The sequence below is a fragment of the Thiothrix sp. UBA5583 genome (assembly GCA_002425225.1).
Lineage (GTDB): Bacteria > Pseudomonadota > Gammaproteobacteria > Thiotrichales > Thiotrichaceae > Thiothrix > Thiothrix moscowensis.
In genome coordinates, this window is record DILV01000026.1 from 180695 (window position 1) to 238365 (window position 57671).

46 protein-coding genes and 3 pseudogenes (1 of these 49 cut by a window edge) are annotated in these 57671 nt (G+C 54.4%); 16 read left to right on the forward strand and 33 right to left on the reverse strand.

From position 1 onward, the window contains the following. Nucleotides 1–15: 15 nt before the first annotated feature. The 5 genes and pseudogenes from B2U47_RS09585 to B2U47_RS09600 form a co-directional block, all read right to left on the reverse strand. A complete protein-coding gene (locus B2U47_RS09585; RefSeq protein ID WP_296679805.1) occupies nt 16–390 on the reverse strand; it encodes a 6-pyruvoyl trahydropterin synthase family protein in 375 nt (124 codons plus the stop codon). Nucleotides 391–399: 9 nt separating this feature from the next. Next, nucleotides 400–744, reverse strand: a pseudogene (locus B2U47_RS09590) (6-pyruvoyl trahydropterin synthase family protein); the annotation flags it as partial. A 90-nt stretch (nt 745–834) separates the two neighbouring features. Next, nucleotides 835–1101, reverse strand: a pseudogene (locus B2U47_RS17245) (6-carboxytetrahydropterin synthase); the annotation flags it as partial. Then, nucleotides 1098–1814: a 7-cyano-7-deazaguanine synthase QueC gene (queC, locus tag B2U47_RS09595; RefSeq protein ID WP_296679425.1), complete on the reverse strand. Its 717-nt coding sequence runs from the start codon at nt 1812–1814 to the stop codon at nt 1098–1100. The pseudogene B2U47_RS17245 and the gene queC, both read right to left, overlap by 4 nt. After that, nucleotides 1814–2311 (reverse strand): hypothetical protein, encoded by a 498-nt coding sequence (locus B2U47_RS09600; RefSeq protein ID WP_296679803.1) that lies wholly within the window; start codon nt 2309–2311, stop codon nt 1814–1816. The genes queC and B2U47_RS09600 overlap by 1 nt, the downstream gene beginning before the upstream one ends. Nucleotides 2312–2415: 104 nt before the next feature. Here B2U47_RS09600 and B2U47_RS09605 point away from each other — a divergent pair, with 104 nt between their 5' ends. Both B2U47_RS09605 and murU read left to right on the forward strand, forming a co-directional pair. Next, entirely contained in the window at nt 2416–3423 is a 1008-nt protein-coding gene (locus B2U47_RS09605; RefSeq protein WP_296679423.1) for an aminoglycoside phosphotransferase family protein, read from the forward strand. Further along, nucleotides 3420–4145 (forward strand): N-acetylmuramate alpha-1-phosphate uridylyltransferase MurU, encoded by a 726-nt coding sequence (gene murU / locus B2U47_RS09610; RefSeq protein WP_296679421.1) that lies wholly within the window; start codon nt 3420–3422, stop codon nt 4143–4145. Before B2U47_RS09605 ends, murU begins: the two co-directional genes overlap by 4 nt. On the opposite strand, the gene folE2 is transcribed toward murU, so the two are convergent. The 4 genes from folE2 to B2U47_RS09630 form a co-directional block, all read right to left on the reverse strand. Next, a complete protein-coding gene (gene folE2 / locus B2U47_RS09615; RefSeq protein WP_296679419.1) occupies nt 4087–5070 on the reverse strand; it encodes a GTP cyclohydrolase FolE2 in 984 nt (327 codons plus the stop codon). The two genes, murU and folE2, sit on opposite strands and share 59 nt — an antisense overlap. A gap of 116 nt (nt 5071–5186) precedes the next feature. Next, nucleotides 5187–5675, reverse strand: a complete 489-nt coding sequence (gene mreD / locus B2U47_RS09620) for a rod shape-determining protein MreD (protein WP_296679417.1) — start codon at nt 5673–5675, stop codon at nt 5187–5189. Beyond that, entirely contained in the window at nt 5675–6634 is a 960-nt protein-coding gene (gene mreC, locus B2U47_RS09625; protein WP_296679415.1) for a rod shape-determining protein MreC, read from the reverse strand. Before mreC ends, mreD begins: the two co-directional genes overlap by 1 nt. 87 nt (nt 6635–6721) lie before the next feature. Then, nucleotides 6722–7768: a rod shape-determining protein gene (locus B2U47_RS09630; protein WP_296679413.1), complete on the reverse strand. Its 1047-nt coding sequence runs from the start codon at nt 7766–7768 to the stop codon at nt 6722–6724. A gap of 250 nt (nt 7769–8018) precedes the next feature. Here B2U47_RS09630 and hslO point away from each other — a divergent pair, with 250 nt between their 5' ends. The 3 genes from hslO to B2U47_RS09645 are packed head-to-tail and all read left to right on the forward strand — an operon-like array spanning nt 8019 to nt 10279. Beyond that, nucleotides 8019–8882, forward strand: coding sequence for an Hsp33 family molecular chaperone HslO (gene hslO / locus B2U47_RS09635; protein ID WP_296679412.1), 864 nt, complete (start codon nt 8019–8021; stop codon nt 8880–8882). 33 nt (nt 8883–8915) lie between these two features. After that, entirely contained in the window at nt 8916–9500 is a 585-nt protein-coding gene (locus B2U47_RS09640; protein ID WP_296679409.1) for an NAD(P)H-dependent oxidoreductase, read from the forward strand. Further along, entirely contained in the window at nt 9494–10279 is a 786-nt protein-coding gene (locus B2U47_RS09645) for an alpha/beta fold hydrolase (protein WP_296679407.1), read from the forward strand. Before B2U47_RS09640 ends, B2U47_RS09645 begins: the two co-directional genes overlap by 7 nt. Here the strand turns inward: B2U47_RS09645 and B2U47_RS09650 are convergent. The 7 genes from B2U47_RS09650 to B2U47_RS09680 all read right to left on the reverse strand — a co-directional run bounded on the left by B2U47_RS09650 (nt 10258) and on the right by B2U47_RS09680 (nt 20153). Continuing rightward, nucleotides 10258–11199, reverse strand: coding sequence for a hypothetical protein (locus B2U47_RS09650; protein WP_296679405.1), 942 nt, complete (start codon nt 11197–11199; stop codon nt 10258–10260). The genes B2U47_RS09645 and B2U47_RS09650 overlap by 22 nt on opposite strands. Before the next feature lie 167 nt (nt 11200–11366). Continuing rightward, nucleotides 11367–12308, reverse strand: a complete 942-nt coding sequence (locus B2U47_RS09655) for a hypothetical protein (protein ID WP_296679402.1) — start codon at nt 12306–12308, stop codon at nt 11367–11369. Between the two features lie 172 nt (nt 12309–12480). Then, a complete protein-coding gene (locus B2U47_RS09660; protein WP_296679399.1) occupies nt 12481–13293 on the reverse strand; it encodes a BPSS1780 family membrane protein in 813 nt (270 codons plus the stop codon). Nucleotides 13294–13302: 9 nt separating this feature from the next. Next, on the reverse strand, nt 13303–13590 hold the full coding sequence (gene gatC / locus B2U47_RS09665) for an Asp-tRNA(Asn)/Glu-tRNA(Gln) amidotransferase subunit GatC (protein ID WP_296679397.1): 288 nt from the start codon (nt 13588–13590) through the stop codon (nt 13303–13305). 3 nt (nt 13591–13593) lie between these two features. Further along, entirely contained in the window at nt 13594–15024 is a 1431-nt protein-coding gene (gatB, locus tag B2U47_RS09670) for an Asp-tRNA(Asn)/Glu-tRNA(Gln) amidotransferase subunit GatB (RefSeq protein ID WP_296679395.1), read from the reverse strand. 13 nt (nt 15025–15037) lie between these two features. Continuing rightward, entirely contained in the window at nt 15038–16516 is a 1479-nt protein-coding gene (gene gatA / locus B2U47_RS09675) for an Asp-tRNA(Asn)/Glu-tRNA(Gln) amidotransferase subunit GatA (RefSeq protein ID WP_296679393.1), read from the reverse strand. A 118-nt stretch (nt 16517–16634) separates the two neighbouring features. Then, nucleotides 16635–20153: a DUF11 domain-containing protein gene (locus B2U47_RS09680; RefSeq protein ID WP_296679392.1), complete on the reverse strand. Its 3519-nt coding sequence runs from the start codon at nt 20151–20153 to the stop codon at nt 16635–16637. Between the two features lie 212 nt (nt 20154–20365). Here B2U47_RS09680 and B2U47_RS09685 point away from each other — a divergent pair, with 212 nt between their 5' ends. From B2U47_RS09685 to B2U47_RS09695, 3 genes are all read left to right on the forward strand, one after another. Next, nucleotides 20366–21607 (forward strand): MltA domain-containing protein, encoded by a 1242-nt coding sequence (locus B2U47_RS09685; protein ID WP_296679390.1) that lies wholly within the window; start codon nt 20366–20368, stop codon nt 21605–21607. A gap of 99 nt (nt 21608–21706) precedes the next feature. Next, nucleotides 21707–22813 (forward strand): MltA domain-containing protein, encoded by a 1107-nt coding sequence (locus tag B2U47_RS09690; RefSeq protein WP_296679388.1) that lies wholly within the window; start codon nt 21707–21709, stop codon nt 22811–22813. 90 nt (nt 22814–22903) lie between these two features. Next, entirely contained in the window at nt 22904–24163 is a 1260-nt protein-coding gene (locus tag B2U47_RS09695) for a hypothetical protein (protein ID WP_296679386.1), read from the forward strand. 38 nt (nt 24164–24201) lie between these two features. Here the strand turns inward: B2U47_RS09695 and B2U47_RS09700 are convergent, their stop codons facing one another. Further along, nucleotides 24202–24546, reverse strand: a complete 345-nt coding sequence (locus B2U47_RS09700; RefSeq protein ID WP_296679384.1) for a hypothetical protein — start codon at nt 24544–24546, stop codon at nt 24202–24204. Nucleotides 24547–24625: 79 nt separating this feature from the next. Continuing rightward, complete coding sequence (locus tag B2U47_RS09705; RefSeq protein ID WP_296679382.1) at nt 24626–25744, reverse strand: PQQ-dependent sugar dehydrogenase; 1119 nt, start codon at nt 25742–25744, stop codon at nt 24626–24628. 118 nt (nt 25745–25862) lie between these two features. Here B2U47_RS09705 and yciA point away from each other — a divergent pair, with 118 nt between their 5' ends. Further along, nucleotides 25863–26327 (forward strand): acyl-CoA thioester hydrolase YciA, encoded by a 465-nt coding sequence (yciA, locus tag B2U47_RS09710; RefSeq protein ID WP_296679380.1) that lies wholly within the window; start codon nt 25863–25865, stop codon nt 26325–26327. 3 nt (nt 26328–26330) lie between these two features. On the opposite strand, the gene B2U47_RS09715 is transcribed toward yciA, so the two are convergent. Further along, the gene (locus B2U47_RS09715) at nt 26331–27068 is read right to left on the reverse strand and encodes a M48 family metallopeptidase (RefSeq protein ID WP_296679378.1); all 738 of its coding nucleotides are present in this window, start codon (nt 27066–27068) and stop codon (nt 26331–26333) included. A gap of 61 nt (nt 27069–27129) precedes the next feature. Here B2U47_RS09715 and argS point away from each other — a divergent pair, with 61 nt between their 5' ends. Beyond that, nucleotides 27130–28854, forward strand: a complete 1725-nt coding sequence (gene argS / locus B2U47_RS09720; protein ID WP_296679376.1) for an arginine--tRNA ligase — start codon at nt 27130–27132, stop codon at nt 28852–28854. 5 nt (nt 28855–28859) lie between these two features. Here argS and B2U47_RS09725 read toward each other — a convergent pair whose 3' ends face one another. From B2U47_RS09725 to B2U47_RS09735, 3 genes are all read right to left on the reverse strand, one after another. Next, the gene (locus B2U47_RS09725; RefSeq protein WP_296679374.1) at nt 28860–29141 is read right to left on the reverse strand and encodes a BrnA antitoxin family protein; all 282 of its coding nucleotides are present in this window, start codon (nt 29139–29141) and stop codon (nt 28860–28862) included. Next, on the reverse strand, nt 29128–29397 hold the full coding sequence (locus B2U47_RS09730; RefSeq protein WP_296679371.1) for a BrnT family toxin: 270 nt from the start codon (nt 29395–29397) through the stop codon (nt 29128–29130). Before B2U47_RS09730 ends, B2U47_RS09725 begins: the two co-directional genes overlap by 14 nt. A 90-nt stretch (nt 29398–29487) precedes the next feature. Continuing rightward, a complete protein-coding gene (locus B2U47_RS09735; RefSeq protein WP_296679801.1) occupies nt 29488–30666 on the reverse strand; it encodes a PilT/PilU family type 4a pilus ATPase in 1179 nt (392 codons plus the stop codon). Between the two features lie 102 nt (nt 30667–30768). Here B2U47_RS09735 and B2U47_RS09740 point away from each other — a divergent pair, with 102 nt between their 5' ends. After that, entirely contained in the window at nt 30769–31614 is an 846-nt protein-coding gene (locus B2U47_RS09740; RefSeq protein WP_296679369.1) for an XAC2610-related protein, read from the forward strand. 8 nt (nt 31615–31622) lie between these two features. Next, nucleotides 31623–32312, forward strand: coding sequence for a pseudouridine synthase (locus tag B2U47_RS09745; RefSeq protein WP_296679366.1), 690 nt, complete (start codon nt 31623–31625; stop codon nt 32310–32312). On the opposite strand, the pseudogene ilvA reads toward B2U47_RS09745, so the two are convergent. Continuing rightward, nucleotides 32309–33829: pseudogene (gene ilvA / locus B2U47_RS09750) on the reverse strand (threonine ammonia-lyase, biosynthetic); the annotation flags it as partial. The gene B2U47_RS09745 and the pseudogene ilvA overlap by 4 nt on opposite strands. A gap of 87 nt (nt 33830–33916) precedes the next feature. On the opposite strand from ilvA, the gene rpiA reads away from it, so the two are divergent. Beyond that, nucleotides 33917–34576 carry a ribose-5-phosphate isomerase RpiA gene (gene rpiA / locus B2U47_RS09755; protein WP_296679362.1) on the forward strand — a complete coding sequence of 220 codons (660 nt, stop codon included), beginning with the start codon at nt 33917–33919 and terminating at the stop codon, nt 34574–34576. Here rpiA and B2U47_RS09760 read toward each other — a convergent pair. The 4 genes from B2U47_RS09760 to B2U47_RS09775 all read right to left on the reverse strand — a co-directional run bounded on the left by B2U47_RS09760 (nt 34532) and on the right by B2U47_RS09775 (nt 39528). Further along, nucleotides 34532–36682, reverse strand: a complete 2151-nt coding sequence (locus B2U47_RS09760) for a reprolysin-like metallopeptidase (protein ID WP_296679360.1) — start codon at nt 36680–36682, stop codon at nt 34532–34534. The genes rpiA and B2U47_RS09760 overlap by 45 nt on opposite strands. 92 nt (nt 36683–36774) lie before the next feature. Further along, complete coding sequence (locus B2U47_RS09765) at nt 36775–37203, reverse strand: hypothetical protein (RefSeq protein WP_296679358.1); 429 nt, start codon at nt 37201–37203, stop codon at nt 36775–36777. After that, a complete protein-coding gene (locus B2U47_RS09770) occupies nt 37200–38936 on the reverse strand; it encodes a reprolysin-like metallopeptidase (RefSeq protein ID WP_296679356.1) in 1737 nt (578 codons plus the stop codon). The genes B2U47_RS09765 and B2U47_RS09770 overlap by 4 nt, the downstream gene beginning before the upstream one ends. Before the next feature lie 67 nt (nt 38937–39003). Next, on the reverse strand, nt 39004–39528 hold the full coding sequence (locus tag B2U47_RS09775) for a Smr/MutS family protein (protein ID WP_296679354.1): 525 nt from the start codon (nt 39526–39528) through the stop codon (nt 39004–39006). Here B2U47_RS09775 and surE point away from each other — a divergent pair. The 3 genes from surE (at nt 39527) to B2U47_RS09790 (ending at nt 41793) form a co-directional block, all read left to right on the forward strand. Then, complete coding sequence (surE, locus tag B2U47_RS09780) at nt 39527–40282, forward strand: 5'/3'-nucleotidase SurE (protein WP_296679349.1); 756 nt, start codon at nt 39527–39529, stop codon at nt 40280–40282. The two genes, B2U47_RS09775 and surE, sit on opposite strands and share 2 nt — an antisense overlap. Then, complete coding sequence (locus B2U47_RS09785) at nt 40279–40953, forward strand: protein-L-isoaspartate(D-aspartate) O-methyltransferase (RefSeq protein ID WP_296679799.1); 675 nt, start codon at nt 40279–40281, stop codon at nt 40951–40953. The genes surE and B2U47_RS09785 overlap by 4 nt, the downstream gene beginning before the upstream one ends. Nucleotides 40954–41076: 123 nt before the next feature. Further along, nucleotides 41077–41793, forward strand: coding sequence for a LysM peptidoglycan-binding domain-containing protein (locus tag B2U47_RS09790; protein WP_296679347.1), 717 nt, complete (start codon nt 41077–41079; stop codon nt 41791–41793). A gap of 63 nt (nt 41794–41856) precedes the next feature. On the opposite strand, the gene B2U47_RS09795 is transcribed toward B2U47_RS09790, so the two are convergent. From B2U47_RS09795 to B2U47_RS09820, 6 genes are all read right to left on the reverse strand, one after another. Continuing rightward, on the reverse strand, nt 41857–42387 hold the full coding sequence (locus B2U47_RS09795; protein ID WP_296679345.1) for a TlpA family protein disulfide reductase: 531 nt from the start codon (nt 42385–42387) through the stop codon (nt 41857–41859). A 331-nt stretch (nt 42388–42718) separates the two neighbouring features. Then, nucleotides 42719–44947 (reverse strand): IPTL-CTERM sorting domain-containing protein, encoded by a 2229-nt coding sequence (locus B2U47_RS09800; RefSeq protein WP_296679343.1) that lies wholly within the window; start codon nt 44945–44947, stop codon nt 42719–42721. A gap of 91 nt (nt 44948–45038) precedes the next feature. After that, entirely contained in the window at nt 45039–48908 is a 3870-nt protein-coding gene (locus B2U47_RS09805; protein ID WP_296679340.1) for a hypothetical protein, read from the reverse strand. Between the two features lie 81 nt (nt 48909–48989). Beyond that, nucleotides 48990–49571, reverse strand: a complete 582-nt coding sequence (locus B2U47_RS09810) for a cadherin (protein ID WP_296679336.1) — start codon at nt 49569–49571, stop codon at nt 48990–48992. Nucleotides 49572–49698: 127 nt separating this feature from the next. Next, nucleotides 49699–54504 carry a cadherin repeat domain-containing protein gene (locus B2U47_RS09815; protein WP_296679332.1) on the reverse strand — a complete coding sequence of 1602 codons (4806 nt, stop codon included), beginning with the start codon at nt 54502–54504 and terminating at the stop codon, nt 49699–49701. Nucleotides 54505–54873: 369 nt separating this feature from the next. Beyond that, nucleotides 54874–57671, reverse strand: partial view of a cadherin domain-containing protein gene (locus B2U47_RS09820; RefSeq protein ID WP_296679328.1) — the end only. Its footprint extends 3145 nt past the window's final position; only the last 2798 of its 5943 coding nucleotides appear in the window; its start codon lies beyond the right edge, outside the window; it ends in the stop codon at nt 54874–54876.

Here is a 57671-nt window from a genome sequence, read left to right on the forward strand (position 1 = left end):
GGGGTTCTTCAACATTCACACCGGCAACCCCGGTTCATGTTCCCCCCACGACAACACCACGCCGCAACCCGGTGTTGCGTACAGGTCGATGCGGTCAAGCTGTGGCAAACCGGGTGCGGCCTGGGCGCGAATCCAGCGGGCAAGGCTGGCAGGATCAGGTTCTGCCAGCCCTGGCAGGTCGTTGAGGCAATGGTGGTCAAGCTGTTTGTAAATCGGGGTGAAAGTCTCTTTCACATCGCCATAATCCACCGTCCAGCCCATCAGCGTATCCAGTGGCGCGGTCAGGTGCAGGCGCAGCAGGTAACTGTGCCCGTGCAGGCGGCGCACGCTGTCAGCAGGAGCGGCACTTTCCAGCCGTAGCGCACTTTCAAAACGCTGGTCTTTCCAGATGCGGTAATGTTGCCCGTCGTAATGGCAACCGGCAGTGACGGTTTCGTACACGCTCACCCATGACAAGGCGTCGAGTTCAGGCTTGAGTCGATCCCACAGCCACGCAGCCAGCATTTCGCTGGTGGGGTTTTCCAGACCGGGAATGTCATTCAGGCAGTGGTGGTGTAATTGTGCGTGCAAGGGTTGCCACACTGCTTCCAGCCGGTCGAAATCCACCCCCATGTCCTGCGCTTGCAGGTTCTGGTTGGCGTGCAGGATCACCTCGAAACCATGCCCATGCATCCGCCCGCACTGATGCCCGGCGTGAACATTGGGCAAACGGTGGGCAGCCTCGAAGCGGAAACGCCGCCAGATGTGGGCATTGTCCGCCAGATCGAGATCAGCGCCCTGATGCAGGGTGCTTTGCACACCCACCGATGCCACCCCCGGCAAGGCAAGGCGGGCGCGTACCCAGCGGGCAAGGTTTTCATCGGTGGGGATGGGAAGGAACTGGTTGAGGTCGTTGTAATCAAGGGGCGCAACGCAGTCCACCAGTTGCTGTTGCAGGCTGGCTACCGACGCAGCGTCTTGCATCCGCACTTTGGCAAGGAAACTGTGCCCATGCAGGCGGCGGGCGCGGTGGCCTTGCGGTAATGGGGAACCTTGCCCATTTTCCACTCGGCAGGCAGCTTCAAACGGGGCGGCGGCGACGTAAAACAGGGTTTCGTTCATGCTGGCATCCCGAATCTGGTCAGTAGCGGGTCAACCGTGCCAGCTTCCAAAAAACCTTTCGCCCGCAACAGGCAGGAGTCACATTGTCCACAAGGTTTGCCGTGTTCGTCCGGGTCATAGCAACTGCTGGTGAGGCTGTAATCCACCCCCAGTTCCAGCCCCTTGCGGATAATATCGGCCTTGCTCATTTGGATCAGCGGGGCGTGGATGTGCAGTTTGTGGCCTTCCACTCCGGCTTTGGTGGCAAGGTTAGCCATGTTTTCAAAGGCAGTAATGAATTCAGGGCGGCAGTCGGGGTAGCCGGAGTAGTCCAGCGCATTCACACCGAGGAAGATGTGTTGCGCCTCCAACACCTCCGCCCAACCGAGTGCGAAGGAGAGGAAAATGGTGTTGCGGGCAGGTACATACGTTACCGGGATGCTGGTTTCCATCGCGGCAGTATCACGGCCTTTGGGCACGTCGATGTCAGCGGTGAGGGCAGAGCCGCCAAACGCCCGCAGGTTGATGTCGGCAATGACGTGTTGTTTCACCTGCATGGCCTGTGCAATCCGTTGGGCTGATGCCAGTTCCACGCTATGACGTTGCCCGTAGCGGAACGACAGCGCATAGGCTGCAAAGCCTCGCTGTTGGGCAAGGGCAAGGACGGTGGTGGAATCCAGCCCGCCACTGAGCAGGACAACGGCTTTGGGGGGCAATGATGGGCTTGCGGGCATCAGTGTTTCTCGTCAATAGACAGGGATGCCAGTTTATCACGCCCGCTGCGGGGTTCGGCATGGGCTTCGAGGAATTTGCCGGGTGTATCACCAAACATGCGTGCCAGTACAGCGCGGGTGGTGGCTGCGACCGACTCGCGGCTGAGGCTGCGCGGCGCAAACAGCACGTTTTGCACAAACTCGCGGTTGATGAATAGCAGATCATCGCTACTTGGTGCATACGCACTGTTGCAGGAAATGCGGGCAATACGCCCCAGATTGATGCCGCGCCCATCATCCAGCACCAGCAGGTGCGGGCAAAGCTGGCGGTAGGGGTCAGGTTCCGGGAAATCCACCACTGCCAGCAGGCGCAGCGGGGCATGGGGAAAGTGTACGCCCGCGTTGATGTCGGTCGAGTTGATTTCCACAATATACAGGGGTTGCCCCAACATCGTGCGCAGTTTTTCTACCTGCCGGTAATAATCGTGGTCAGGCCACAGGTGTTCCGTCTGTTCCATACGCAAGATGATAGTTTATCGTTCAATTGCCAGTAAGCTAGCCGTGCTAGGATTAAGTTTTCCATCTAAGGTACGCGACACGCATGTCCGCATTGGATGAGGTTATGACACAGGATGTACGCTTTGAGCAATTAACCCAGTGGGTCAACAGCCTTCCCGGCTGGGAACATGCCCTGCTGGAACCGGCATCGGCTGATGCCAGTTTTCGCCGCTATTTTCGTGCACGCGGCACGGAAGGCACGGCAATCTGCATGGATGCCCCGCCTGACAAGGAAGACATCCGCCCCTTCGTTGATATTACCCGACGCTTGGCTGAAACCGGCGTGCATGTGCCGCAACTGCTGGCGCAAAACCTGCTGGATGGTTTTCTGCTGCTGGAAGACTTGGGCAGTACCCCGTTCCTCAACCAGCTAGGCCCTGCCAACGTCAAGGATTTGTATGCGGATGCACTGCACGCCCTATTGCAGTTTCAAACGGCTGATTGCGACCATTTGCCTGCCTACAACGAGCGTACCTTACGCAGCGAAATGGGGCTGATGCCGGAATGGTTCCTCAAGACCCATCTTGGTTTCAGTGATGACGACATTCCGCACGAGCTGATCAGCCACACGTTTGAAAGCCTGATCGAGTCAGCCATCGGGCAGCCGGTGGCATTCGTGCACCGCGATTACCATTCCCGCAACCTGATGATTACCAAGGAAAACAGTCCGGGCATTATCGACTATCAAGATGCGGTCATCGGCCCGGCTACTTACGATCTGGTGTCGTTGCTGCGCGATTGCTACATTGTGTGGCCGCAGTTACAGGTGGAATGGTGGGTCAACTGTTTCCGCAAGGAAGCGATTGCCCAGGGCGTGTTGCCCCCGGTGGATGAGAACACTTACCGGCAGTGGTTTGACCTGATGGGCTTGCAGCGTCATATCAAGGTGCTGGGCATTTTCGCCCGCTTGTATCACCGCGATGGCAAGGCAGGTTATTTACAGGATTTGCCGCTGGTGCTGAGTTATGTGCTGGAAATCGGCTCGCGTTACCCTGAAACCAGCGAGCTGGTGGAATGGATGCGGCGGGCAGGCATCCCCGAGCGTATCGGTACGGTACAAATTCCGGCATGAAGGCCATGATCCTCGCCGCCGGGCACGGAACCCGGATGCGCCCGCTGACTGACCGTACCCCCAAACCCTTGCTGCCAGCCGGTGGCAAGCCCTTGATTGTCTGGCATATCGAAAAGCTCGCCCGTGCCGGTTTTCGCGACATTGTGATCAATCTCGCCTGGCTGGGCTGGCAAATCCCGGCAGCGTTGGGGGATGGCTCGCGCTGGCAAGTGCGTTTGCATTATTCCGATGAACAGGGCGAAGGTGCGCTGGAAACAGCCGGTGGCATTATCAAGGCACTACCGTTGTTAGGTGATGAGCCGTTTCTGGTGGTGAATGGCGATGTCTGGTGCGATTACCCCTGTGAAACCAAAACGCTGGCTGCTGGCGATCTGGCGCATCTGGTACTGGTCAACAACCCGGCTCATCATTTGAAAGGTGATTTCGCTTTGCAGGCTGGGCGCGTTTTTAGTGAAGGGGCGGAACGCTACACATTCAGCGGGATCGGCTATTACCACCCACAACTGTTTGCCGGTCTGACATACGGCAAACGCCCACTGGCTCCCCTGTTGCGGGAAGCCATGCAGCGCGGGCTGGTCAGCGGGGAATGGTTTGGTGGCGACTGGCGCGACATCGGTACGCCAGAGCGGCTGGCAGAGCTGGATCGGGATTTGCAAAATCAGCTCAGGTCGGGTGCACGTATTCACGCGGATCATCCCGATAACCGTCTTCCACCCCTTTGACCACTACAGAAACCGCATCATGCGCGTGCAGGCTCTCCATGTGATTGACCCGTAGCCAGAAATCGCGCACGGAAATGTCATCGTTCAACGCAGTTTTCAGGCGGCGGGCGGCATCTTCACAGAACATCAGGTTGGCAGCATTCAGGCGGGCAAATTCCTGCTCGTCTTCACGTTTGACGGTGGCTTGTACCGGCGTTTGCAATGCGCCTTCCACCCGGTCGATCAGGCTGGTAATAGGCAGGGTGCGTACTTTTTCTGCCAGTTTGACCTTGACCTGAGCAATGCTGCGCTGGCTGTGCGGGGTGGCGCGGATACCGCTGGTGGTTCCCAGCCAGTCATAAACTGCTTGGGCATCAACCGCTGTGACATCCTGCCCAAATGTTTCGCGGAAACCTTCCTGAATCAACTGGCGAGCCAGTGCCGCAGAGCAAGGGCAGGTGGAGGAGTAAGGTACTTCCACGCTCAGTTCTGTTTCGATCTGTCCGTTGCGCAGGGTGGCGGCAATTTTGATTGGGTAGTTTTTCCAACCACTGTTGTCGCTCAGCAGGGAGTTGCGCCGTTCAAAATAATCGAAGCGGCATTCCAGATAGGCGGCATCACTCAGCCCCTGATGGGTATCAACAAACTGGGTAATGGTCGCCCGCAGGACTTCGGGAGTGAGGTCTTGCATTCCCAGCAGGTTATCCATCGCCACGTACAAGCGCGACATGTGGATGCCCTTGCTGTTGGGGTCAACAAGGTTGACATAAGCCTGCACCCGCGCCAGCGTTTGTACCCGGTCGCCATTAGGGCTACGCAGGAAAACCGGCAACTCGATCTGGCTCATTCCCACCCAGTTGAGTGTACCTTTGGGGCCTGCGTGAGGCTGCTTGGCAATATCAGGCATGACCGCACATGGCAGTTCCTGGCAGGCATTGGTAGACATTATCTATAACTCCTCTAGATCAAGGCTGGGTGCATATGTGGGGTCACAGTAGCAAAACTGCAAGGCTTGCGGCAATTTTCCCGCCCTTCAATAACGTTTCTCAGTGAGCTTGGAGGTTATATGGCTTTTCGCTGGACATGAAAATATCCCAACAGGGCGTGATAAAGAGGCCAGACGATAACACTGCTGAGCAGACTGGCCCAATAGAGCAGACCGCCGCTGGCGCTGCTGGTTACACCCTGCACCCACAGGTTGATCAGCATATAAAGTGTTAGTACGGCTCCCAGCAAAGCAGTTTGTTGCAGGAAAGATTCCGGGGTCATGCGCAAGCCCAGCCGTACCGATAAATAGGCGATGAGCACATAACCCAGTGCATGTTGCCCAAGAATAGAGCCAAACAGGGTATCAATGACCAGCCCAACCACGAATGCCATCAGCAAGCTGAGGCGGTCATGGATGACAAGCGCCCAATGTACCAGCGTCAGAGCAATCCATTCCGGTCGCCAGAAAGACAGGGGTTCACCCAGTGGAATGATGGTCAGGATAATGGCAATCAGCAGGGTGACGAATACTGCACCGGGGAAACGGGTTTCTTTGGTTGGCATTAGCGTGCTTCCCCTTCTGCATTGGCTGGTTTTTTCTCAGTTTTTTCTTTGGGTTTTTCCTGTTGAGTGGGGACAGATGCCTTCTCGGCTTTTTCCTTGTCGCCCTTGTCCTGCTTGGCGTTATCTGTTGGGGCAGGTTTTTCTTGCCCGATCTTGACCTCAGGGGCGGGTATCCCGGCTTTGCGCCAGATCAGCAGGACATCACGGGTTGTTTCATAGTTGACCAAGGGTACAGCCTTGACAGTGGCAAATGGTGCGCCTTGCTTGAATTCCACGCCCTGGGCGGGAACCTTGGCAACAGGGAAATTGGGTGGGAACAAGCCACCGATCCCGGAGGAAACGAAAATATCGCCTTCCTTGATGTCGCTATTGCTGGGCAGGTTGCGGATTTCCAGTGGCAAGCCGCGCCCCATGCCGTTTGCCAGTGCGCGTTCGCCCGTGCGCTGGTTGCGTACCGGGATGGTGTGGTTGCGGTCAACCAGTTGCATGACCTTGGAACTGAAAGGCGTCACTTCGATGACCTGACCGTAAATGTTTTCGCCGGACAGGACAACCTGACTTTCTTTTACATTGTCGTGGGAGCCTTTGTTCAGGACAACCAGCCCTCGCACCCGGTCGTTGGAGGTTTCCAGAGTTTCTGCCAGTGTAAACTCATAGGAGTCACGCGGTGCCGAATTCAGCATGGAGCGCAGGTGGGTATTTTCCTGTTGCACCGCTGACAAAACCCGTTGCTGGGCAGAAAGGCCATCAAGTTGTTGCTTGAGAGCCGCATTTTCCATTGCCAGGGTGGCTTGCGAGGCAAAAAAACCAGAAGTGCGCTTGAAGAAACGCTGGGGCGAGTCCACACCGACCAGCAGGGGGTAAGCCAGCATCAGGGCTGCGGTACGCACAGGCCGCACGGCATCAGGGTTGCGGTAATCTACCGCCATCAGGCTCATGGCGCTTAGCACAAGCGCCATAAACCGGAAGGAAAACCCCGGCGTGGAATGGTAGTTAGCGTCGTTGATAACCGCCTCCGCTGGTTTGCCGCAGCTTCGCTGTTGTTGTTAGTCGGTGGCGAGGAAATTGACGCCTTCTTCTTCCATGATCTCCAGAATCTTGCCGCCACCACGGGCAACGCAAGTCAAAGGATCATCCGCAATTACCACCGGGATGCCGGTTTCTTCCATCAGCAAGCGGTCAAGGTCACGCAGCAACGCACCACCACCGGTGAGGACGATACCCCGGTCAGCCACGTCGGCTGCCAGTTCCGGCGGGGTCTGTTCCAGCGCGGTTTTGACAGCACTGACGATGCCGAACAGTGGCTCTTGCAGGGCTTCGAGAATTTCGTTGCTGGTGAGGGTGAAACTGCGTGGCACACCTTCGGAAAGGTTGCGACCCTTGACTTCAATTTCCAGCAGTTCCTTGCCAGGGTAGGCAGAGCCGACTTCGCACTTGATGCGTTCAGCGGTCGCTTCACCGATCAACATGCCGTAATTGCGGCGTACATAGCTGATGATGGCATCATCCAGTCGGTCGCCACCGATACGCACGGAAGCGGAATACACGATACCGCGCAGGGACATGATGGCAACTTCGGAGGTGCCACCACCGATGTCCAGTACCATCGAGCCAATGGCTTCATCGACAGGGATGCCTGCGCCGATGGCGGCTGCCATGGGTTCTTCAATCAGGTATACCTTGCGTGCACCTGCACCGAGGGCGGAGTCCTTGATGGCGCGGCGTTCCACCTGGGTTGCACCGCACGGCACGCAAATCACCACCCGTGGGCTAGGGCGCAGGATACGTCCTGCATCTACCTTGCGGATGAAGTGTTGCAGCATTTTTTCGGTGTAGGTGAAATCGGCAATCACGCCGTCTTTCATCGGGCGGATGGCAGTGATATTTTCAGGGGTGCGTCCCAACATCTTTTTGGCTTCAGTACCGACAGCCTCAATGGATTTGGGGCCACCGGGACCACGATCCTGACGGATGGCGACAACAGAAGGCTCGTCCAGCACGATGCCTTTGCCGCGCATATAAATCAGGGTATTCGCAGTGCCCAGGTCGATGGAAATATCATTGGAGAACAAACCTGAGAGTGCTCTGAACATAATTTAGTAAATCCGGCTAATGCTTAAAAACATGGAATGCACTTGGAACACGTCCTGTGTGGTGATTATTTTTCCCACGTACAGGCTACCCCTTGGCAGCCCCAAAACAATTTGCTAAATGTAGCAATCACGATCCCTTTGGGCAAGCCGACTTGTGTGATAAGTTCACGTTCCTGCTAAACGGGAGACTTTTTAGCAGATTAATCGGCTTTTAGAAAGCAATTATCGCCCATTGGGCTGAATGAGTCATATGTCAGCAGATTTATTAAGACGTTTTATGTTGGAACGCGCCCATGTGCGTGGTGGGTGGTTGCATCTTGATCAGTCCTGGCAGGAAGTGCTGGCACGGGCTGAGTACCCTGCATTTGTCAAAAATGTGCTGGGGGAGGCGTTGACGGCTGCGGTGCTGCTGTCTGCCACCATCAAGCATGAGGGGGCGCTGATCCTGCAAATCCGGGGTAACGGGCCTATTCACCTGCTGGTGGTGCAAGCCACTGCGCAGGGTACGGTGCGGGGGTTGGCACACTGGAACCGGGATGCAACCGATACCAGCCTGCCGGGTTTGTTTGGTGAGGGGCATATTGCGATTACGTTGGAAACCCACCGTAACAACGAGCGCTACCAAAGCCTGATCCCGCTTGAGGGTGAATCCCTGACAGCGGCACTGGAAGCCTACTTCAGCCGCTCGGAACAATTGCCTACCCGCTTGTGGCTGGTGTCGGATGGTACGGCTGCGGCAGGCATTCTGCTACAACGCTTGCCGAGGGAACTGGCGAGTGATGAAGACTGGCAGCGTGCTTCCCTGCTGCTGGATACCCTGACTGCCCCGGAATTGCTGGGGATGAAACCGGAAGACTTGTTGTACCGCCTGTTTCACGAGGAAGAGCCACGCTTGTTTGACCCCAAGCCGATCCGTTTCCATTGTGGTTGCGGGCATGACAAGGTGGAAAACATGCTGCGTTCGCTGGGTCAGACCGATGCGGAAGCCTTGCTGGAAGAGCAGGGAAAAATCGTGATTACTTGCGAATTCTGCAATGCCAGTTATACGCTGGATGCTGTGGATGTAGGGCGGTTGTTCAAACCCGCCATGCCAGCTAGCGATACCCTGCATTGATACCAACCAAATTACTGGAAAAATGGAAACCCCATGCGAGTTCTGATTGTTTACGCCCACCCCAATCCCAACAGTTTCAACCATGCCATGCTGGACTATTGTCGCCAGGGTTTACAGGATGGAGGACATGAAGTGCGGGTCAAGGATCTGTACGCCGAAAACTTTGACCCGGTATTGCGGGCAGAAGACCTCGCGGTGCTGCAAACAGGTACGATTCCGGTCAAGATTGCCCGCGAACAGGAAGATTTGCTGTGGGCCGATGGTCTGGTTTTCATTTACCCGCTATGGTGGTTTGACCGCCCGGCAATCCTGAAAGGCTGGTTTGACCACGTGCTCACCAATGGCACAGCATTCGAGTATTCGCAGGAAGGTGTCAAAGGTTTGCTGCAACACCAGCGGGCGCTGGTGCTGATTACGGCGGGTGGTTCGGAAGACTATTTCCGCAAGACCGATGCGGAACACCTGATTTATCGCCCGGTCACGGATGGCACACTGGCTTTCTGCGGCATCAGCGATGTGCGCCACAGCATTTACTACAACGTGCCAGCGCTTAGCCCGGAAGCCCGTACCGGCATTCTGGAGGAAATTGCCGCGATGGGGCGCAATTTTGCATGTTGAACTACCGCCTGTACGGTGAACTGACCGAAACGCCTCCGCTGGTGGTGCTGCATGGTTTGCTGGGGTCGCTGGAAAACTGGTACACCTTTGCACGCGGGCAGGCTGACAAGCGCTGTGTGCTGGCAATCGACTTGCGCAACCACGGTGCTTCCCCACATTTGCCAGGCATGGCTTACCGCGACATGGCAGCCGATGTGGTGGAAGTGCTGGATGCGCTGGGCATCTACACCTGTGACCTGATGGGGCATTCGATGGGAGGGAAGGTTGCCATGATATTGGCACTGCATTATCCCGCCCTGATCCGCCACCTGCTGGTGGTGGATATTGCCCCGAAAGCGTATCCGCCCCGCCATCAGGCGTTGTTGCAGGCTATGGCAACCATGCCGCTGGCAAACATTAGCAGCCGCAAGCAGGCAGACGAATGGCTGGCTGCCACCGTCAAGCAGCCGTTTGAGCGGGGTTTCCTGTTGAAAAATCTGGGCAGGGCGACGGATGGCACGTTTTTCTGGCAATGCAATCTGGCGGAAATTGCCCGCCATTACCTGAAAATTTCCAGCTTTCCGGCGTTTGACATCGCTACTCATATGCCTGCCCTGTTTATTGATGGGGGGCAGTCGGATTATGTGCAGGATGAGGATATGCCGTTAATCCGTCAGTATTTTCCGCTGGCTGAGCGGGTAACGGTGGAAGCTGCCGGGCATCTGCCGCATGTACAGACGCCCGTAGAGTTTACGGCATTGGTGGAGTCTTTTCTGGATCAGCCCAGCATCCGGCGGTAAGTGTTGACCCGGTTTGACCAGCCCGCCAGCCAGCGTTGTTCGTTTTGTCCGTTAGGGGCGTTCCTGACCCGGCGTTCCAGTACCCGCATGGCAGCACCGGCAAATTCGTGCAGGGCTTCCTGACCGGGACGTGCCGGGCGCATTTCTTCCAGCACCTGCAACAACCCCCAGTTTTGGCCATTGTAGCCGCCGCTGCGGTTCAGACCTTCCCCTTTGAAGTTGGTGTAATCAATCAGGGCATACCAGCCACCGGGGGTATTGGCGACGGCATTCAGGTTGTTGGCAACGTGAGGGCGCAAATGTACTGGAGTGGTTCCGACCAGTTTCGGCATGGCGCGGCGGGTGCGGTCGACAATGAATTGTGCCTGCAACAAGCGTGTCTGGAACAGGAAGTTTTGCAGTTCCTGCACTTGCGGTGTGTGCTTGGCTTGCATCATTTCTGCCTTGTTGCGCCAGGGAGCGCCGCCACCATGTTGCAACCAGCCGGGAACCTGCACGCCACGTGTCTGCATGTAGCTGATCAGTTCCGGGAAGGTACTGCCAAAACGCCCGGTGCGGCCTGCGGGATACCAGGTGAAATGCCCGATGCCCATTGAGGCAAAGTCTTCCCCGTCATTCCAGTGCACCAGATTGCTGGGGTTGCCACCGCCTTCGTTCTTGAAAATCTGTTCACTGATGGTGCGCAATTCTGCCGGAGACAGGTCAGGCATTCCGCTGGCATGACGGACATTCTGCGAGGTATAAGCGCTTTGTCCCGCCGGGTTGGGCATGGCAAATCCGGCAGGAAAGGTCTGTCCTGGGTAGGGGTTGGCTGCTGGGGTAGTATTACTGGCGTGACGGACATTCTGGGAAGCTGGACTACACGCGGATAGACCAAAGCCTGCCAATGCGGCAAGAGCTATTACAGCGCTTGTTTTCATGGATGATCGCCCTCTTGTTTTTATTATTCGCCAACCATGCTTGCTGGCGGTATGAGTTTGTTTTTGCTGTATGAAACTATAAAGAAAATTCGCCCGTCGTATACTGTTACCCGACGAGCGACATGGGAAATCCCGTGTTTGCGAAAAGATTCTGCATGGCTGCTAAATTATACACCAGGGTAACGGTAGGTGTTGATGCGGTTTGACCAACCTGCCAGCCAGCGGGCTTCATTGCGTGCAGGTGGGGAATTGCGTATCCGGCGTTCCAGTACCTGTGTGGCGGCATCAGCAAAGGCGTGCAAGGCTTGTGCGCCCGGCTGGCTGGGCTGCATTTCTTCCAGCACCTGCAACAATCCCCAGTTCTGGCCTTTGTAGCCACCGTAAGGGTTCAAGCCTTCTCCTTTGAAGTTGACGTAATCCACCAGTACATACCAGCCACCTGGCGTGTTGGCGACCGCATTCAGGTTTTGGGCGACCCGTTGGCGGGAATGGGGCAGGGCGGCATTGACCAGTTGGGGCATGGCGCGACGGGCGCGATCCACAATATAGGCGGCCTGTAACATGCGGGTCTGGTAGAGCAGGTTTTGCAGCTCTTGCATTTGTCCGCTCTGTTTGGCATACATCAGTTCTGCCTTGCTATTCCAGGGAGCGCCTTGGTAACGGGCTTGCATGAGCCAGGGTGGAAGTTGCACGCCATTGCTGTGCATGTAGGTTAACAGGTCAGGGAATGTATTGCCGAACCGCGCATGTCTGCCTGCCGGATACCAAGTGAAGTGCCCAACCCCCATCGACGCGAAATCCTCGCCATCGTTCCAGTGCACCAGATTGTAGGGGTTGCCGCCGCTTTCATTGCGGAAAATCTTGTCGGCAATCAAGGTCAACTCGGCTTGTGAAAGCCCCGGCATATTGCCCGCGTCTTTGGGAATGACAAATGTGGTCTTGTTGTTGGTGTTTTGCGGCTTTTTATTATTTTGGGGCTTGGTTTTGCTGACAGAGGATTTGGCGGGGGAATCCTCTTCATCCGGTTTGGTCGTTTGCTGGCTGCAAGCGGACAAACTGACACACACGAAAATACTGAACAACAGTCCCCAAAACTTTTTACGCGCCATACAAGCCCTCTTGCTTCCCGGAAGCCCACAAAATACTCACCACGTGGACGATAGGAATACCGTAGCTTTGCCTAACGTATCCTTAATAAAATAAATACAGATTAAAAAAATTATATGACAAAAAATACCCGCAAAAAGCGGGCATGTTCTGTTTTGAGCGTATCTCTATGAGTTACTGGAGAAAAATCTGTTTATAGGCAACATACATGCTGCTGAACATCCACGGTACAACAATCAGTAGACCGAGCAACAGCGGGATTATGCCAGCAATCAGGATGGCTCCCATGGCAATACTGTAAAGGATCAAGGGCAGGGGATTACGTAGGCAGGCATTAAAACTCAGGGTAATTGCTCTGAAAACCGGCACATCATTCAATGCTACCAGCGGGGTGGCAAACCAGAACAGCAGCAAGACCAGCAGGTACAAAATAACCCCCAAAATCATTTGTTCAGGGGCTACCGCCGTGAAAAAACCTTCGGTAGCGATTGTGCCTGTTTCCAGTGCGTGCAGGTTTAGACCCACCATTGAGGTCAGTATGTATTCGGAAACCTGTGATGCGCCGAAACTCAATGCGCCCAGGCCTGCCAGTGGTGCCAGTTTTTGCCGGAAACCTTCAAACAGGCAGTCCAGTTGCAGGGGTTGCCCGCTGTCTGCGTTCCTGATGCCCAGCAAAATACCGCCACTGATGAAGGTGGAGAGCAGCGTTACCAGCAACAGCAGTATGGGTTGCAGGCTTTGGTCTTGCATACCACCTTGTGCAATCACCATGCTGACCAGCATCTGGATGGCAAATAACGACACGGTTAGTAATACCCATGTGCCCAGATTGTTTTTGACCAGACTCCAGCTTGCTGACAGCCAGTTAATACCCGCATTGGCAGGCAAGGCACGCGGCTGTGGCAGCAAGACCTGCGGCTGACTGACGGAATGGGGAGGGGTTACGTCTGCCTTGGGCGGTTCGTAGGGGTTCTGGTTATCATCCATGTCGGAAACTCATTCAATCACTTTGGGTACAAGGTATAGACCATCTTCCACTTCTGGTGCAACCCGTTGGTATTTGTCACGGTTATTGGTTTCCGTCACCACATCCTCACGCAAGCGCTGGGTCATATCCAGCGGGTGCGCCATCGGTTCTACCCCGCTGGTGTCCACCGCACTCAACTGGTCAACCAGATTGAGGATGTTGGAAAGGTTGCGTACATACCCTTCCAGTTGCTCTTCCGGCACTGCCAGACGAGCCAGATGGGCGACTTTTTTCACTTGTTCGGCAGAAATGGACATGGTTCAGCCCTCCAGCTTTTTCTTCAGGATGTCGTTCAGGGTGGCAGGGTTGGCCTTGCCTTTGGAAGCTTTCATCGCCTGCCCAACGAAGAAGCCGAACAGCTTGTCCTTGCCGCTACGGTATTCAGCCACCTGACCGGGATTGTTGGCAATGATTGCATCAATTACCGCCTCAATCGCGCCAGTATCAGTGATCTGCTTCAAGCCTTGCTTGTCGATCACTTCATCCGCAGAACCTTCACCCGCCCACATCGCCGCAAACACATCGCGGGCAATCTTGTTGGAGACGGTGTTGTCCTGAATACGCTTGAGCAAGGCTACCAGTGCGTCACTGCTGACCGGGGAGGCGGTAATCTCCATGTCATTGTCCGCCAGCGTTTTGCTGACTTCACCGATCACCCAGTTGGCGGCGAGTTTGGCATCACCGCAACCTTGCGCCACTGCCTCGAAATATTCCGATACTTCCCGCCCTTGCGTCAGCAAACCGGCGTCATAAGCACTGAGTTTATACTCACCCATGAACCGCTGTTTCTTCGCATCCGGCAGTTCCGGCAGGGTGGCGCGTACTGCGTCGATGTCGGCAGGCGTAATCGCTACGGGCAGCAAATCCGGGTCAGGGAAATAGCGGTAATCGTTGGCATCTTCCTTGCCACGCATGGAACGGGTTTCGTCACGGTCAGGGTCATACAGGCGGGTTTCCTGCACCACCTTGCCGCCGGATTCGATCAGGTCGATCTGGCGTTCGACTTCATGGTTGATGGCGCGTTCGATGAACTTGAACGAGTTCAGGTTCTTGATTTCCGCGCGGGTGCCGAATGGCTGACCGGGGCGACGTACCGACACGTTGGCATCACAGCGGAACGAACCTTCCTGCATATTGCCGTCACACACGCCGAGGTAGCGCACCAGTGCGTGCAGTTTTTTCATGTAGGCGACAGCTTCCTTGGCGGAACGCATGTCGGGTTCGGAAACGATTTCCAGCAGCGGTGTGCCTGCACGGTTGAGGTCGATGCCGGTCTTGCCGTGGAAATCTTCGTGCAGCGATTTGCCTGCATCCTCTTCCAGATGCGCACGGGTAATGCCGATGCGCTTGGTTGAGCCGTCTTCCAGCTCGATGTCCATTTGACCGTTGGCGACGACCGGCAGCTCGTACTGGCTGATCTGGTAGCCTTTCGGCAGGTCAGGGTAGAAGTAGTTTTTACGGGCGAACACCGATTTCGGCGCAATCTCGGCATCAATCGCCAAACCCAGACGGATCGCCATTTCCACCGCTTTCTTGTTCAGTACCGGCAAGACACCGGGCATCCCCAGATCCACCAGATTGGCTTGTGTGTTCGGCTCCGCGCCGTAGGCAATCGACGAGCCGGAAAAAATTTTTGAATTGGTGGAAAGCTGGGCGTGAATTTCCAGACCAATGACGGTTTCCCATTCCATTATGCTTTCCTCCTTACGCGAATTTGGCTGGCAAACAGGTGTGCCAGTCAGTCCATTGTTGGTACTGATGCGCGATATTCAACATACGCGCTTCCTCGAAATAGTTGCCGACCAACTGGATACCGACCGGCAAGCCATCCGCCGCGAAACCAACCGGGAAGGTCATCCCCGGCAGGCCAGCTAGGCTGACCGGGATGGTATAGAGGTCTTCGAGGTACATGGCAATCGGGTCATCCTTTTTCGCGCCGATGCCGAACGCAGTGGTCGGGCAGGACGGCCCCATGATCACATCCACATCCTTGAAAGCGGTGTCGAAATCCTGCTTGATCAGGCGGCGTACCTGCTGGGCTTTCAGGTAATAGGCGTCGTAATAGCCCGCCGACAGCGCGTAAGTGCCGATCATGATGCGGCGTTTGACTTCTGCGCCGAAACCTTCCCAGCGGCTGCGTTCGTACAAGTCACGCAAGTCTTTGGGGTCGTCACAACGATGACCGAAACGCACCCCGTCGAAGCGTGACAGGTTGGAGGAGCATTCCGCCGGGGCGACCACGTAGTAAACCGGCACTGCCAAGTGGCTGTTGGGCAGGGACACTTCCTTGATGATCGCGCCTTTGGCCTGGAACTGCTGAATGGCGCGGTCAATCACCTCTGCCACCTGCGCATCCAGCCCTTCGGCAAAGAATTGTTTCGGCAAACCAATCCGCAAGCCTTCGATGGAATCGTTCAGGGTGGCAGTGTAGTCCGGCACGGCCAAATCCACGCTGGTGGAATCGCGGCTATCCAGCCCGGCAATCACGTTGAGGGTAATCGCGCAATCTTCTGCAGACGGAGCCATTGGCCCGCACTGGTCAAGACTGGAAGCAAACGCAATCATGCCGTAGCGCGAAATGCGCCCGTAAGTCGGCTTGATGCCGGTGATATTACAGAACGAAGCCGGTTGGCGGATCGAGCCACCGGTATCCGTCCCCAGCGTCATGGGCGCGAGCCGTGCCGCAATGGTTGCTGCACCACCGCCGGAACTGCCGCCCGGCACTTTACTGGTATCCCACGGATTGCAGACATTGCCGAACGCGGAGGTTTCATTGGAAGACCCCATCGCAAACTCATCCATATTGTTCTTGCCTAGCAATACCCCACCTGCGACTTTGAGCTTTTCCGCCACATGCGCGTCGTAAGGCGAAATGAAATTCGACAGCATGTTGGAGGCGCAAGTGGTGCGCACACCTTCCGAGCAGAACAAATCTTTCAGCGCATACGGCACACCTGCCATCGGCCCGCTGAGTTCGCCCTTGCGGATGCGGTTGTCGATTGCCACCGCCTGCGCTTTGGCAGCATCGCGGGTGACGGTGATGTAGGCGTTCAGTTCAGGGTTGAAGCGTTCGATACGGTCAAGATACGCATCGGTCGCTTCCATGACTGAAAAATCGCCCGATTGCACCCCGTCGCGGATGCCCTTGAGCGACAGGGTATGGATGGAATCAGCCTGGGACATGGTTTCTCCGTTATATGCCTCTTTCCCCTCTCCCTTTGAGGGGCAGGGGTGAGGGGTAATCTATGAACGGCTAACTATAGTCAAGCCGTCTGCCAGTGGCAACCAGCGCAATGCAGGATCAGCGCGGAAGTGTTCCGCTGACAATGAAATTGGCATTGCTCAACACGTTGTCCGGGTGTAGCAGGACACTACCAACCAGCAGGTTAATTTCATTGTCGGGGCCGGTGAAAATGACGGAGCCATCCATGTTCAGGTCAGTAGCATAATAACCTGATAAGCGGTAATTGGTATTTACCAGAGTGTTTTCCGGGGCGACCAGCACGGAACCCAGAATGACGCTACTGTCACTGCCAGGGCCACTGAGGATGATCGTATTACTGTTGTTGGTATCACCTGCCCATAACAGCGCGATGCCACTGCTTTCCATTCGGGCTTTGGATCCGCCATAAACCTTGACCCCTGGGTGGGTAAAGTCAAGCAGGATCGACTGGGTGGTCAATCTGCGTGGGGCGGCGGTCATCACGCCAAGGTGATTGCGGTGACGCACAGCAACGTAGTAATCACCATCGCTGGTGTTCAACAGTGTCAGGTTGGGCGAGCCGCTTGCTGCGTCCACAATGTCGCCGTCGCGTTGCAGGATGGCAGCGGTGACTGCCCTGCGGATGGTGGGATCAAGCATGTCGCGTAGTTCAACCAATACCCAGTCAACCGGGGCATCACCGCCCGTGGCTGACATGACCGCTGCCGAGGCGGTTTCTGTCCCCTTGTAATCAAACGGCGAAACTGTACTGGCGGAATTGCCATAGCCGAATGCCGTTTTGAGTTCGCCATACGGTTGCAGGGTTGGCATCAGTTTCTTGCGGTTAAGGTCGTCAGTCATCAGGCCGGTCGCACTGTTATACGCACCATTCAGCAGGGCGCGAACCTGTACAGAAACGATCATGTCTTCCCCTGCATCCAGGTATGAAGGGTAGCCATTGTTGTCGTGGTCAATGGCATCGGCAGGGTTGCCATCGCCATTGGGGTCGGGCTGCTCATCCTTGGTCAATGCACCATCATTGTCGTCATCCTTGTCCAGATAATCGGGTTTGCCGTCACCATCACTGTCACGTGCATCAGGGCTGGGTTTGCCGTCACCGTTACGGTCAGGTGCTTCATACTTTGTCAGGACAGTATCGTTGTCATCATCAGTATCCAGATAGTCAGGAATGCCATCACTATCAGTATCGCGGGCATCCGTATGATTATTATCACCATTTGGGTCAGGTGCTTCGTATTTGGTGAGAATGGTGTCGTTGTCATCATCCGCGTCTAGCGCATCAATGAGGCCATCCTTGTCATGATCCAGTGGTTCGGCTGGATCATCGACTTCGTACAGGTCGCCCAAACCATCACCATCCGTATCAGGGTTGAACGGGTCAGTTCCGATCACCTTTTCCACCGAATCCATCAACCCGTCCTTGTCGTTATCTTCGTCCCGGTCTTGTACGGAAACAATTAGGATGCGGATGGCACAAGCATTCTGTGAATCACAAACCTTGACACCCGTGATGTAGGTGTTGTCCTTGTTGGCATCCTGGGGTTTTTCGTAATCGGGTGGAACTTTGAAGGTCAGCACGCCAGTTACACTGTCAAGGTTAAACCAGTTGTCATCAACCTGCCCGCTAAATGCATATGTTAGGCCGTCACCTTCCGTATCCTGATTGTCGGTGGTTTCAAAATCTTCCACGATCACGGTGTCATTTTCCTGATAGAGCATGGAACTGGGGTTGGTAATAGTTGGTGGCTGGTTGTTGTCTTCCAGATCGCGGATGGTGATCGTCAGGGTTTGGGTATCCGTGCTAGCACCATCGGCGGCAGCAACCACGACTTCGTAGACATTATCCTTGTTGCTGTCTTGGGGGGCTTCAAAGTCAGGTTTGGCAATGAATGCCAGTTTGCCTGTTGCCGCATCAATCTGGAATTTGCCAGCATCTGCACCACCGCTGATGCTGTAGGTGAGCGTGTCGTTGTCAGCATCGGTTGCTGCCACTGTTGTTACATCCCTCAGGTTTTCATCGAGGCTGATACTGGCACTGTCACCGCCGCCGTTGCTGGTAATGGCGGGTGGGTTGTTTTCCTTGATGTCCAGCACTTGGACTGACAGGGTGATTGAGTCGCTCTGACCGCCTGCGGTTGCGGTAACAGTGACCCGATAGATATTGTCCTTGTTGGTATCAAGGGGCGTTTCGTAATCCGGTGCAGCAATGAAAGTCAGTCGCCCGGTGGATGGGTCAATCTGGAATTTTGCGGCGTCTGCCCCACCGGTGATGCTGTACGTAATGCTTTCTCCATCTGGATCAGTTGCGGCGATGGTTGTGACATCAGTCTGCTCTTCATAGACCTTCAGGGAGGTTTCGGTATTGCTGATGTCAGGTGGTGTATTGGTGGTTGTATTCAAAACCAGTATGGCGGTGTCATCTTCATCTGGTTTGGATGTATGGTTGAGCGGGGTGGAATCCGGGTCTTCGTTAAAAGCAAAGCTGATTTCGCCGGTAATTTTGTAGCTGGCATCCGAGCCCACCCGCGCCCGCAGTTTCAGGGTTTTGTTGCCGTTTGCAGGTATCAGACCAGTATTCCACTCATGATTGGCAGGATTGAATGTGCCTGCGGAATCGTCGCTTACCCAGGTCAGCCCCGCAGGCCACTCCAGATTCACCAGCACCAGATCGGTGGCAAGGTTGGTGCTGTTGGTCACGGTGTAAGTTATTTCCACTTCCGTGTTTTGGGCAGGGTTGGGTTTGTTGACTGATGCGGATAATGATAAATCCACCGGTTCGGATTTGGTGCTGGTCAGCCATTTGAACGCCGCCCCCGAGTCATAACCGGGGTCGCCCGCATCAGCCAGTGCCAGTTTGACATGGTATTTTTGCCCAGGAACCAGTTTGTCAACGGATGCCGTCATCGTTTTGGTAAAACCATCAAGCTGGGCAACTGTACTGCCTGCACCATTGCCATTATCAAAGAAATAAGTGGCATTACCCAGGTTGCAGCTTGTGCCATCAGCCGCACTGCCCGGTTTACCAGCATTGATGGTATTTACCGCGATGGCGTCCATAGAGTCGGGGACTCGTGCCGCGTTATAGGTTCCAGTAATACCAGGACCGGAAATGAACAGGCCGAATGCGTCATTGAACTTGCTGCACACGTATTCCGGGTATTCTTCGGAGCCGAATGCGAACACGAAATTGGCACGGTCGCCCTGCGGGACAATATCAAATTCAATGATGGATGGGTCGAAACGCGCCTGGGAACTGATGGCTATCAGATCAGGGTCGGAATGGGTGATACCTGTGGAGTGTGAATAAGCCCCGGTATTGTTGGGTGCTTGCAGACTGCCGACGTTACCCGTGTTGAGGAATACACCTGCCTCAAAACCCAGTGCACTCATCCCGCCGGTAACAATGCCATATTGCCCGCTGGCTCCTCTGCTCACCTGCAAGTTGCTGACTGCCAGGCCGGGGCCATTCAGTACGGCACTCATTTGCGCTGACGTGGCGCTGGCATTGAAGGCCATTGCAGCTTGAGAAGTGGTTGGTAACAGGTTGCCCAGCAGGAAAGCAGATACACCCAGAAAGGAAGAAATTCCCTTTGTCATTGTTTTTTGCATAGCCCTGACATCATTTTTTTATTGTTTTGCCACACGCCCCATCGGGTGACTTGTAACCAGATGTTACTGCATTTGTCGGGTGTGTTCCAGAGCAGAAAGACCGCTTGTCTGATTGTACCGTTCGTGGGTTTTTTGTATTACACCCTGACCGCATAATGTTTGTAAACCCAAACCAATAACAACAACAAGGGTGTCAGAACATGTTGCGACCTTATCTCAAGGGGGCTGCGCTGCTGTGTGCAGTCATGGTTTTCCCGCCAGCACAAGCCAATGCACCCGTATGGGCGGCATGGGGGGCAGTCGTTCCACCACAGCCTTATCAGCAACCTTACCAGCAGGAACGGAGGCAATTTATTCCTGCTAGGTCAGGTAATATTCAGCAAGTTGCTTATGCCGCACCTCGTCAGCAGCGTGGAGCACTGGATTGTGCGTTTGCCTATGTACTGGATTTGCCGGACGATTGTATCAGCCGTAACGAGCATACCCGGCGTGGTTTGCTGACACAGGCGGAATACCTGCGCAAACTGCCCGGAGGGACAAAGTCAGCGCCATTATGGGGCAATGTTTCCAATGCAGCCTTGCTGGAAACCGTGCAGGAATTGTTGCGTTGGCATGACGGCATTTCGCCCGGCAGTTTGCAGGAACGCTTTAGCCTGCGTGAAATGGGGTCTGCCCAGCGTGGCGATCTGGCGCAGTTTACGGGATATTTTACCCCGTTGCTTGAGGTTAAAAGTTATCCTGATAGTGAATTCCGCATCCCGATTTACCGTGAGCCGCCTGGTTCGCTGGCGCGTTTGAGCCATGCCCAGATAGCTCGTAACGCTTTGGGAGGCAAGGGCTTGGAAGTTGCCTGGACAAACGATCCCGTCAACCTGTTTTTTGCGCAGGTGCAAGGTTCCGGGGTTGCCCGTTTCCCGGATGGCAAGGAGTTGTTGCTAGATTATGCCGGTGATAATGGGCAAAAATTCACTAGCATTGCCGATTACATGCGTATGAAGGGGTACAAGCCGCGCAATTTTGGCAATGAGGGTATCCGCGAGTGGTTGCGGCAGCATCCCGGCAAGATAGGGGAGGTTTTAACCTCCAATCCCCGTTATGTGTTTTTCAAGTTGACAGATGATTTACCTACCACAGCGTCGGGAACCCGTGTCATTCCGGGGCATACGGTCGCGGTGGATCACAAGTACATTCCGCTGGGGTCGGTGTTGCTGGCTGAAGTACCGCGCGTTGATAGCTGGGGTAACAAGGTTGGGCACGACTGGCGCTTGCTGTTTGCGCAGGATAAGGGAGCCGACATCAAGGGAGCAGGGCGGCTTGATTTGTATACCGGTTTCGGGCGCAGGGCGGAGGAACTGGCACATGACATCACCGGGTTCAGCAAAACCTGGTTGCTGGTACGCAAACCGGGTTACGGGCGTGGTTCCAGTGTGGCTGGATTGTAGTTTCCGCTGGCAAGTGTCACAGGATTGATGTAATTGGCTAATGCAATGTAAGTGCATTATGCATAAACTTTGCTAATCATGATGGCAAGGTAAGTGGAAATGCGTTTACGAAGGATGGTACGGGGCGGTATGTGCCTGTTGGTTGCCGGGTACATGCTGACGCAACCGGTGAGGGCGGCAACACCACCACTGGCGAGTGGCTGTGACGTGCGGATTCAGGGGGAAAGCCTGTCGCTGGATGAGTCATGCATTCGCCGTACCCCGGCATTACGGCAGGCGTTGGTGGATATGGCAGTTTATCTGCGTACTACTGATGCTTCCCGGCTGGCATCGCCTAGTTATCATGGCCCGCTGGACAAGACCAAAATGATCCGCACTGTTGAGCAATTGATCACTTGGCTGGACAGGCCTGCTGAGTCTGCTTCCCCTATCGGCAAGCAGTTTGATTTTTATGCCTTGGGTGATCCGCAGGAAAAACGCCCGGTACAATACGGTGGCTATTTCACCCCGGTATTGAATGTCAGTAATACCCGTACCGCCGAATACCGTTTCCCGGTGTATGCCAGACCCAAAGGTGATGCGCCGCTACCCTCACGGCGGGACATCATGAGCGGTGCATTGCAGGGCAAGGGGCTGGAAATTGCCTGGGCTGACAATCTGGTGGATTACTATTTCATGCAGGTGCAGGGTTCCGGCCTGATCCGTTACCCTGACGGGCGTACCCAGTTACTGGGGTTCGCAGGCAAGAACAGCCAGCCTTACACCAGTATCGGGCGCTACATGCAGGAAAAAGGCTATCTGCGCACCGATAACCTGTCCAACAATGCCATCCGCCAGTGGCTGCGTCTGAATCCAGACAAGCTGGATGAAGTCATAAATGCCAACCAGTCATTCGTGTTTTTCCGCCCGATCAAGGATGGCTTGCGCAGTGCTTCCAGCTTGCCGGTGGTGGCAGGGCATACTGCGTCGGTGGATACCACCATGATTCCGTTTGGATCTGTCCTGTTGGCTGAACTGCCGATACGTGACAAGGATGGCAAAATCGTGCAACATGAATGGCGTTTGTTGCTGGCAACCGATCGGCGTACCGATGACCGTGGGGCTGTCCGTATCGGGATCTATACGGGCGAAGGTGAAGAAGGTTGGGCACAAGCGCAACGTTTTTATCCTGCCGGGCGTGCATTCCTGTTGCAAAGTGGTTCCTGAACTTTCCGGTTTGCATGGGCACTAATGCCTTGGGGGCTAGACGTTGACTCACATAATAACGATATTGATTCATGAACAGGGGTTTCATTTATGTTGGGGTACATCGACTGGATCATTATCCTGATCGCCTTGATGGCAGCCGTTGGTGCGCTGTTGCTGCTTTATCCGCAAGCTGGAAATCGTGATACACAACACTTGCGTGACCTGCGTTCCCAAGCAGAACGCGATCAGAAACGTATCGCTAATGTGCTGGAAATCACCCAGCATGGTGCGCAAGATGCAGAAGAACTTGTCAAGCAACTCAAGGAACAGGTAGCCGATGTCAGCCGCAACCATCAGGCGGCTCAGGCACGTGCCGAGCAGGTGGAGCGCATGATTGAGCGTGTTGCCACTGCCGAACATGAAATGCGCGATATTTCCAGCCAGTTGGGCGAACGCCTGCAACACCTGCAATCTTACTGGGATGAACAGTTGGGCGATTCGGTGGAAAGCGTCAAACGCATCCGTGGCAAGCTGCGTGAAGGGCTGGAAAGTGTGGATGCCAGCCTGATCCGCTTGCATGATCAGGAAAAAATGGCGCAAGGTTTCACCCGCAAGCTGATTGAACACCATCAGGAACAAATTCAGAACCAGCAGGAAAATTCGCGCCTGTCAGCCGAAGTTCATCGTCGTCTTGAAGACATGTTGAGTGAATCCAGCCATTTGCTGGAGCAAATGAAACGTTACCAGCATGAGGCTGATGCCGTGTTCCAGCACTTCCACACAGAAATGCAGGGGATGGAAGGGCAAGCCAATGAACAGTTCGCCACCTTGTTCCAAACCACTGATCAGGCACGTGTTGAGCTGGAAGCTGGTCTGGAAGAAAGCCGTCGACATGTGGGTGAAATGCGTATCCGTGAAGCACAAAGCGACGAACTCAGCCGCCGTATTCTGGAACAGTTCAAAATGGTGGATCAAATCCGGGTGGAACGTATCAGCCAGACCCTTGATTTGACCGACCAAATTTCTACCGATCTGCACCGTGGGGTGGAAAATGCTCGCACGATGCTCTCCACCCTGCAACGTGCTGTCTTCGATGTTTCCAACACCCTGATTGCCGAACCTGAGGCAGTCAATGCCGATCCGGTCACTCCGGTCACTGACCCGCTTGTCACTGCACAGGGAAATGATTTCGCTGACAAGGATTTGCTGGACTTTCTGGCGGAACCGGATAGCGTAAAAGATAGCACTCGCAAAGCAAGCGATTCCCTTGATCTCGGCACACTGAAACCGTCGAACGAACTGGCATCAGCAGATGTCGACGCCCACGCACAGCAGGGGAATCTGGTGTCATTGCGGGCTTACCGCTAACGGTAAGTCCGCCCTGTGATAATGCTACCCTGTGTGGCTTACATTGAATCTGGCAATGGCGGAACATACGAAGGTTTCAGGCTTGGTTCCGGTGGGTCGTACTGCTTAAGGTCATTCGGGTCAACCACGCACGGGTCGCAATTCAGGTAAACAGGCGGCGGGCTACCTTCGGTCGCTGTATCAAAGCCTGCGCCTGCGTTGGTTGCGGCTGATTCATAATCATCAGAATTGGCGTAACCTGCCGCATCTACACTGGTTCCCTCAACAGCCGTTGCGGTGTTATAGGCATCGCCATCTTCCTCGTCTTCAGCCCAGCAAGGGTTGATAACTGCGGAGAACATTAACAGCGAGCTGAATAGCAGGGCAGATAGACGTGTTTTCATGGGATTTGCCTCCTTTTTGTTGTGTCCCGACAGTTTCATCCTACGCTGCTTTGTGGTTATCACCCTGATTTATATCAAGCTAATCCTGTACAGCTAGTCTGTATAACCCGCCGTCTTCCTCGTCTGTCAGCACATACAAATACCCGTCCGGGGCTTGTTGGATGTCGCGGATACGCCCGATCTTCCCTTCCAGCAACCGCTCTTCATTGAGGTAACGGTTGCCATCCAGGGTAATGACGGCGAGCAGTTTGAACTTGAGTGCCGCTACCAGCAGTTTGCCTTGCCAGTCGGGGTATTTGTCGCCGCTGTAGAAGGTCATGCCTGCCGGGGCAATGGAGGGTGTCCAGTACAACACGGGTTGTTCCATGCCCGCTTGTTGGGTGACGCCTGCGCCAATGATGCCACCACCGTATTCCTCGCCGTAAGTGATTACAGGCCAGCCATAGTTTGCCCCTTTGCGCAGGATGTTGATTTCATCACCGCCTTGCGGGCCGTGTTCACCTGCCCAAATGTCGCCGGTTTGCGGGTGCATGGCAATGCCCTGCACGTTACGATGACCGTAAGTCCAGATTTCCGCACGGGCATTGGCCGTCTTGACGAAGGGGTTGTCGGCAGGGATACGCCCGTCATCGTGCAGGCGGATGATGCTGCCTGCATGGTTGGCAAGATTCTGTGCGTTGTCGGCGTTGCCCCGGTCGCCAAGCGTGAGGTAAACGTAACCGGCACGGTCGAAGGCAATTCGCCCGCCAAAATGCTGGGCGGCGCGTGTTTGCGGGCTGACAGCAAACAGTGTCTGCACATTGCTGAGTACACCCTCCTGATACTGCCCGCGTGCCAAATGGGTGCTGTAGCCATCCTCCCCGTTACCCGCATAAGCGAAATACAGCCAGCGGTTGTCAGCAAAACGGGGGTGTAGTGCCAGCCCCAGCAACCCTCCTTGCCCGTATTCCTCAATTTCGGGCAGACCTGCCACGGGAGCCGCCAGCAGCTTGTCGTGCTGGATACGGCGCAAACGACCGGAACGTTCGCTGATTAGTATTTCACCGTCTGGCAAAAATACCATGCCCCAAGGGTGTTGCAGCCCTGTCACCACGGGTACGGCTTGAACATCTGCCAACAGTGAGGTGGGCAAGGCAAACAGCAATCCCCACAGGCTTAGCAGCAACCAACGGTGAAACGGAAGGTAACGGTGTGACATGGGTAGCATCCTGTCAGCAGGTGGTATCTTTCCAGTATAGCCCGACTGCGGGCAGAGTGTTGGCGGGGCAAGACGGGGTGGTGGCTGGAATTGCTGCATAAGGTGATGAGTGGGTAGAATGAATCGTGACCCAACCATTTATCAAGGAGCCGTTATGGGCGTAGTCGCCGTCAGTTTGCCAGAAGATGCCCCGACGGGTGATGTGCCCCACCCACGCGGAACCCTGATCCTGCGCACTCTCGCCATGCCCAAGGACACCAACCCCAACGGCGACATCTTCGGCGGCTGGATTCTGGCGCAGATGGACATGGCAGGCGGCATCCTCGCCAAGGAAATTGCCAAAGGCCGGATCGTGACGGTGGCGGTCAACAGCATGAAATTCATCCGCCCGGTCAATGTCGGTGACGTGGTGTGCTGTTACGGCGATGTGGTGAAAACCGGCAAGACTTCCATCACCCTGCATCTGCAAGTGTGGGTCAAACCGCTGTGGCACGGCAGCGATGTGGAACTGCGCTGGCAGGTGACGGAAGCCGATTTCACCTACGTTGCCATCGACGCAGACGGCAACAAGCGCCCGTTGTAAGCCTCAACCTATTTTTGTCCAGTCTGGCAGGTGTTGCATCGCGCCTTTCATCTGCGCGTGGATCGTCTTGTACTCCGGCACAAACTTCGCCACTAGCGCCCAAAACTGCTTGGAATGATTCATTTCCACGGTATGGCACAACTCGTGGATCAGGGTGTAACGCACCCACGCCACCGGTAGCAGCACCAGCTTGTAGTTGAGGTTGATATTGCCACGGCTGGAACAGCTTCCCCAACGCGTCGCCTGCCCCTTCACGCTGTAACTGACGTAACCCAGCCCGGTTTGCACCGCCAGTTGTTGCAGCATCTGCCCCAGATGGTGGCGGGCGTAGTTTTTCGTCCACTCACGCAGCACGTAGCGGCAATGCTCCGGGTTGCCAACCGCACCGGAAAGGGTCAGCGTGCCGTCATCTGCCAGATCGGTGGCAATGTTATGGTGGGCAGTTGGCACATAGGCCAGCCGGAAACGCGCACCCGTCGCCGGAAATTCCAAGCGGTCGGGTAAGGTGGTGGCGGTGGGTGGTTGGGTTTGCTGTTCTACCTTGGGCAGGTGGGTGGTAATCCAGCCCATCTGGCTGTTGATCCAGTGCAGCAACTGCTGTGCCGTCACCCCCGGCGGTTGGGTGACAACCAGCCCCTTGTCGACGGACAGGTGCATCCGCAGGTATTTTGCGCGGGGGTTAGGGCGGATGGTGAAGGGCAGGCTGCGACCATCCGGCAGTTTCAGGTGCGTGTTGTTCATGGGTGGATTCTAGCGTGCAACCCGCCTAAAATCCCCGTTTTGACCAAACCCGAAGCACAAAATGAATATCCGCCAACTGCTTGATGACCGCCTTACCGCCGCCCTGCATTCGTTGGGTGCGCCTGACACCGTTTCCGCCATTGTCAAACCTTCCGCCCGCCCCGAATTCGGCGACTACCAGGCCAATGGCGTGATGGCGGCTGCCAAACAGTTGAAAACCAACCCGCGCGAACTCGCTACCCGCTTGCTGGAAAGTGTGGATTTGTCCGACATGGCGGCGAAGCTGGAAGTGGCAGGGCCAGGTTTCATCAATATCTATTTAAAGCATGAGTGGCTGGCGGAAAGGTTGGAAGAAACCCCTCCCGACCTCCCCTTGTCAGGGGAGGAGGCGAAGACCATCGTTGTCGATTACTCGGGGCCGAATCTTGCCAAGGAAATGCACGTCGGGCATCTACGTTCCACCATCATCGGCGACGCGGTGGCACGGGTGCTGGCATTCCAGGGCAACAAGGTGATCCGCCAGAACCACGTCGGTGACTGGGGAACCCAGTTCGGGATGCTGATTGCGCACATGGTCAGCCTGCAAGCACAGGGTGGCGAGCTTTCCATGCAGTTGTCTGACCTTGAAACCTTCTACCGCGCTGCCAAGCAACGTTTCGATGCTGAGCCTGAGTTTGCCAATGCAGCCCGCGATTACGTGGTGAAGCTGCAATCCGGCGACCCGGAATGCCTCGCGCTGTGGCAGCAATTCATCGACATTTCGTTGCACCATTGCGAAGAGGTCTACGAACGTTTGGGTGTCTCCCTGACCCGTGCCGATGTGCAACCGGAAAGCGCCTACAACGCCGATCTTGCCAACATTGTCAGCGAGTTGCAGGCACAAGGCTTGTTGGTGGAAGACCAGGGCGCGCAGTGTGCATTCCTTGAAGAATTCAAGAACAAGGATGGCAGCATTACGCCAATCATTGTGCAGAAAACCGGCGGTGGCTACCTGTACGCCACCACCGACCTTGCCGCCTTGCGCTACCGCAGCGCGGTATTACATGCCGACCGCGCCCTGTATTTCACCGATGCCCGCCAGTCACTGCATTTCCAGCAGGTGTTCACGCTGGCACGTAAAGCGGGCTTTGTGCGTGCGGGCGTATCCCTCGAACACATGCCGTTCGGTAACATGCTGGGCGAAGACGGCAAGCCCTTCAAGACCCGCAGCGGCGGCACGGTCAAGCTGGTGGAAGTGCTGGCAGAAGCCGAAGAACGCGCTTTCGCCCTGGTGACGCAGAAAAACCCGGAGCTGCCAGAAACGGAACGTCAGTCGATTGCGCAGACGGTGGGGATTGGTGCGGTCAAATACGCCGACTTGTCGAAAAACCGCAACTCGGATTACATCTTCAACTGGGACGCAATGCTCAGTTTCGAGGGCAACACCGCCCCGTATTTGCAATACGCCTATGCGCGGATCAAAAGCATTTTCCGCAAGGCAGGTGCGGAATCTTTTACTTCCCCCATTTCTCTTCAGGAACCTGCCGAACGCACCTTGGCGATGAAGCTGCTGCAATTCACCGAAGCCACCGACAGCGTGGCGAAAGAAGGCTTGCCCAACCACCTTTGCACCTATCTGTATGAATTGGCGGGCAACTTCATGAGCTTCTACGAAGCCTGCCCGATCCTGAAAGAGGGTGTGGCGGAAGAGGTGCGCAACAGCCGCCTGCAACTGGCGGATTTGACAGCGCAAACCCTGCAAACCGGCCTGGGCTTGTTGGGGATTGGGGTGATGGAGCGGATGTAAGATTATCACGCTACCTTGTGCTGCGTGACATACTCACGCAGCACCGCATCCATACGGGTTTGCCAGCCATCACCCGACGCTTTGAAAAACTCCACCACTTCTGCACTGTAACGAATAGTTACCGATATTTTGGGTGAGGCCGCCTTGGGTCGCCCCAGCGGACGCATCCGTGCCCAATCCTCCGCACTGGTCACTTCATAAGTATCCGGGTCAGCCGCAATCCCTGCCCTGATCTGCGCATCTTCCGCATCGGTTGGGATAACAGTCCCCACTTTAAGCTTTGGCATAATCGTTAATCTCCCGCTTTGTTGCTGTCCGTAAGCTAATAGCTCGCCAGTTTTCATCATCAATTTCCACATAGACCAGACAATACAGCGTCAGCCCGATATAACCGAAGCCGACCATCCGCATTTCGCCGTAAGCAAACCGTGCGTCCTCACTTGCTACAAAGGTATCCCACTCCAGTCGTTTAGCCTCATTCAGTGAAATATGGTGGTTACGGATATTCAGCGCATCTTTCTTCGGGTCACAGGTCACATTCATGGATGTTATCCTTGTTTTTGATTTAGTGTAACTACAAAAATAAAACCTGTAAACGCCATCCTGCATAATCCCCGTGTCTATTTTTTGTAGTTACATCAATTCTGCTTCCGGTTTTGGTTGAATCGACAGTTTCGCCATGAAATCAGCATCTGCCGCTTTGGGCTTGGCCTCTGGTGCAGGTGCTGGAGACGCCGGACGGGGTTTGTTCAAATTCCCCGACAGGTTGATCTTGAGCTTGAGGTTGCTGGGTGAGTCGGCATTGCGCAAGGTTTCCGCCAGCGAGATTTGCCCCGCCAGATACAGCTTGTAGAGGTGGCTGTCGAAGGTTTGCATCCCCTGTTCTTCGGATTTTTCCATGATTTCCTTGATGGCGTGGACTTCGCCTTTCATGATCAGGTCGCGCACCATCGGTGTACCGAGCAGGATTTCGATGGCAGCCACACGCTTGCCGTCGACGGTGGGGATCAGGCGTTGCGAGACGAAGGCTTTCAGGTTGAGGGAAAGATCCATCAACAACTGGTGGCGGCGTTCTTCGGGGAAAAAGTTGATGATGCGGTCGAGTGCTTGGTTGGCGTTGTTGGCGTGCAGGGTGGAAAGGCACAAATGGCCTGTTTCGGCGAAGGCAAGGGCGTGTTCCATGGTTTCCTGGGCGCGGATTTCGCCGATCAGGATGACATCGGGGGCTTGGCGCAGGGTGTTTTTGAGCGCGTCTTCGTAGCTGTCGGTGTCTACGCCGACTTCGCGCTGGTTGATGATGGATTTTTTGTGCGGGTGCACGTATTCCACCGGGTCTTCGATGGTGATGATGTGCCCGTCGTGGTTGGCGTTACGGTGGTCGATCAGGGCAGCGAGCGAGGTGGATTTGCCCGAGCCTGTGCCGCCGACGAACAGGATCAGGCCGCGTTTTTCCATGATCACGTCTTTCAGCACTTGCGGCAGGCCGAGTTTGTCGGCGTTGGGGATGTCGGTCTTGATGTTGCGGATCACCATCGCAATTTTGTGGCGCTGCTTGAAAATGTTGACGCGGAAACGACCAATGCCTTCTTCGCTGATAGCTAGGTTCATTTCCGGTTTTTTTTCAAACTGTTGCTGTTGTTCGACATTCATCAACCCATACGCCATGTCGTGCAGCATTTCCGGGGTCATAATGACTTTATCGACGGCTTTCAAACGCCCCTGGAATTTGGCTTTGGGTTCTAGATCAGCGGTCAGGTACAGGTCGGAACCGTCATAATGGGCGAGGATGCGCAGGTATTCCTTGAGTTTCATCGAAATTATGCCTTTGTTGTTATTCATTGCTTGTCAGCATTGTAGCAATAAAAACCGGGGATGCTATGCTAATCAGACAGACAAAATGAGGGAGTAAGAGCGATGCAAAAGACAGTGATGTTTGCCAGCCTGTGTTTGGCAAGTAGTTTAGTGTGGGCGGAAGGCGAGTTGCAGGAACAAGCCTCTTTTCCTTTCACGGTGGTGGTAGCGCCATCCTACAAGGTGACGTTGGAGCTGGATAAAAACAATACAGTTATTGCCACCCTACCGGGCTGGAAAGAGCAGAAACTGTTTGAGCTGGAGCCACTGGAGGGTGAGGAGGCAGAACGTTTCCCAGTGGCGCAAGTCGGTGACTTCAATTTCGATGAAACGCAGGACATCGCCATCCGCGACGGGATCGGTTACGGCGGGGTCAACGTGTTTTACCGGGTCTTTTTCGGTGACGCGAATGGCGGCAAACTCAAGGAATTCAGCGAGCCTGTCAGCAACCCGGTGCTGGATGCAGCAAAGCAAACCCTTACCTCTGCCCAGCGTAGTGGTCCGGCGTGGTACAGCACGGTATTCCGCAGTGTGAAGGGTAAACTTTACCCTGCAATGGAAACGCAAATGCTGCCTGTAGGTGACAGCGTGGTGGAATACGTCATCATGAAGGATGCCAAGGGCAAAGTGACCGGTAGCAAAGTGGTGGGTGAACAGCAAGGCGACACGGCAACCGATTATGCAAGCGCACCCGCTGCCACCGCGACCATTCAAGCAGAAAAAGCCTACCTACATGACAAACCCAATAGCACATCTAAAACCAAAATGTACGTCATCAAGGGCGATACAGTGACCCTGCTGGACTGGAAAGCCAAACAGGATGGTGGCTTGGGTGACGGCTGGTTCCTGATCCGTTATCAGGGGAAAAAGGTGATTGAAAAGTGGATTGACAGCAGCAGTCTGCAATAAGGTTAAACATGCGTCTCGATCAGTTTGTCAGCCAGTCCACTGGCATTCCCCGTTCGGAAGCGTCCGGTCTTATTCGTGGCGGCAGGGTGTTGGTTAATGGCGTGCGTATTACCAAGGCTTCCACCCATATCGACCCAGCGGCGGAGGTGTTGCTGCACGGGGAGCGCATCGTGTTACCGGGCAATATTTACCTGATGTTGCATAAACCGGCAGGCGTGATCAGTGCCACAGAAGACCCCGCGCACCGTACCGTACTGGATTTGGTCGACCACCCGCACAGGTATACGTTACATGTGGTCGGCAGGTTGGACAAGGATACAACCGGCCTGTTGTTGCTAACCAATGATGGAGACTGGTCGCACCGGCTAATGTCACCCAGACACCATGTGCCGAAAACCTATCTGGCAACGTTGGCAGAATCTTTGACGGAGGCAGCGGCACAACAATTGCGTGCGGGTGTGCAATTACACGGTGAGAAAGGGCTGACCAAACCGGCAGAAGTGGAAATCCTGCCTACCCAGCAAGCCCGCATCACGATTGCTGAGGGCAAGTACCATCAGGTGAAGCGCATGTTGGCGGCGGTGGGCAACCGGGTGGAAGCGTTGCACCGGGAGCGAATTGGCGGGCTGGTGCTGGATACGGAACTCCCGCCGGGTGAGTGGCGGGTGTTACAGGGAGCAGAGCTGGGGTTGCTTTAACCCAGAAAACGCTGATAAGCCGGGTTTTCCGTTTCATCCCAATAGTCGTAACCCAGTTTGTCGAGGAATCCGCAAAACTCGCCACGTTCCTGTAGCGGAACCTGTATCCCTACCAGCACCCGCCCGAAATCCGAGCCATGATTGCGGTAATGGAACAAACTGATGTTCCACCCAGCGCTCATGCTGGTCAGAAAGTGCAACAGTGCACCAGGCCGTTCCGGGAACATGAAACGGTACAGTACCTCGTTTTGCGCTCCGTTGGAATGCCCGCCTACCATGTAGCGCAGGTGGATTTTCGCCACTTCGTTGTCGGTCAGGTCGGTGACGGAATAGCCCTTGGTTCGCAAATCCTTGAGTAGTGCTTCACGTTCCTGTTTGCCTCCCGCAATTTTTACCCCGGCGAATACCTGTGCATCGCGGGCGTCGGCGTAGCGGTAGTTGAATTCGGTAATCGGGCGGTTGCTGATGGCATGACAGAACTCACGGAAGCTACCGGGGCGTTCCGGGATAGTGACTGCCAGTAGCATTTCGCGGCCTTCGCCCAGTTCGGCACGTTCGGCGACGTGGCGCAGGCGGTCGAAATTGATGTTCGCGCCGCTGGCGATGGCAATCAGATGTTTGCCTTGCAACTGGTGTTCGGCGACGTATTTTTTCATCCCCGCCACTGACAATGCACCTGCCGGTTCCAGCAGGGTGCGGGTGTCTTCAAACACATCCTTGATGGCTGCGCAGGTTTCATCGGTGCTGACCTGGATCATTTCATCGACTACGTGGCGGGCAATCTCGAAGGTTTGTTCGCCGATCAGCTTGACCGCAGCACCATCGGCAAACGTGCCAACCTGCGCCAGTTGCACCCGTTCGCCCGCCTGCATCGAGGTGTACAGGGTCGGGGCTTCCTCGTGTTCCACACCGATGATCTTGATTTCGGGGTAGAGGTATTTGAGGTAACTGCCGACCCCGGCAATCAGCCCGCCGCCGCCGACGCACAGGAACACGGCTTCAATCGGCCCGGAATGCTGGCGCAGGATTTCCATGCCAATCGTGCCTTGCCCGGCGATCACATCCAGATCGTCGAAGGGGTGGACGAAGGTCATGTGTTGTTCGCGTTCCAGCTCACGAGCGTAGGCGTAAGCCTCGTCGTAGGAATTGCCGTGCAACACCGCATTGCCGCCAAACGCTTTCACAGCATTCACCTTGATCTCTGGCGTGGTCTTGGGCATGACGATGGTGGTTTTGATGCCGAGTTTGGAACCGGATAGCGCCACCCCTTGCGCATGGTTGCCTGCCGAGGCTGCTACCACGCCGTGCGCCCGCTCTTCCGGCGTCAGCGAAAACATCTTGTTGAAAGCACCGCGCAGCTTGAAGGAAAACACCGGCTGCAAGTCCTCACGTTTGAGGTAAACCTCGTTGCCTAGGCGAGTACTGAGGCTGCGGGCTCGTTCCAGCGGGGTTTCAATCGCCACGTCATAGACGCGGGCGGTGAGGATGCGTTTGATCAGTGATTTGCTCATGGGGGTATCTTGGGTAGCCGTGCTTTACGTGCGGGCTAGTATATTGCAAACTCAGCCCCGATCACCATTTTTACAACATCACAGGATAGCATCATGACCCAGGATGAAATGAAAAAAGCGGCAGCAGAAGCCGCACTCGCTTATGTTGAACCCGGCATGATCGTCGGTATCGGCACGGGTTCCACTGCCAATCACTTTATCGACCTGTTGGCGGGGATGAAAGGCAAGATTGAGGCGACGGTAGCCAGTTCCATTGCCAGTGCCAAGCGGCTGGAAGGCCACGGTATCCGTGTGCTGGATCTGAACGAAGCCGGGCAATTGTCGTTGTACGTCGATGGCGCGGATGAATCCAACGCACACCTGCATCTGGTCAAGGGCGGCGGCGGTGCACTGACCCGTGAAAAGATCGTGGCGGGGGCGAGTGAAAAATTCGTCTGTATTGCTGACGATACCAAGCTGGTGAACGTGCTGGGCAAATTCCCGTTACCGATTGAAGTCATTCCGATGGCGCAAGCTCTGGTAGCGCGGGAAATGGTCAAACTGGGCGGTAATCCGGTGCTGCGTGCCGGTTTCACTACCGATAATGGCAATATCATCCTCGATATTCACGGCATGGAAATCACCGACCCGGTGGCGATGGAAAACCGCATCAACCAGATTCCGGGGGTCGTTACCAATGGCTTGTTTGCGATCCGCCCGGCGGATGTCTTAATCCTGGGGGGCGCGGCAGGGGTAAAAACGCTGACGGCGTAACCACCAGCCAAGTACCACGAGCCACAGCAACTCTGGTGGCAAGGCGGCAGCTCCGCCGCCTCCACCGTTAAGCTCGCCACTTTCACTGGGTATTTCGCCAGTCTGTTGGGTAGCATCCTGTGGACGTGCCGCCGCTACCACCGGGCTGGTGGCAGACAGGGCAAAAAAGATATTGTCGTGGCATTTCACCCGTAAGTGGTTTCTGTAAATCCCCGGAAACTGTGCTGGCAATTGTGCGGGTAGGGTAACACTGGCGGCGCCGTCATTGGCGGTGGCGTGCAATAGCGGTATATAAGTTTCCCCATCGGCAGTCAGGTCAATATCCACCTGCTGACAATTGATCGGTTCCTGGTCGGTTGCGGCGACATCCCATACAACTTCCACGTCACTGGCAGCAGTCAGGTAAGGGCTGGCAGGGCTGGTGACAGCAAAGCGTGTGCCGGTATCAACCACGTTGACCCGCATGATGTCATGCGACACTGCACCCTTGCCATCGCGTGCAACCAGCGCAAAGTGCATGGTTCGGGTGGTGGCAGGCAGGATCTGCCCGCGCTGGTTGCCAACCCGCAGAAACAATGGAATGTCCGGTACGGTACGGCTGGGGGATGTGCTGGCAGCCAGCACTTTAACCAGTGGGTTATTAGTGGTGTCTTCGTTAATGGAGGATGCCGCACCTGCATCCACCTGCTCCCAGGTATAGGTCAGCGTATCCAGATCGCGGTCACTGCCCGTACCGCTCAGTAGGAACGGTGTTCCTGCCGGAATGATGCGGTCTTCACCTGCATCAACGCTCGGAGGGCTGTTGGTGCGGCTTGTCACTTGCGCACACAGATTGCCAAGCCGACCCGGTGTATGTGCAAATGAGCGTATCTGGCTAATGGAGGCAATATGAAAGGCTTCATGGCTATTGGTCTGTACGTTGTCGGTGCCACATAAGCCGCTATACGACATGACAGTTGTGCCACTGCCGGTTTCGTAAGCGGTATTGGCTACCCGGTTGCCAAGACAGCTTGCCTGCTCGCTGTTGAATGTATGGCTAGCAGTAAACTGATGCCCAATTTCATGCGCCACAATGTCGATGTAAAATGCGCTGCTGGTGGCAATCGGGGCGGCAATGCCACTGGCTGCCATGCCTTTGGTGGCGTTGTTACAAACACTACCCAATTGGGCAACACCACTCAACCCGCCGCCTGCGGTAGAAAATACATGCCCCAGATCGTAGTGGCTGTTGCCGATACGGCTATCCAGCACGGTTTGGTTGGCATTCATGCTTTGCATGGTATCCGCATCATCGTAAGGATCAGACGTGGGGTCGGTGTAAACTAGCGAGCTGTCACTAACCAGGGTGAAACTGATGGCAAGATCACGTTCAAACACCACATTCAGGCGGTTGACAGTGGTGACAATGGCGGCAAAGGCGGCTGCCTGTCCACCGTGAAATTGCGCGTATTCAGCAGTGGCGGCAGTCGCCAAGCGGTACTGGTTGAGACTCATGTCGGTACGGGCTGCTGCTTTGCTAGCGTGGGCCAGCGGGTTGGGAACGGCTGGTGAGGTGGAATGCGTACCACATGACCATTGTTTGGCAAAGGCATCGTCATTGGCCTGTTTGCTGAAGCTGGCATAGTGCCGTTCATCGTTCCGGGTTTGTGGGTCGATAAACAGGGTATTGCCGTCCGGCATGTCCAGCATGGCATGGAAGCCTGCTGAAGTGAAACCGATACGCCCCTGATAGGGCTTGCCATCGCTGGCAGTCACCCGCCAGGCACGAATTTCCGGGTATTGTGATGCAAGATGCGGGGCAAGCAATTCGACAGGCTCGGCGTTTACTGTAATGAAGTTACCATCCGGCAACGGTAGGGTAATGTTTGCCGGGGCAGCGCGTGCTTGTAGCGTATCAGTGGGAGTAGCAGACAATGTTGCCAGCAGGGATGCCTCATCCAGTTTCAGCCAGCGGGCGTGCTGTAACGGGGGCAGGCGGTTGGCGGCACGGCTGCCTTGCCAGGACACCGATGATGTGGCGGGTGCTGGTAGATCTTGCCACAGAGGCGTATCCGCATGTGCAGCAGAAAACGCCAAACTTACCATTAGCAAGAGCAAACGCAGCATACCGAGCACCCCTATGACACCATTATTTTTATGACACCATAGGGGGGTTAATTAATCAATAATTTATTGGGATATTACAAAAAATTTTTTTATTATTTGGTGCGGCAAGCAGGCAGCATGGTCTGGTTCCAGCGGGCAGAATAGGCTAGTGCAGCTTGCAGGTAACGCTGATGGTTGGGACCATAGAGGGCATCGGTGACGCCATCCAGACACTGGATTGGGCAGTTGGCTCGTACCTGGGCAAATACTTCAGGCTCAATGCCGGGAACCGTAACGCTGCGGCCTGCATTGCACAGGAAATAACGTTCCCCGCGAGCAATGGCTGCCTGGGCATCCGCGAGCGGATTTTTTTCCAATAAAACAGGAAGCTGGCGAGCATAATACTGTTCCTTGCCTGCACTGATTTCAGCCGCTGAGGGCACGTGTATGTTGCCGTTGTTGGCGGGTGGTTGAGCAACCTGTTCCTTGCAAGCGACCAGACTGCTCATGCAACAGAATAGCAGGGGTAATAAGGCTTTCATGCTTTGACTCCTTTGCGACGGCGTACCAACCAGTATGCGCCACCAGCCAGCAATCCTGCCAGTGGTATTGAGCCGCCGCCACCGCCGCCGCTGCTTCCATCACCACCTCCGCTACTTCCACCACCACCGCTTGATGTTCCACTGACAGTGACACGCACATCATCGAAACCAACGCCGCCTTGCTGGTCGCGGGCTACTAGGCGGAAATTCAGCGTCCGGTTTGTAGTGGGCAGTGACGTGGTGATGGTGCGGGTCGGATCATTCGTTGGCAGATGAGCACGTATCAGGGCGTTGTTGCCCGTATCCACTCCAGGGGCGGAAGCGCTGCCCGCATCCATTTGTTCCCACGAATAGCTCAGGGTATCGCCGTCCGCGTCTGTTGCTGATCCGTTCAGGGTGATGGCTTGTCCAATGGTAACTGTAAAGTCAGCACCTGCGTTTACCACCGGGTTACTGTTGGTCAATGCAGAAGCCGCTGCACAGCTTGCCCCTGTGCCGCTATGCGCAAAAGTAGTAATCTGGGCAATGGAAGCAGCATGGAACATGGCATCGCTGTTGGCTTGCAGGTCATCGCTACCACAAATGCCAGCATACGCCATGATGGTACTGCCACTGCCTGGTTCGTAGGCCGTGGCAGCTTCTCGATTGGTTGTACAACTGCCGCTGATTCCGTTGAATGTATGTGTTGCGCCAAACTGGTGTCCCAGTTCATGCGCTACATAATCAATGTCAAACGCATCACCACTTGTATTAAATCCAGAAACGCCTCCTCCCTTGAGGGTGTCGTTACAGACTTTTCCTACATACGCCCGTCCATCACCAAAGTCACTCTTGTCAAACACATGCCCAACATCGTAAGTGGCATTGCCCAAAATACTGTCAAGCCTGATTGTATTTTGATCAATCAGGCTGGAAGCATCACCGTGTGTGTAGCCGTCTGTATTGGTATCGGTAAACAATGTATTTGTGCCGCTGACCAATCTCAGCGCGATAGACAAGTCGCGGCTGTAAATCACATTCAGGCGTGCCACGGTAGCAGTAACAGAAGCCAGTGCATTGGCTTGACTACCTTTCCATGCGGTAAATTCTGCCGTGGTAGCAATCGCAAGATCATAGGTATGCAAGGTTTCTCCTGCACGGGCGGCAGTGCGGGTCGCGTTGGTCAGATCAGGGCGGAAGTTCAATGCATCGTGCGTTTGGCACGACCAATTGCGACGGAAAGCGGCAGCATTGTCACGTTTGCTGAAGCTGGCATATTCGCGTTTGCTTTGCTGGTTTTGCGGGTCAATGAAAACCGTATCGCCATTCGCCATGTCCAGCATGGCATGAAATCCAAGCGGTGTCAGGCTGACCGCCCCACCTAAAATGCTGCCATTGGTACTGCTCACTTCCCAGGTTTGTATCTCAGGATGAGCAGTGGCTACTGCTGGGGCAAGCGTTGCCGAAGAGGTCAGGACAACATCGGCAAAACCACCGTCTGGCAAGGGGAGCTGGATACTGGCCTGCATACCCTGGCTACTACGTGCTTGTGTCGATGCATTCAGGTTGGTGCGTAACGCAGCTTCATCCAGCGTCAACCGGCGGTATTGTTGCAGGGGGGATACGTCTGCCCCGCTACTGCGTGCCGATACGGCACTGTCGTTCTGGATCATGCCCTGGTCTTGCCAGATGAAAGTATTTGCACCTGCGGTTGTATTAGCCAGTAACAGCAAGACGATGGTTGCAATGCGCATAATGTTATCCTGATTGTGTTGTATGAGCTGGAAACGCTTATATGACGCTTTTTTTCATGAAAAGGTTTTATCGTCTTAATAAAACATACACCGCACCTGTCCCGCCATCAATCGGTCTTGCCGAATGGAACGCCAAAACCCGGTCATGTTGCCGCAGCCAGTTGTTAAGTTTGGTCTTGATGACGGGGCCTGTGTGGGCAGAGCGGTTGCCCTTACCGTGAATGATGCGCACACATTCACCAATGCCCGGATGGGCGTCATGCAGGAAAACCAGCAACCTCTGTTTAGCCTGACGTGCATTCAACCCGTGCAGATCAAGCTCGCTGGCAGTGCGGTACTGCCCCGCCCGCAGCTTGCGGAATACCTTGTGCTGGATGCCGGGGCGTTGGTAAAACAGCATGTCACCCGGTTGCACTTCCACTGGGTCGTAAGCATCCGACAACAGGTCACGGATGACTTGCTGTTCATCCTCAATTGTCTTGACCGGAATGGCAGGTGGTTTTAGGTTATCATGCACGACCAGATTGGTCGGGCGCAGCGGCGTTACGTCCTGCATGGATTCGCGGAATAATGAACGGTCATCAATACTCATGAACATACTGCTCAGCAACGACGATGGTTTTCTTGCCCCCGGTATCAACCAGTTACGGGAAGCCCTGATGAAAGTGGCAGATGTTACCACAGTTGCCCCCAGCCAGGATTGCAGTGGGGCAAGCAACTCCCTGACCTTGCGTAATCCGCTGCGCTTGACGCAACACGCCGAGAAATTCTACAGCGTTAATGGTACGCCCACAGATTGTGTACATCTTGGGCTGGGATTGTACGCGAAAGAGCCTGACATGGTGATTTCCGGCATCAATGCAGGGGCCAATATGGGGGATGACCTGCTGTATTCGGGCACGGCAGCAGCAGCGATGGAAGGGCGGTTCCTGGGGTTCCCGGCACTGGCCGTTTCGCTGGCTTTTCCCCGGCATAAACTCCCGGAACATTATGCGACCGCTGTGCAGGCGGTACTGCATTTGTTACCTCATGTGCAAGATTATCCTGACAAGGGCAGTATGATTCTCAATGTCAACGTGCCGGATATTCCGTGGGAACAGGTGCGTGGTTTCAAGGTGACACGCCTGGGCAACCGGCATCGTTTTTCGCCTGTGGTACGGGGGGAAGACCCGCGCGGCAACGAGATTTTCTGGATAGGCCGTGCCGGTGAAGCCGCTGATGCTGGAGAAGGGACTGATTTCCACGCAGTGAGTGCCGGTTATGTGTCGGTGACACCTGTCCATGCCGACCTGACCCGTTACCGGGCGCTGGAGGAAACCCGGCAGTGGCTGGAGCATTGCCAATGACGCGGCGGGTACTGGATGTGCAGGGGATAGGCATGACTTCCCAGCGTACCCGCAACCGGCTGGTTGAATACTTGCGGGATCAGGGTATCTGCCATACCGATGTGCTGGCAGTCATCAGCAAGGTTCCGCGCCACTTGTTTGTGGATGAAGCGCTGGCTAGCCGTTCGTATGAAAATACCGCCTTGCCGATCGGGCACGGGCAGACTATTTCTCAACCCTACATCGTGGCGCGAATGACGGAACTGTTGCTGGAAGGGGAAAACCCGCTCGCCAAAGTGTTGGAAGTGGGTACAGGTTCCGGTTATCAGGCGGCAGTGCTTGCGTCACTGGTGAAAGAAGTGTTTACGGTGGAACGCATTGAACCGTTATACAAGGCAACCCGTGCTTTGTTGCACGATTTGGGCTACCGCAATATTCGCACTTTCCTGAGTGACGGGAGTTGGGGGCTGATAAAGGAAGCGCCATTTGACGCGATCATTGCCACCGCTGCACCTGAAACTGTGCCACCGGCCTTGCTGGAGCAACTGGCGATAGGTGGGCGCTTGGTGATTCCGACCGGCAGACAGGGGCAACATCAGGTTTTGCAGGTCATTACCCGGCAGAACGAGACTGAATATTCAACAGTTAACCATGAATCTGTGCAATTTGTGCCTTTTGTGACAGCCCAGTAGTAGAATTAAAAGAATGATATTTGCTAATTGAGCCACTTTTTCTTACATTTACTAACAACCTTCCCAAATAATTGCATTTGAGTGTTTTCCTCCCCTGGGATTTACGATTAACAAGGTGAAATCATGGAAAGAAAAATCAAACTGGTCGCAGCCATTTCCCTGGTCGGTCTGAGTGCCGCTGCGTGTGCCCCCAACCCTTACTGGCAAGCCCCTGGCTATACCAACCGTAGCACTACCACAACGGCAGGTACGGTCAATAAAGCTGCTGTTTCCCATAGCCATTGTGGTCGGGTACATAGCCACGCATTACCGCCACAAGGACTGGCGCATCACCACGGTGATGGGTGTGTCGGCGGGTCAGCAGGGGGGCAGCCACAGGGAACAGTTCGCTACAACAATCCTCAGCCTGTGAATCCTGGCAGCTACTATGTGCCGCCTGCGGCTACAACGACAGGTGGGACGACCACTTATGGTTACACGGGTGGTGATGCAGGCTACTACGGTTCTGGTGGTGACTATTCAACCGGAGGGAGCAGTGGCAGCTACTACGATTACAGCAAGCCCAAGGATAGTGCAGGTTCAACATCCAGCAGCAGCTCTGAACCGTATTACTATAATTACAGCAGTGGCGCTTCATCCTCTGGTTCCAGTAGCAGCTCATCCACCAGTTCATCCGGCAGTACTTACAGCGGGGGGGATACCTACGTGGTACAGAAAGGGGATACCGTTTTCCAAGCCATGCGCAATACTGGCGTATACTGGAAAGACATCATCCGTTTGAACAATTTGCAAGCACCTGACTACACCATTACACCGGGGCAACGCTTGCGTCTGAAATAAGCAATCTTACCCGGCAGAAACAAAAAACCCGCCTGAGTCAGTGCGGGTTTTTTGTTGGTAGTTTCAACAAACGCCAGTTTTGCAGGTTTCCTCTTCCTTCTCTTTGGCAACAGAAGACTGTTTGTCAGAGCGGATGTAGTTCTGCAACTGGGAGACGGTAACAACACCCATATGGGTATCAACAATCTTCCCTTCTGGGTTGATGATAAAGGTGGTGGGCACACCATAAATCAGCCCCAAGGCAAACATGGTGCTATCCTGGGTAGGGGCGACCGTGTAGGAAATGCGGCGTTGCTCAGCAAACTGTTTGAGTTCAGCGGCTGATGTTTCGCCAGCTTCCATTCCCAGTACGACCACTTCATCCTTGTAGCGACGGGCAATGCTGTTCAGGGCTGGCAGTTCAGCCACGCAAGGCCCGCAGTAGGTTGCCCAGTAATTGACAATAACCCACTTGCCACGGTATTCAGAAAACTGGTGCTGCTGCCCATCAATATCCTTGAAAGAGAAATTGGGCGCTTGAGCAGCAGATGCTACGGATGTAACAGAAGCAAGAAACAGTACAGAAAGAGCAATCGCCCGCTTAAGTAATTTCATATTAACCCTCAACTATATATGACCCGATGGTTCCGGTTACTTACACAAATGTCGGCAATCGTTTTGAAAGGGTTCTTTTATTGTAGATGTCTTATTGAGAGAACGTTGGCGTTTACGGTATTTGCCGGAATGAAATCACCGACAAGCTGACCATGATACTAACACACCTTCCGCATTCGATCGTTATTTAAGCCACACAACACATAACGGGGAAAAAGGTTATGCTCATGTGCTAATCAATGCAAGTTGTATTTTAACGACACTGCCTCGGGGATTTTTTGATCAAAATCAATTAATCTTCACTGAGGCAGTGTAATTAATGAGCGGTAGGTTAGTCTTTGTGCAGTTTGTTGTACCGCACAAGCGCGACAGCACCCAATAGTAGTGAAAGCAGAATCTGCGCCCACTCTGTCAGGGTTGGCACCGCGACGCTACCAGTAGGCGGAACTACCGTGCTGGGGTCGAGATAGTCAGGAATGCTATCCCCATCAGTATCGCGTGCATCGTCAGGCTTGCCGTCAGCGTTTTTGTCTGCACCTTCATCCTTGGTTGGAATGCCATCGCCGTCGTCATCCTTGTCAAGATAGTCCGGTGTGCCATCACTATCGCTGTCCGTGGATACGACCGGCTTTCCATAGCTTTCCCAGTAACTCAGGATGCCATCCGCATCATCATCCCCATCCAGCGCATCAATCGTGCCATCGCCATCGGTATCTAGCGGCTTGCTCAGGTTGTTGCCAACCTCCACTCCGTCAGGAACGCTGTCGCCATCGCTGTCCGGGTTGTTGGGATCTGTGCCGAGTTTGGTTTCATCATCATCCAGCAGCCCATCGCCGTCGGTATCTTTGGGTGTCGGGTCTATTTCGCACACTGCCGGGCAACCATAGTTGCCTGCGTAGTTGTTAGCATCAGTTGAACCCCAGCCAAGGTTGGTGTGGCTGTTGCCAGGGTTGGTTCCTGCCGAGTTGTTCGGGTTGTCCGGTGGCTGGTTGAATGGGTCGGTCTGGTTCTCCAGTAGTTTCACTGCCCCTTGGCAAGTGCCTGTATTGCTGAAACTGAAAACCTCGATTTCCTTGCCCGCTTGCCACTGCATGGCTTGGGCATTGCTGATGTCCACAGAGAATGACAGGTAGTCGGAAGAAGCATCTTCCGATGGTGCTGCAACCGATGAACTGCTACTCCAGCTCAGTCCCGTGATGCTTGACTGTATGTCTGAAGGCTGGAACTTGTCAGTGCCACTGGCATGAGGTGCTTTCAGTGTGACTTGGGCAGTGGTGAACATATTGGGTGAGGGTTCATCACCAGGGTACATGTACACATGGTAACGTTTGTCGGTCTTGCTCCAGTCTACGCGGTAATAGACGCTGTCTGCCTGAGGGTTGGCAGGTGGCTGGGTGCAGGCATTGCTTGGGTCGCTAATGGTGAAGGTGATTTTGGCTTCACTCTGGTAGCCGCGTCCGTCAGTGATCCGGTACGTCAGTGTGTCTGTACCACTATAGCCACTTGTTGGTGTATAGGTGATCTTGCCGTCTTTGACCGAAGCTGTCCCGTGTTGCGGTTGCCCGGTGATTTCGATGGTAATATTTTGCCCGGCAGGCAACAGGTCATTGCCTAAAACGTCAAAGGTATTGGTGCTGCTGTTGGGGTCAAGGGTGAACGTATCATCCTTGGCATCCAAGTCAGGTTCTTTGGCGTTGACGGTGACGTTGACTGTGCCAGTGGCGGTGTCTGCGCCGTCGGATACAGTGTAAGTAAAGCTGTCAGTGCCGCTGAATCCTTCGGCGGGTGTATAAATGATTTTGCCAGCCTGCACGACAGCCGTGCCGCCTGTGCCATTGGTGACACTCAGGATGCCAAGGGTATCATCATCAGCATCGGTATCATTTGCCAGCACATCAACGGTGACAGCAACCCCAGCATCAGTGGTGGCAGTATCATTGGCAGCAACAGGGGCGTGGTTGGTCGGAGAGCCGGGGCAAATGACTGCACCGCCATAGTTGCCGAGGTAATCATTCTCTTCAGTCCAGCCAAGGTTGGCAAACTGGTTTCCAGGGTTGGTTCCGACCGAGTTGTTGGGGTTGTTGGGTGGCTGGTTGAAGGGGTCAGTGGCATTGTTCATCAGCTCAACGCCGTCGGCGCAACCGTTTATGGTACTAAAACTGAATGCTTCTACCTCTGTGCCACCAGCGAAAGCAAACGCTTTGGGGCCGCCGCTAGGGTTGTAAGTGAATGAGAGGTAATCGACGGTTTTGTCTTCAGCGGGTGCGGGCACGTCTGAACTGAGTGTCCAGGTTGTACCGCTTTTGGGCGTGAGATCCTTGATGGTGAATTTGTCTGTGCCAGTGCCATGAGGAACACGCAGCGTTACCTGACCAGTCGTGCTTAAATCCGGCGAAGGTGTGCTGGTAGGGCGAAAGTATACATGATAGCGGCTGTCAGCCGCGTCCCATGCAACCCGGAATTCAACACCGCCATCGGCAGCAAATGCAGTTTGCCCAACCTGCATCATCGCCAGTGCGATTAGTCCTTGTGAAACAGCTTGACTGATCGATTTTTTCATTTTCTTTTACCGATTCTCGTTATGGTCAATTATTGTAAGCCCGTGCAAGTACAGGGTACGGAGTATAACTGCTCCGTACCCTGTGTCATCATTAAGGCGACTGCCGGTTAATGATGTAGTTGGCACTGAAGGTGTTGTTGGTTGGATGCAACAAAACGTTACCCAGCAACAGGTTCACATCGTTGGATGGCCCAGCGAAGATGGAAACACCATCCAGGTTGATGTCTGTCAAGTTGTAACCATTCAGGCGGTAGTTGGTGCTGACTGACAGGTTGTCTTTTGCCAGCAATACATCGCCCAGAATGACGCCAGTATCGTTGGATGGGCCGTTGGCAATGACGCGGACATCCACGTTGGCATTGCCTGCCCACAACATCGCTGTTGTGCCAGAAGTGATGCGACCATTGCTACCCCAGGCGGTGGTGGTTGTTTTGGTGAAATCAACTAGGGTTGCCGTGGATGGGTTCAGGCTGAGCGCGTTGGCTGTTGTCACACCCAAGTGGTTGCGGTGATGGACTGATACGTAGTAATTGCCTGCTGTAACACCTGTAAACATCAGGGATGTACTGCCAGTAGCGGCATCCATGACATCGCCATCGCGTTGTACCAGAGCTGCCATCTGTGCCTTGACCATTGTTGGTGATGCGGCATCACGTACTTCCAGCAATACCCAGTCAACAGGTGCATCGTTCCCCGTTGTTGCAAACAGGGACGCGAGTGCGGTTTCCTTGCCTGCATATTTGAATATGCCGACATTGTATGGCTGGTTCAGCGGAATCAAGCCTTTGCTGCGCAGGTCGTCCTGCATGAGCTTACTGGTGGTGTTGTACGCACCTTGCAGCATGACTTTGGCCTGCAACTTGACGCCGTTGGTGGTGGCGTCAAGATAGTCAGGTACTTTGTCACCATCCGTATCAATAGCGTCGGCGGGGCTGCCGTCCTTGTTCGGGTCATTGCCTTCGTCTTTGGATAGTTTGCCGTCACCGTCGTCGTCGGTATCCAGATAGTCTGGCGTTTTGTCACCGTCAGTATCATCATCGGTTGGTGTACCGCCGTTGTAGTTCTCGTGTTTGCTCAGAACGCCATCGTTGTCGTCGTCGGTATCCAACGCATTGACAGTACCATCGCCATCGGTATCAGTCGGTTTGGCTGGATCGGAACCTACCTCGGTTTTGTCATCAACACCATCGCCATCCGTATCTGCTTTTAACGGGTCGGTTTTGGTGGTTTTGACCTCAGTGCCATCCGGTAAGCCGTCTCCATCGGTGTCTGCTTTGTTGGGGTCAGTACCCAATTTGCCTTCTTCTTCGTTGGTCAGGCCATCACCATCCGGGTCGGCCTTGGGGCCGTCGGTATCATTCTTGTCCAGATAGTCAGGCTTGGTGTCGCCGTCAGTATCAATGGCATCAGCCGGACTGCCATCCTTGTTCGGATCGTTGCCTTCATCCTTGGACAGTTTGCCGTCACCATCATCGTCGGTGTCTAGGTAGTCTGGTTTACCATCCGTATCGGAATCATCATCGGTTGGTGTGCCACCGTTGTAGTTCTCGTTTTTGCTTAGAACACCGTCATTGTCGTCGTCGGTATCCAATGCATTGGGTTTGCCATCCGCATCGGTATCCGTCGGTGTGGCAGGATTTGCGCCGACCTCGGTTTTATCATCAATGCCGTCACCGTCTGTGTCGGTTTTGAATGGGTCGGTTTTGCTCTTGTTGACTTCATCACCATCCGTCAGGCCATCACCATCGGTATCCGGTTTGAGTGGATCGGTTTTGCTGCTGTTGACTTCTGTGCCATCCGTCAGGCCATCACCATCGGTATCCGGCTTGAGCGGATCAGTTTTGGTGGTTTTGACTTCCGTACCATCAGACAGGCCATCACCGTCGGTGTCTGCCTTGTTCGGGTCCGTGCCGAGTTTGGTTTCTTCCTCGTTGGTCAGGCCGTCACCATCCGGGTCGGCCTTGGGGCCGTCGGTATCGTTCTTGTCCAGATAGTCAGGCTTGGTGTCGCCATCCGTATCAATGGCATCGGCTGGGCCGCCATCGTTGTTCGGGTCGTTGCCCTCGTCCTGGGACAGTTTGCCGTCACCATCGTCATCGGTATCCAGATAGTCTGGTACTTTGTCACCGTCAGTGTCGTCGTCAGCCGGAGTGCCACCGTTGTAGTTTTCGTTCTTGGTCAGAACGCCATCATTGTCATCATCGGTATCTTTTGCGTCTGGTGTGCCGTCTTTGTCAGTATCTTTGGGCGCACTAGGGTCAGTTCCTACTTCATCTTTGTCACTGATACCATCATCATCGGTATCCGGGTCGTTAGGGTCTGTACCTGCTTTGGTTTCATCTTCGTTGCTTAAACCGTCACCGTCCTTGTCGCCTTTGGGGCCATCCTTGTCGTTGGCATCCAGATAGTCAGGGATTTTGTCGCCGTCACTGTCGGTGGCATCTGCGGGTGATTCGTCCTTGTTTGGGTCGTTGCCTTCAGCAGAGGATAGTTTGCCATCACCATCATCATCACTATCCAGATAGTTGGGAATACCGTCCTTATCTGTGTCGGTCAGGATGGTGGAAGGGTTGGTATCACCGTCAGTATTGGCATCTTCCGCAGTCGTTGGCAGGCCATCATTATCGTCATCACGATCCTGATAGTCGGGTTTGCCGTCTTTATCCATATCAGGCAGGGAGGCTGCTTTGCCACCATTATCCGGGTCGAAGGCATCGTCCAGACCGTCTTTGTCGGTATCTTTACCGGTAGGTAGCACGTCAGCTTTGCCATCATGGTTGGCATCATGGCCTTCGATGCTGTCGAGAACGCCGTCATTGTCACTATCCGGGTCGGTACTGTCAGGCGTGCCGTCCTTGTCAGTGTCAGTAACACCGTTGCCTTCTACTGTGTCGAGAATACCATCATTGTCATCATCCGTATCGTCAGCGTCTTTTACGCCGTCTTTGTCTGTGTCAGGGCGGTCATCCGTTGCATCCAGATAATCCGGTACTTTGTCGCCGTCGGTGTCTTTGGCATCAACCGGTGAGCCATCCGCGTTCGAGTCGTTGCTTTCATCTTTGGATAGCTTGCCGTCTCCATCGTCATCGGTATCTAGATAGTCGGGTGTGCCATCTTTGTCGGTGTCATCGTCTGCGGGTGTGCCGCCGTTGTAGTTTTCGTTTTTGGTCAGGACTCCATCACCATCATCATCAGTATCCAGTGGGTTGATCTTGCCATCACCGTCTGTGTCAGGTGCTACACCGCCCGGTGCTTCAACGCCATCATTGACGCCGTCACCATCGGTATCCATTTTGGTTGGATCTGTGCCAATTTCTTTTTCCAGCCCATCTTTCAGGCCATCACCATCAGTGTCCAGGCTGTCGCGGCAATCAGCACTATTGGTTCCGTAGTTGTCTTTATAGTTGTTTTCACCTGCTCCACCCCAGCCCAGATTGGTGAACTGGTTGCCAGGGTTGGTGTTTGCCGAGTTTTGTCCACCGGCAAGAATGGGGGCATTGAATGGGTCGGTTTCGTTATCAATCAGACTGACTGCGCCAATACAAGTACCGCTGTTGCGGAAGGTGAGAACTTCTTTTTCTTCACCGGCTTTCCAGGCAAAAGCATCAGATTTGATAACAGACAAACTGAAGGATACGTAGTCTACGGAAGAGTCTTCCGGTGGGGCATTTACACGAGAGTCGTTCGCCCAATTGGTGTTGATTACCGCTGTTTTCGGGTCATCCACCACAAATGCGTCTGCCCCGGTTGCATGAGGTACACGGATTGTTACCTGCCCAGTCATGCTTCTGTCATAAGGGGTAGGTGTGGTGATCGGTTTCATGAAGACATGGTAGCGATCATCCTTGGTATCCCAGCGGATGGAGTATTCCAGTGTCTGGGCTGCCCAGGCGCTGTTGCCTGCAAGCAGTAGTACCGAGGCACTCAGGCCGAGGTATTTGCGGAGTGTTCTGGACTGCATGTTGGACTCTCTGTGTATCGTTTTTATGATTGGTTACGAGCGTCTGGGCGGGTATGTGGGATACCCGCCACCTAGCTTGTCTTATTTACAGGCGATTGCTTCGCCGTAATTGCCTTTGTAATGGTTTTCACTGACAGCACCCCAGCCCAGATTGGTGAACTGGTTGCCGGGGTTGGTGTTGGCGGAATTGGGTGATGCATTGAACGGATCATCATTAGCCATCAGGCTGACACCATCCACGCAACCATTTTTGTTTTCAAAGCTGAATACCATCAGTTCTTTGCCTGCTTCCCATGCGTAGTTACGGGCGCTGGTACCTTGCAAGCCAACAAAAGAGAAGGAAATGTAATCGCTGCTGGCGTCTTCTTTGGGTGCATCAACACGGGATGCTTCTACCCAATTGCTGCCTTCGACGGCACTTTTGATATTGGTTGCGGTGAAACCAGCCTTGTTGGGAACCTTGACGGTGACTTGTCCGGTCAGGCTGATGTCCGGTTTTGGCGTGGCGGCAGGTTTCATCCACACCTGATAGGTTTTGCCGTCTTCTGCCAGTGCCAGTTTGTATTCCAGAGCAGCGTCAGCCATGACCGATGTTGCTGACATGAATAATGCGATGCCTCCGATGATGATGCTTGGCAAGCGGAAGGATTTGTTGGTTTTCATTCGTTGTCTCCTGTGTATAGCCCGATTTTATGGTTCATTAATGATAAAAACGTTCTTGATCAAATGGAATTTTTTACAGACAAAAGGCAAGACCTGGGGTGAGCAGGTCTTGCTGAATCATGAGCGGTTAATCGTCTACATCCTCATCTTCACTCTTGTCCATTTGTCCGCGAGCGACGTAGTTTGCTGCCATGCCTGTATTGTCTGGATGTAACAACACATTGCCCATCAACAGGTTGATGTCATTGTCGGGGCCGGTAAAGATGGTTTGCCCATCCAGATCCAGATCGGAAATGTAGTAGCCAGACAGGCGGAAATTGCTGTTGACCTTGAGATTGCTGGGGTGCATTAGTACCTTGCCCATGATCACATTGGTGTCATTGGCAGGACCATTCGCAATCAGGCTGTTGTTGTTGTTGGCTTCACCTGCCCACAACAGTGCAACATCGCCTACTTCCAGCCGCGCATTATTGCCCGTGACAGCGAATCCCGGCAGGGTGAAGTCAGTTGCCGTCAGGGTGGGTGACAGCAGAATCGGATCTTTGGTCATTACGCCTAGGTGATTACGGTGGCGCAGTGCAACGTAGTAATTGCCTTCCGGTACATTGGGAATACGCAAGTGTGCCTCATTGTTCAGCGGATCAGCAACATCGCCATCACGTTGCAGCAAGGCGGCCTTGGCAATGGTGCGGGCACGCGGGTTGCTGGCAGAGCGCAATTCCACCAACACCCAGTCGACACTGGCATTCTCACCCGTAATGGCAAGAATATCTGGCGTAGTTTTATCCGCATTCCGGTACTTGAAGGCCGTCATGCGGTCACTGTAAGGCTGTTCGAGCGGAATCAGCCCGGCTACCCGCAAATCGTCACGCATCAGTCCTGTTTTGCCGTCATAAGCACCTTGCAGGAAGCCGCGCACGTGCAGCACTACAGTTGGTACTTCATTATTATCCAGATAGTCAGGAATACCGTCTGCATCCATGTCGTAAGCATCCAGCGGATTGCCATCCTTGTTCTTGTCGGCTTTTTCGTCTTTGGTCAGCTTCTTGTCGCCGTCATCGTCGGTATCCAGATAGTTGGGTTTGCCGTCACCGTCAGTATCCAGTGCATCATCGGGCGTCTTGTTGCCGTTACTATCCGGTTTTTCGTATTTGGTCATGATGCCGTCACCGTCATCATCGGTATCCAGCCAGTCGGGTTTGCCGTCACCATCGGTATCTTTCGGTACACCCGCATTCTTTTCGTAGGAGTCAAGCAGCCCGTCACCGTCGTTGTCTTCATCCACATCAATCACATTGATGATGACATCCTGAAGGGTGCAGGCAGCTTCGGAATCACATACCTGGATTTGCAGCACATAGGCATTGTCCTTGTTGGCATCCGCCGGTTTTTCGTAGTCCGGGCTGACTTTGAAAGTGATGACACCGGTTTTGCTGTCAAGGTTGAACAAGGCCATGTCTGCCCCGCCGCTGAAGCTGTAGGTCAGGCCGCTGGCTTCGTTGTCCTTGTCGTCAGTGGTTTGCACATCCAGTGCAGTACCCGTACCGTTTTCGCTGAAGGTGACGGCTGCCGGGGACGAGAATACCGGCGGCATGTTGGGGATGCGCCAGTTCACTTCTGCACCCAGTTTCGGGTAAGCCGCCAGTGTGCTGGCAATGCCCGCATTGACGGGGCCAAACTGACTGTTGTTGGCATCCACCGCGTCATCCAGTCCGTCTTTGTCGGTATCTGTGTCCGCCAAGGTGAGGCCAGCTTCCCTGGTGTCGTTTTCGCCTGTACCGTCGCTGTTGGTGTCGAGGTAATCGGGGTTATCCGTACTTTCTGTATTGACCGGAACCAGTCCTGTGCCGTAGGCATCATCCATGCCGTTTTTGTCAGCATCCACGCCGGAGGGGGCGGTGAAACCGGCAGTGGTTTGCGCTTCGATATTGTCAGGAATGCCATCGCCGTCAGCATCAAGGTCAAGTTGGTTCGGAATGCTGTCGCCATCCGCATCAGCATTGCCTTCAGTGGCATTGGGGATGCCATCGTTATCCATATCTGCGTCGTTTTTATTACCAATACCATCCAGATCGGTATCCTGTAACACCGTAATGGTCAGCAGTTTTTTGGTAATGACGTTTTCTGCATCCGTGACGGCAACCTCTACCAGATAGGCATTATTGGCATCTGCGTCGGTAGGTGTGGCAAAGACTGGCGGTGTTTTGAAAGTCAACTGGCCATCGCTGGCAGCAATATTGAATTGGCTGGCATCTGCCCCACCTGTCAGGCTATAGGTCAGGCCATTACCTTCACTGTTGGTGTCGTCAGTTGCTGCCAGATCAGTGACCGGGGAAGTGGTTTTTTCCACATAGTCGATGCTGCCAGCATTAGGGATGACCGGCGCGGCATTAACCAAACGCCAGAACACCTCCGTGCCGTTGTCGGGGTAGGCTGCCAGCAGAGAAGTGATGCCTGCATTGCTTGGGCCAAAGGCAGCATTGTTGCTGTCAGTGCCATCATCCAGCCCATCTTTGTCAGTATCTTGCACCAGCAGGGTGACACCTGCTTCCAGTGTGTCATTGGAACCGTTATTGTCCGAATCAGTATCCAGATAGTCAGGGTTGTCACTGCCATCTGTGTTGACCGGTGTCAGTCCGGCTCCATAGGCATCGTCCAGACCGTTATTGTCGGCATCTGTACCCGAAGGGGGCTTATACCCTGCGGTAGATTGTGCTTCGATATTGTCAGGGAGGCCGTCATTATCAGAATCGAGATCAAACTTGTCGCTGATTCCGTCGGCATCCGTATCGGTATTGCCTTCTGTACTGTCAGGAATACCATCGTTGTCAGCATCTACGTCCGTTCCATCCAGTACGCCATCAGCATCCGTGTCCTTGACAACTGTTATAGCGATGGTCTGTTTGGTGGTTGCGCCCAGTTGGTCAGCAACAGAAATTTCAACGCTGTAAATGTTGTTATGGTCAGCATCCAACGGATGGTTTATATCAGGTACTGCCTTGAAAGCCAGTTCTCCGGTGGCACTGATGGTAAACACATCCTTGTCAGCCCCACCGGACAGGGTATATAGCAGCCCTGTACCGTCAGCCTTTTCTGTATCCACATCATCCGTGCTTTGTACATCAACCACGGCAGTGGTTGTATTGCTAAATACATTGAATGTGTTGCCTGTTGAAATGATGGGGGCAGGGTTACAAGCAGAGACTTCTTCAACAATACTCAAACCAGGGGTAATGTTGGTGCGTACCGTGTTTTGCATTTTTGGGGTATCGACGGCGCAAGCCACGCTCGACTTATAGCAAAACTGTGGTGGTGCGGATGATTTGAAGGTCATCGCCACTTTGGGGGCAATGCCATCATTCCAGGCGGTTTTCCCCACGGGCTTGCCCACTGAGCGCAGTTCCAGTTCCTTGATGGAAGAGGCTGATATGTCAGAAATGTCCAGGGAGCCTGTTCCACCAATCATTTCAACCGGGCCTTTCAGCACTTCACCGGTAGCCGCATTGACCACTTTGACTTTTAGTGAGGTGAAATCTTCCCCGGATGCCATGCTCGTATCAAAAAACTGCACTTTTTCCCACGCCAGCGTTGGGTCTGCTTTCCCATCACAGCGGTATTCTTCCAGGGGTACAGACAGTTTGCCGGTGGAGCGGACACAGGGGGTTGCACCGGTTTCTGGATCCCATGAAATCAATTGTCCGGCGTCACCAAACGAATAGACACAAGCCCCATCAGTATTCAAACCATAAGGGTAAGCTGCGGCACCTGCCCCAAAGACCCCGCCAGACATGCTGCTGCCGGTACAAACCGAGTTAGTCGCCCAATCCCAGCAACCGACACTGTTTTCAGGGTAGAACTGCGGGAAGAAAACACGGGTATCAACATAAGTCTCTGCGACAGCGTTCAGGCCGGGCTGGCTGGCATGAACCGGGCTGACGGGTACACTCACCGGGTTGGAGCCATCCAGATCGTAGCAGATTGCATTGGTGTTATAACCGGCAATACAGACACCTGTCATTTTTTCATTGGCATCCATGCGACGGAAAACGTCGGTTTGTCCAGTGGTAATGCTGATGGGGTTGACCGCCCAGTCAGCACATTTGGCATTGGTAGCCGTATCAAAACAAGCCATCGCCCCGGCAGTATTGGCAACATAAATACGTTTGCCAATCGTCTGTATATCGGAACCATTAGTGCCCCACGTATTGGTATCAAGGGCATTGACGCCTACAGCGACAGGTGTGAATCCCTGGCAGCGTTGCAGGGAGTTGGCAGGATCATAGCAGTCGATGTGACCGCCTTTGGTTAACACATAAATCTTGTTGTCGATAACGACGGGGCCTGCATAACCGCTATCCTGTACAACAGGGCTGGCACCACAGGATGAATCTGTTTCGCCATCCCAGCAGTAAATTTGCCCAAGTTGACCATAGGCCGCATTGCCAGAATCGTCACCGATGTACAACTTGTTGCCAATGTTGACGACCAGAGGGGACATGCCGGTTGGAATACCCGGTGCTTTGGGGTAGCCAGTGCAAACAGCTTCCGTGCTAGTATCATAACACCAGATGTTCGGGTTACTCTGGTGATGGTTGATCCCCATGATTTTGCCATTGTCCAGAATGCCAGGAGCAAAACCATCACCACCACCACTCAGGTTGACCGGGCCGGAAAGGGGCAGCGTCATGGTGCGGCCTTTACCCAAACCCGTGGGTACTACAAACGGGTTGCTGAAGATCATGGCGTTGACGCCGGAAGCGGGTTGGGAGCTGCTGAAGCTGACTCCGGCATTGGTTGAGTATTGTGCTGTCCAGCCAGAGGGAAGTTTCAGGCTACCAGGAACCATGGTATGCCCACCTTCCAGCTTGTCTGTCAGGATGACGTTTTCCATGATGCCAGCGCGGTTGTTACTGTGGGTCACAATCCAGTCCATTGTGCTGGAACTGCCATCCGGGGCTTTGCTGGAGACTATGCCTGTTTTGTTTAAATCTTCATCGGCTGCATGGGAATATGCAGGTACTAATGATAAGGCAGTTGAGAAAATCATTGACACGATGAATATGCTACGGTTTTGTAACAACCATCGTCCGGTTGAACCCGTCATTGTGACCCCCTGTGTCCAGTATATTTGTTATCAGTGGTTTTAAAATTATGATTAATTGCGTGACATAGGCCAGCAGAAATGATCCATAAAAATAGGCTAAGCGGCAATTAAAGCTGACGAATGGGATTGCCTGGCGTGAATGCAGCAACGGCTTGTACCTTGCGATACAAGCCGTCAGTGCTTTCGCAACCGTGTGGTTTATTTGGGAACAGAACCATTAACAATGTAGTTGGCTGCCATCAGGCTGTTAGCCGGATGCAGCAACACATTGCCCAGTAACAGGTTGATGTCGTTACCGGGGCCTGCGTAGAGGGTAGTGCCATCCAGATTCAGGTCGGTAGCAAAGTACCCGCTCAGGCGGAAGTTGCTGTTGACCAGCAGGTTGGTTGGGTGCATGAGCACTGTGCCCAATACCACATTGGTATCGTTGCCGGGGCCATTGGCAATAACGCTGTCACTGTTGTTGGCTTCGCCAGCCCACATGAGAGATACCGTGCCATTGCCCAACCTGGCGTTGGAACCCATGACCGTTTGGCTGGGCAAGGTAAAGTCAGCCACAGTGAGTGTGGGTGACAGCAGCATGGCATCTTTGGTGGTGACACCCAGATGGTTGCGATGGCGCAGGCTGAGGTAGTATTGACCTTCTGTCACGTTGGGGATGCGCAGCTTGGCTTCGTTGGTCAATGGATCCGCTACATCACCGTCACGTTGCAACAGGGCCGCAGCACGTGCTACCACCGTTTTGGGGGTGGTTTTGTCGCGTATTTCAACCACTACCCAATCTACCGGGGCATCTGAGCCAGTGACTGCCAGCACGGAAGGAGCAAGTACTTCCGTCCCTGTATAACCCAGGGATGTATTGACATCGGTATACGGCTGGGCAGATGGAATCAGGTTCAGTTTGCGCAGGTCGTCACGCATCAGTTGGTCTGAGGTGCTGTAAGCTCCTTGCAGGAAGCCACGGATATGCAGAACAACAGTGGGCACTTCGCTGGGGTCAAGGTAGCTGGGGATGCCATCAGCATCTGCGTCATATGCATCCACCGGGTTGCCATCAGCATTCTTGTCGGCTTTTTCATCCTTGGTTAGCTTGCTGTCACCATCGTCATCGGTATCAAGATAATCCGGTTTGCTGTCGATGTCGGTATCCTGCGCATCTGCCGGGTTGCCGTCACTATTGGCATCAGGCTTCTCATACTTGGTGAGGATGCCGTCATTGTCGTCATCCACATCCAGCCAGTTGAACTTGCCGTCACCATCGGTATCGGTGGCATCGGTCGGGTTGCCGTTACCGTCCTTGTCCGCCATTTCATGTTTTGTCAGTACGCCGTCACCGTCATCGTCGGTGTCCAGCCAGTCGGCAACGCCATCCTTGTCGGTGTCACGCTGGTCAGCCGGGTTGCCGTCCTTGTTCGGGTCAGCCTGCTCATACTCAGTCAGCAAGCCGTCGTTATCGTCATCGTCATCCAGATAATCCAGGATGCCATCCTTGTCGGTATCACGCTTGCCTGCTGGGTCTTCGTACTTCGTCAATACACCGTCACCGTCGTCTTCGTTGTCGAGGTAATCGGGCAATAGGTCGCCGTCGGTGTTACGGGCATCATCCGGGTTCAAATCACCATTAGCATCTGGTGCTTCATCCTTGGTCAGGATGCCGTCGTTGTCATCGTCGGTGTCGAACGCATCCGCTGTACCGTCAGCATCGCTGTCAACCGGGGTGGCAGGGTCTGCGCCCACTTCCGCGCCATCGTTCACGCCGTCGCCATCGGTGTCAGCCTTGAGCGGGTCGGTTTTGGATTTCAACACTTCATCACCGTCACTCAGGCCATCGCCATCGGTGTCAGCTTTGAGTGGGTCAGTTTTCAGGGTATTCACTTCCTCACCGTCCTTGAGGCCGTCACCATCCGTGTCTGGGTTCCAGCGGTCAGTGCCGAGTTCGGCTTCCTTGGAATCCATCAGGCCGTCGTTGTCATTGTCTTCATCCACATCAATCAGGTTGATGGTGATGGTCTGTTGGCTACAGCCGCCTTCCATGTCACACGCTTTCACGGTCAGGATGTAGGCGTTGTCCTTGTTCTTGTCGGCGGGGTTTTCGTAGTCTGGTGTCAGCTTGAACTTGATGTCGCCGGTTTTGGCGTCAATGGTAAAGCGGGCATCGTCATCAGAGCCGACAATACTGTAACCGATGCCAGAGGCAGCTTCGCTGTTCTTGTCGTCAGTCACTTCCACGTTTTGCACAACGGCAGTGCTGTTTTCATTGAAAGTGGCAGCGGTGGGTGAAGTAAACACGGGCGGGGTATTGGGTACACGCCAGTTCACCTCCGTGCCGGTTTTCGGATAAGTCGCCAATGGGTCAGTAATGCCTGCATTGGCCGGGCCGAAGCCGGTGTCATCGGTGTCAATGGTGTCATCCAGGCCATCCTTGTCTGCATCCACGCCAGATAGCACGGGTACATCGGATTCGGTATTGTCATCGCCACCGGTATTTTCAGAATCGGTGTCGAGGTAGTCTTTCTTGCCGTCATTTTCTGTATCCACTGGAACCAGCCCTGTTCCATAGGCGTCATCAATACCATCCTTGTTGGCATCCACACCGGAAGGCGCTTTGAAGCCAGTGGTGGTTTGCGCTTCGATATTGTCAGGGATGCCATCACCGTCAGAGTCCAAATCCCACTGGTTCTGGATGCCGTCACCATCCGTGTCGGTAGTCCCCTCGGTCGTGTTGGGGATACCATCACCGTCAAGGTCAGCATCATTAATATCTGCTACGCCGTCAAGGTCAGTATCTTTCAATACCTCAACAGTCAGTGTCTGGGTATCACTGCCACCATTACCGTCATCTACCTTGACGGTGATTTCATAGGTGTTGTCCCCTCCGTTGACGTATACAGGAGCCGCTTTGAATACAAGAACGCCAGTGGTACTGTCAATCTGGAAAAGGGCTGCATCTGCGCCGCCTGTGATGCTGTAAGCAAGTTGATCGCCAGCATCTGCAT

Excerpts from the sequence above, each read along its gene's own strand:
- rpiA (WP_296679362.1), top strand. The coding sequence starts at position 33,917 with ATGACCCAGGATGAAATGAAAAAAGCGGCAGCAGAAGCCGCACTCGCT.
- B2U47_RS09700 (WP_296679384.1), bottom strand. The coding sequence starts at position 24,546 with ATGAAAACACGTCTATCTGCCCTGCTATTCAGCTCGCTGTTAATGTTC.
- B2U47_RS09815 (WP_296679332.1), bottom strand. The coding sequence starts at position 54,504 with ATGGACTGGATTGTGACCCACAGTAACAACCGCGCTGGCATCATGGAA.
- B2U47_RS09650 (WP_296679405.1), bottom strand. The coding sequence starts at position 11,199 with ATGAAAACAAGCGCTGTAATAGCTCTTGCCGCATTGGCAGGCTTTGGT.
- B2U47_RS09735 (WP_296679801.1), bottom strand. The coding sequence starts at position 30,666 with ATGAAACTCAAGGAATACCTGCGCATCCTCGCCCATTATGACGGTTCC.
- B2U47_RS09745 (WP_296679366.1), top strand. The coding sequence starts at position 31,623 with ATGCGTCTCGATCAGTTTGTCAGCCAGTCCACTGGCATTCCCCGTTCG.
- B2U47_RS09600 (WP_296679803.1), bottom strand. The coding sequence starts at position 2,311 with ATGGAACAGACGGAACACCTGTGGCCTGACCACGATTATTACCGGCAG.
- B2U47_RS09760 (WP_296679360.1), bottom strand. The coding sequence starts at position 36,682 with ATGCTGCGTTTGCTCTTGCTAATGGTAAGTTTGGCGTTTTCTGCTGCA.
- B2U47_RS09630 (WP_296679413.1), bottom strand. The coding sequence starts at position 7,768 with ATGTTCAGAGCACTCTCAGGTTTGTTCTCCAATGATATTTCCATCGAC.
- B2U47_RS09805 (WP_296679340.1), bottom strand. The coding sequence starts at position 48,908 with ATGCAGTCCAGAACACTCCGCAAATACCTCGGCCTGAGTGCCTCGGTA.
- B2U47_RS09765 (WP_296679358.1), bottom strand. The coding sequence starts at position 37,203 with ATGAAAGCCTTATTACCCCTGCTATTCTGTTGCATGAGCAGTCTGGTC.
- murU (WP_296679421.1), top strand. The coding sequence starts at position 3,420 with ATGAAGGCCATGATCCTCGCCGCCGGGCACGGAACCCGGATGCGCCCG.
- gatA (WP_296679393.1), bottom strand. The coding sequence starts at position 16,516 with ATGTCCCAGGCTGATTCCATCCATACCCTGTCGCTCAAGGGCATCCGC.
- B2U47_RS09785 (WP_296679799.1), top strand. The coding sequence starts at position 40,279 with ATGACGCGGCGGGTACTGGATGTGCAGGGGATAGGCATGACTTCCCAG.
- B2U47_RS09715 (WP_296679378.1), bottom strand. The coding sequence starts at position 27,068 with ATGAACAACACGCACCTGAAACTGCCGGATGGTCGCAGCCTGCCCTTC.
- B2U47_RS09660 (WP_296679399.1), bottom strand. The coding sequence starts at position 13,293 with ATGGATGATAACCAGAACCCCTACGAACCGCCCAAGGCAGACGTAACC.
- B2U47_RS09645 (WP_296679407.1), top strand. The coding sequence starts at position 9,494 with ATGTTGAACTACCGCCTGTACGGTGAACTGACCGAAACGCCTCCGCTG.
- hslO (WP_296679412.1), top strand. The coding sequence starts at position 8,019 with ATGTCAGCAGATTTATTAAGACGTTTTATGTTGGAACGCGCCCATGTG.
- B2U47_RS09775 (WP_296679354.1), bottom strand. The coding sequence starts at position 39,528 with ATGAGTATTGATGACCGTTCATTATTCCGCGAATCCATGCAGGACGTA.
- B2U47_RS09730 (WP_296679371.1), bottom strand. The coding sequence starts at position 29,397 with ATGAATGTGACCTGTGACCCGAAGAAAGATGCGCTGAATATCCGTAAC.
- B2U47_RS09795 (WP_296679345.1), bottom strand. The coding sequence starts at position 42,387 with ATGAAATTACTTAAGCGGGCGATTGCTCTTTCTGTACTGTTTCTTGCT.
- B2U47_RS09770 (WP_296679356.1), bottom strand. The coding sequence starts at position 38,936 with ATGCGCATTGCAACCATCGTCTTGCTGTTACTGGCTAATACAACCGCA.
- B2U47_RS09740 (WP_296679369.1), top strand. The coding sequence starts at position 30,769 with ATGCAAAAGACAGTGATGTTTGCCAGCCTGTGTTTGGCAAGTAGTTTA.
- B2U47_RS09605 (WP_296679423.1), top strand. The coding sequence starts at position 2,416 with ATGACACAGGATGTACGCTTTGAGCAATTAACCCAGTGGGTCAACAGC.
- folE2 (WP_296679419.1), bottom strand. The coding sequence starts at position 5,070 with ATGTCTACCAATGCCTGCCAGGAACTGCCATGTGCGGTCATGCCTGAT.
- yciA (WP_296679380.1), top strand. The coding sequence starts at position 25,863 with ATGAATCGTGACCCAACCATTTATCAAGGAGCCGTTATGGGCGTAGTC.
- mreC (WP_296679415.1), bottom strand. The coding sequence starts at position 6,634 with ATGGCGCTTGTGCTAAGCGCCATGAGCCTGATGGCGGTAGATTACCGC.
- B2U47_RS09790 (WP_296679347.1), top strand. The coding sequence starts at position 41,077 with ATGGAAAGAAAAATCAAACTGGTCGCAGCCATTTCCCTGGTCGGTCTG.
- queC (WP_296679425.1), bottom strand. The coding sequence starts at position 1,814 with ATGCCCGCAAGCCCATCATTGCCCCCCAAAGCCGTTGTCCTGCTCAGT.
- B2U47_RS09655 (WP_296679402.1), bottom strand. The coding sequence starts at position 12,308 with ATGGCGCGTAAAAAGTTTTGGGGACTGTTGTTCAGTATTTTCGTGTGT.
- B2U47_RS09680 (WP_296679392.1), bottom strand. The coding sequence starts at position 20,153 with ATGACAAAGGGAATTTCTTCCTTTCTGGGTGTATCTGCTTTCCTGCTG.
- B2U47_RS09690 (WP_296679388.1), top strand. The coding sequence starts at position 21,707 with ATGCGTTTACGAAGGATGGTACGGGGCGGTATGTGCCTGTTGGTTGCC.
- B2U47_RS09705 (WP_296679382.1), bottom strand. The coding sequence starts at position 25,744 with ATGTCACACCGTTACCTTCCGTTTCACCGTTGGTTGCTGCTAAGCCTG.
- B2U47_RS09695 (WP_296679386.1), top strand. The coding sequence starts at position 22,904 with ATGTTGGGGTACATCGACTGGATCATTATCCTGATCGCCTTGATGGCA.
- gatC (WP_296679397.1), bottom strand. The coding sequence starts at position 13,590 with ATGTCCATTTCTGCCGAACAAGTGAAAAAAGTCGCCCATCTGGCTCGT.
- gatB (WP_296679395.1), bottom strand. The coding sequence starts at position 15,024 with ATGGAATGGGAAACCGTCATTGGTCTGGAAATTCACGCCCAGCTTTCC.
- mreD (WP_296679417.1), bottom strand. The coding sequence starts at position 5,675 with ATGCCAACCAAAGAAACCCGTTTCCCCGGTGCAGTATTCGTCACCCTG.
- argS (WP_296679376.1), top strand. The coding sequence starts at position 27,130 with ATGAATATCCGCCAACTGCTTGATGACCGCCTTACCGCCGCCCTGCAT.
- B2U47_RS09810 (WP_296679336.1), bottom strand. The coding sequence starts at position 49,571 with ATGAAAACCAACAAATCCTTCCGCTTGCCAAGCATCATCATCGGAGGC.
- B2U47_RS09800 (WP_296679343.1), bottom strand. The coding sequence starts at position 44,947 with ATGAAAAAATCGATCAGTCAAGCTGTTTCACAAGGACTAATCGCACTG.
- surE (WP_296679349.1), top strand. The coding sequence starts at position 39,527 with ATGAACATACTGCTCAGCAACGACGATGGTTTTCTTGCCCCCGGTATC.
- B2U47_RS09640 (WP_296679409.1), top strand. The coding sequence starts at position 8,916 with ATGCGAGTTCTGATTGTTTACGCCCACCCCAATCCCAACAGTTTCAAC.
- B2U47_RS09725 (WP_296679374.1), bottom strand. The coding sequence starts at position 29,141 with ATGCCAAAGCTTAAAGTGGGGACTGTTATCCCAACCGATGCGGAAGAT.
- B2U47_RS09685 (WP_296679390.1), top strand. The coding sequence starts at position 20,366 with ATGTTGCGACCTTATCTCAAGGGGGCTGCGCTGCTGTGTGCAGTCATG.